Source organism: Salinivibrio sp. VYel1 (genome assembly GCF_009377945.1).
Taxonomy (GTDB): domain Bacteria; phylum Pseudomonadota; class Gammaproteobacteria; order Enterobacterales; family Vibrionaceae; genus Salinivibrio; species Salinivibrio siamensis.
Genome location: NZ_RSAM01000007.1, coordinates 111727 through 168338, shown reverse-complemented (window position 1 = coordinate 168338; position 56612 = coordinate 111727). Strand labels below are relative to the sequence as shown.

The 56612-nt window shown below is 52.4% G+C and carries 56 protein-coding genes and 1 pseudogene (2 of these 57 only partly in view); 41 read left to right on the top strand and 16 right to left on the bottom strand.

Translation table 11 applies throughout. The features are described from left to right. The 4 genes in view from EHW58_RS08790 to cyoE are tightly spaced (at most 2 nt apart) and all read left to right on the top strand, a layout consistent with a single transcriptional unit that may run on beyond the window. Positions 1–97 carry the 3' portion of an SURF1 family protein gene (locus EHW58_RS08790; protein WP_194163214.1) on the top strand. It extends 611 nt beyond the left edge of the window, so the window shows 97 of its 708 coding nt (coding positions 612–708); the start codon falls outside the window, past its left edge; its stop codon occupies positions 95–97. Continuing rightward, positions 94–615, top strand: coding sequence for a hypothetical protein (locus tag EHW58_RS08785; RefSeq protein ID WP_370517844.1), 522 nt, complete (start codon positions 94–96; stop codon positions 613–615). The genes EHW58_RS08790 and EHW58_RS08785 overlap by 4 nt, the downstream gene beginning before the upstream one ends. Before the next feature lie 2 nt (positions 616–617). Continuing rightward, positions 618–1640, top strand: coding sequence for a heme A synthase (locus tag EHW58_RS08780; protein ID WP_152795968.1), 1023 nt, complete (start codon positions 618–620; stop codon positions 1638–1640). Then, positions 1615–2517 (top strand): heme o synthase, encoded by a 903-nt coding sequence (gene cyoE, locus EHW58_RS08775; RefSeq protein ID WP_046074647.1) that lies wholly within the window; start codon positions 1615–1617, stop codon positions 2515–2517. The genes EHW58_RS08780 and cyoE overlap by 26 nt, the downstream gene beginning before the upstream one ends. Before the next feature lie 4 nt (positions 2518–2521). Here the strand turns inward: cyoE and EHW58_RS08770 are convergent, their stop codons facing one another. After that, on the bottom strand, positions 2522–2770 hold the full coding sequence (locus EHW58_RS08770; RefSeq protein WP_152795966.1) for a DUF3862 domain-containing protein: 249 nt from the start codon (positions 2768–2770) through the stop codon (positions 2522–2524). A gap of 248 nt (positions 2771–3018) precedes the next feature. Here EHW58_RS08770 and dinF point away from each other — a divergent pair, with 248 nt between their 5' ends. Then, positions 3019–4359: an MATE family efflux transporter DinF gene (gene dinF, locus EHW58_RS08765; RefSeq protein ID WP_152795964.1), complete on the top strand. Its 1341-nt coding sequence runs from the start codon at positions 3019–3021 to the stop codon at positions 4357–4359. Positions 4360–4418: 59 nt separating this feature from the next. On the opposite strand, the gene nfuA is transcribed toward dinF, so the two are convergent. Together nfuA and EHW58_RS08755 are read right to left on the bottom strand one after the other, a co-directional pair. Continuing rightward, positions 4419–5078, bottom strand: coding sequence for a Fe-S biogenesis protein NfuA (gene nfuA / locus EHW58_RS08760; protein WP_152795962.1), 660 nt, complete (start codon positions 5076–5078; stop codon positions 4419–4421). A 36-nt stretch (positions 5079–5114) separates the two neighbouring features. Then, positions 5115–5846, bottom strand: coding sequence for a ComF family protein (locus EHW58_RS08755; RefSeq protein ID WP_077666391.1), 732 nt, complete (start codon positions 5844–5846; stop codon positions 5115–5117). Positions 5847–5885: 39 nt separating this feature from the next. Here EHW58_RS08755 and bioH point away from each other — a divergent pair, with 39 nt between their 5' ends. From bioH to EHW58_RS08740, 3 genes are all read left to right on the top strand, one after another. Beyond that, on the top strand, positions 5886–6665 hold the full coding sequence (gene bioH / locus EHW58_RS08750; protein ID WP_077667405.1) for a pimeloyl-ACP methyl ester esterase BioH: 780 nt from the start codon (positions 5886–5888) through the stop codon (positions 6663–6665). A gap of 98 nt (positions 6666–6763) precedes the next feature. Further along, positions 6764–7123, top strand: coding sequence for a hypothetical protein (locus tag EHW58_RS08745; protein ID WP_046074653.1), 360 nt, complete (start codon positions 6764–6766; stop codon positions 7121–7123). A 64-nt stretch (positions 7124–7187) separates the two neighbouring features. Continuing rightward, positions 7188–7661: a hypothetical protein gene (locus EHW58_RS08740; protein WP_046074654.1), complete on the top strand. Its 474-nt coding sequence runs from the start codon at positions 7188–7190 to the stop codon at positions 7659–7661. Between the two features lie 63 nt (positions 7662–7724). On the opposite strand, the gene EHW58_RS08735 is transcribed toward EHW58_RS08740, so the two are convergent. Continuing rightward, positions 7725–10022 carry a Tex family protein gene (locus tag EHW58_RS08735; RefSeq protein WP_152795960.1) on the bottom strand — a complete coding sequence of 766 codons (2298 nt, stop codon included), beginning with the start codon at positions 10020–10022 and terminating at the stop codon, positions 7725–7727. A gap of 90 nt (positions 10023–10112) precedes the next feature. Continuing rightward, positions 10113–10607 (bottom strand): transcription elongation factor GreB, encoded by a 495-nt coding sequence (gene greB / locus EHW58_RS08730; RefSeq protein ID WP_370517843.1) that lies wholly within the window; start codon positions 10605–10607, stop codon positions 10113–10115. 221 nt (positions 10608–10828) lie between these two features. Here greB and ompR point away from each other — a divergent pair, with 221 nt between their 5' ends. The 3 genes from ompR to EHW58_RS08715 all read left to right on the top strand — a co-directional run bounded on the left by ompR (position 10829) and on the right by EHW58_RS08715 (position 13368). Beyond that, on the top strand, positions 10829–11545 hold the full coding sequence (gene ompR / locus EHW58_RS08725) for a two-component system response regulator OmpR (RefSeq protein ID WP_046074657.1): 717 nt from the start codon (positions 10829–10831) through the stop codon (positions 11543–11545). A gap of 2 nt (positions 11546–11547) precedes the next feature. Continuing rightward, positions 11548–12873 (top strand): two-component system sensor histidine kinase EnvZ, encoded by a 1326-nt coding sequence (gene envZ, locus EHW58_RS08720; RefSeq protein ID WP_152795955.1) that lies wholly within the window; start codon positions 11548–11550, stop codon positions 12871–12873. 99 nt (positions 12874–12972) lie between these two features. Continuing rightward, a complete protein-coding gene (locus tag EHW58_RS08715) occupies positions 12973–13368 on the top strand; it encodes a GntR family transcriptional regulator (RefSeq protein WP_046074659.1) in 396 nt (131 codons plus the stop codon). On the opposite strand, the gene recG is transcribed toward EHW58_RS08715, so the two are convergent. From recG to gmk, 5 genes are all read right to left on the bottom strand, one after another. Next, on the bottom strand, positions 13353–15431 hold the full coding sequence (recG, locus tag EHW58_RS08710; RefSeq protein WP_046074660.1) for an ATP-dependent DNA helicase RecG: 2079 nt from the start codon (positions 15429–15431) through the stop codon (positions 13353–13355). The genes EHW58_RS08715 and recG overlap by 16 nt on opposite strands. 39 nt (positions 15432–15470) lie before the next feature. After that, positions 15471–16172, bottom strand: a complete 702-nt coding sequence (trmH, locus tag EHW58_RS08705) for a tRNA (guanosine(18)-2'-O)-methyltransferase TrmH (protein ID WP_077666395.1) — start codon at positions 16170–16172, stop codon at positions 15471–15473. Positions 16173–16254: 82 nt separating this feature from the next. After that, complete coding sequence (gene spoT / locus EHW58_RS08700; RefSeq protein WP_046074662.1) at positions 16255–18354, bottom strand: bifunctional GTP diphosphokinase/guanosine-3',5'-bis pyrophosphate 3'-pyrophosphohydrolase; 2100 nt, start codon at positions 18352–18354, stop codon at positions 16255–16257. A gap of 27 nt (positions 18355–18381) precedes the next feature. Next, the gene (rpoZ, locus tag EHW58_RS08695) at positions 18382–18654 is read right to left on the bottom strand and encodes a DNA-directed RNA polymerase subunit omega (RefSeq protein WP_046074663.1); all 273 of its coding nucleotides are present in this window, start codon (positions 18652–18654) and stop codon (positions 18382–18384) included. Between the two features lie 114 nt (positions 18655–18768). Next, positions 18769–19392: a guanylate kinase gene (gene gmk / locus EHW58_RS08690; protein WP_152795953.1), complete on the bottom strand. Its 624-nt coding sequence runs from the start codon at positions 19390–19392 to the stop codon at positions 18769–18771. Between the two features lie 307 nt (positions 19393–19699). On the opposite strand from gmk, the gene EHW58_RS08685 reads away from it, so the two are divergent. From EHW58_RS08685 to EHW58_RS08640, 10 genes are all read left to right on the top strand, one after another. Further along, on the top strand, positions 19700–20209 hold the full coding sequence (locus EHW58_RS08685) for a sigma-70 family RNA polymerase sigma factor (protein ID WP_069361956.1): 510 nt from the start codon (positions 19700–19702) through the stop codon (positions 20207–20209). Between the two features lie 3 nt (positions 20210–20212). Beyond that, a complete protein-coding gene (locus tag EHW58_RS08680; RefSeq protein WP_152795951.1) occupies positions 20213–21139 on the top strand; it encodes a DUF4880 domain-containing protein in 927 nt (308 codons plus the stop codon). Between the two features lie 79 nt (positions 21140–21218). Continuing rightward, positions 21219–24191: a TonB-dependent receptor gene (locus EHW58_RS08675; protein WP_152795949.1), complete on the top strand. Its 2973-nt coding sequence runs from the start codon at positions 21219–21221 to the stop codon at positions 24189–24191. A gap of 93 nt (positions 24192–24284) precedes the next feature. Continuing rightward, positions 24285–25013 (top strand): Slam-dependent surface lipoprotein, encoded by a 729-nt coding sequence (locus EHW58_RS08670; RefSeq protein ID WP_152795947.1) that lies wholly within the window; start codon positions 24285–24287, stop codon positions 25011–25013. Positions 25014–25071: 58 nt separating this feature from the next. Continuing rightward, positions 25072–26526 carry a surface lipoprotein assembly modifier gene (locus EHW58_RS08665; RefSeq protein ID WP_152795945.1) on the top strand — a complete coding sequence of 485 codons (1455 nt, stop codon included), beginning with the start codon at positions 25072–25074 and terminating at the stop codon, positions 26524–26526. An 86-nt stretch (positions 26527–26612) separates the two neighbouring features. Then, entirely contained in the window at positions 26613–27449 is an 837-nt protein-coding gene (gene exbB, locus EHW58_RS08660) for a tonB-system energizer ExbB (protein WP_152795943.1), read from the top strand. Positions 27450–27453: 4 nt separating this feature from the next. Next, positions 27454–27885, top strand: a complete 432-nt coding sequence (locus EHW58_RS08655) for a biopolymer transporter ExbD (protein ID WP_069361951.1) — start codon at positions 27454–27456, stop codon at positions 27883–27885. Further along, positions 27882–28757, top strand: a complete 876-nt coding sequence (locus EHW58_RS08650) for an energy transducer TonB (protein ID WP_152795940.1) — start codon at positions 27882–27884, stop codon at positions 28755–28757. Before EHW58_RS08655 ends, EHW58_RS08650 begins: the two co-directional genes overlap by 4 nt. 210 nt (positions 28758–28967) lie before the next feature. After that, on the top strand, positions 28968–29885 hold the full coding sequence (locus EHW58_RS08645) for a phytanoyl-CoA dioxygenase family protein (RefSeq protein WP_152795938.1): 918 nt from the start codon (positions 28968–28970) through the stop codon (positions 29883–29885). Between the two features lie 131 nt (positions 29886–30016). Beyond that, on the top strand, positions 30017–31120 hold the full coding sequence (locus EHW58_RS08640; RefSeq protein ID WP_216644451.1) for a glycerophosphodiester phosphodiesterase: 1104 nt from the start codon (positions 30017–30019) through the stop codon (positions 31118–31120). A 211-nt stretch (positions 31121–31331) separates the two neighbouring features. Here EHW58_RS08640 and EHW58_RS08635 read toward each other — a convergent pair whose 3' ends face one another. Further along, positions 31332–32642 (bottom strand): MATE family efflux transporter, encoded by a 1311-nt coding sequence (locus EHW58_RS08635; RefSeq protein WP_152795936.1) that lies wholly within the window; start codon positions 32640–32642, stop codon positions 31332–31334. Positions 32643–33320: 678 nt separating this feature from the next. Here EHW58_RS08635 and EHW58_RS08630 point away from each other — a divergent pair. The 12 genes and pseudogenes from EHW58_RS08630 to EHW58_RS08575 form a co-directional block, all read left to right on the top strand. Continuing rightward, entirely contained in the window at positions 33321–34346 is a 1026-nt protein-coding gene (locus tag EHW58_RS08630; RefSeq protein ID WP_046074667.1) for an ABC transporter permease subunit, read from the top strand. A 1-nt stretch (position 34347) separates the two neighbouring features. Continuing rightward, positions 34348–35391: an ABC transporter permease gene (locus tag EHW58_RS08625; RefSeq protein ID WP_152795934.1), complete on the top strand. Its 1044-nt coding sequence runs from the start codon at positions 34348–34350 to the stop codon at positions 35389–35391. Between the two features lie 46 nt (positions 35392–35437). Then, positions 35438–37264 (top strand): extracellular solute-binding protein, encoded by a 1827-nt coding sequence (locus tag EHW58_RS08620; protein ID WP_152795932.1) that lies wholly within the window; start codon positions 35438–35440, stop codon positions 37262–37264. Positions 37265–37272: 8 nt separating this feature from the next. Further along, entirely contained in the window at positions 37273–38139 is an 867-nt protein-coding gene (locus tag EHW58_RS08615) for an ABC transporter ATP-binding protein (protein WP_077606755.1), read from the top strand. A 15-nt stretch (positions 38140–38154) separates the two neighbouring features. After that, complete coding sequence (locus EHW58_RS08610) at positions 38155–39042, top strand: ABC transporter ATP-binding protein (RefSeq protein WP_152795930.1); 888 nt, start codon at positions 38155–38157, stop codon at positions 39040–39042. 288 nt (positions 39043–39330) lie between these two features. Beyond that, entirely contained in the window at positions 39331–40347 is a 1017-nt protein-coding gene (locus EHW58_RS08605; protein WP_152795928.1) for a TRAP transporter substrate-binding protein, read from the top strand. Positions 40348–40409: 62 nt separating this feature from the next. Next, complete coding sequence (locus tag EHW58_RS08600; RefSeq protein WP_077606753.1) at positions 40410–40967, top strand: TRAP transporter small permease subunit; 558 nt, start codon at positions 40410–40412, stop codon at positions 40965–40967. After that, positions 40960–42276: a TRAP transporter large permease subunit gene (locus EHW58_RS08595; protein ID WP_152795926.1), complete on the top strand. Its 1317-nt coding sequence runs from the start codon at positions 40960–40962 to the stop codon at positions 42274–42276. Before EHW58_RS08600 ends, EHW58_RS08595 begins: the two co-directional genes overlap by 8 nt. A 79-nt stretch (positions 42277–42355) precedes the next feature. After that, a complete protein-coding gene (locus tag EHW58_RS08590; protein WP_152795924.1) occupies positions 42356–42856 on the top strand; it encodes a gluconokinase in 501 nt (166 codons plus the stop codon). Next, on the top strand, positions 42853–44343 hold the full coding sequence (gene gndA, locus EHW58_RS08585) for an NADP-dependent phosphogluconate dehydrogenase (RefSeq protein ID WP_152795922.1): 1491 nt from the start codon (positions 42853–42855) through the stop codon (positions 44341–44343). The genes EHW58_RS08590 and gndA overlap by 4 nt, the downstream gene beginning before the upstream one ends. A 109-nt stretch (positions 44344–44452) precedes the next feature. After that, positions 44453–45454 carry a gluconate operon transcriptional repressor GntR gene (gene gntR / locus EHW58_RS08580; RefSeq protein ID WP_152795920.1) on the top strand — a complete coding sequence of 334 codons (1002 nt, stop codon included), beginning with the start codon at positions 44453–44455 and terminating at the stop codon, positions 45452–45454. Between the two features lie 449 nt (positions 45455–45903). Beyond that, a pseudogene (locus EHW58_RS08575) lies at positions 45904–46968 on the top strand (phospholipase D-like domain-containing protein); the annotation flags it as partial. Positions 46969–47064: 96 nt separating this feature from the next. Here the strand turns inward: EHW58_RS08575 and EHW58_RS08570 are convergent. Beyond that, the gene (locus EHW58_RS08570; protein ID WP_069361928.1) at positions 47065–47928 is read right to left on the bottom strand and encodes a YicC/YloC family endoribonuclease; all 864 of its coding nucleotides are present in this window, start codon (positions 47926–47928) and stop codon (positions 47065–47067) included. Positions 47929–48088: 160 nt separating this feature from the next. On the opposite strand from EHW58_RS08570, the gene rph reads away from it, so the two are divergent. Then, the gene (gene rph / locus EHW58_RS08565) at positions 48089–48808 is read left to right on the top strand and encodes a ribonuclease PH (protein WP_069361927.1); all 720 of its coding nucleotides are present in this window, start codon (positions 48089–48091) and stop codon (positions 48806–48808) included. A 95-nt stretch (positions 48809–48903) separates the two neighbouring features. Beyond that, on the top strand, positions 48904–49545 hold the full coding sequence (pyrE, locus tag EHW58_RS08560; protein WP_152795919.1) for an orotate phosphoribosyltransferase: 642 nt from the start codon (positions 48904–48906) through the stop codon (positions 49543–49545). Between the two features lie 63 nt (positions 49546–49608). Here pyrE and slmA read toward each other — a convergent pair whose 3' ends face one another. Both slmA and coaBC read right to left on the bottom strand, forming a co-directional pair. Then, positions 49609–50199, bottom strand: a complete 591-nt coding sequence (gene slmA, locus EHW58_RS08555) for a nucleoid occlusion factor SlmA (protein WP_077578225.1) — start codon at positions 50197–50199, stop codon at positions 49609–49611. Positions 50200–50395: 196 nt separating this feature from the next. Continuing rightward, complete coding sequence (gene coaBC / locus EHW58_RS08550) at positions 50396–51646, bottom strand: bifunctional phosphopantothenoylcysteine decarboxylase/phosphopantothenate--cysteine ligase CoaBC (protein WP_152795917.1); 1251 nt, start codon at positions 51644–51646, stop codon at positions 50396–50398. 245 nt (positions 51647–51891) lie between these two features. Here coaBC and radC point away from each other — a divergent pair, with 245 nt between their 5' ends. The 5 genes from radC to mutM all read left to right on the top strand — a co-directional run bounded on the left by radC (position 51892) and on the right by mutM (position 54607). Continuing rightward, positions 51892–52575, top strand: coding sequence for a DNA repair protein RadC (radC, locus tag EHW58_RS08545; RefSeq protein WP_046074694.1), 684 nt, complete (start codon positions 51892–51894; stop codon positions 52573–52575). A gap of 185 nt (positions 52576–52760) precedes the next feature. After that, a complete protein-coding gene (gene rpmB / locus EHW58_RS08540) occupies positions 52761–52997 on the top strand; it encodes a 50S ribosomal protein L28 (protein ID WP_046074695.1) in 237 nt (78 codons plus the stop codon). A 13-nt stretch (positions 52998–53010) separates the two neighbouring features. Beyond that, positions 53011–53181 (top strand): 50S ribosomal protein L33, encoded by a 171-nt coding sequence (rpmG, locus tag EHW58_RS08535; RefSeq protein WP_046074696.1) that lies wholly within the window; start codon positions 53011–53013, stop codon positions 53179–53181. A gap of 116 nt (positions 53182–53297) precedes the next feature. Then, positions 53298–53777 (top strand): hypothetical protein, encoded by a 480-nt coding sequence (locus EHW58_RS08530; protein WP_046074697.1) that lies wholly within the window; start codon positions 53298–53300, stop codon positions 53775–53777. 17 nt (positions 53778–53794) lie between these two features. Further along, entirely contained in the window at positions 53795–54607 is an 813-nt protein-coding gene (mutM, locus tag EHW58_RS08525; RefSeq protein ID WP_152795915.1) for a bifunctional DNA-formamidopyrimidine glycosylase/DNA-(apurinic or apyrimidinic site) lyase, read from the top strand. Here mutM and coaD read toward each other — a convergent pair. Further along, positions 54602–55150 (bottom strand): pantetheine-phosphate adenylyltransferase, encoded by a 549-nt coding sequence (coaD, locus tag EHW58_RS08520; protein ID WP_370517151.1) that lies wholly within the window; start codon positions 55148–55150, stop codon positions 54602–54604. The genes mutM and coaD overlap by 6 nt on opposite strands. A gap of 119 nt (positions 55151–55269) precedes the next feature. Here coaD and EHW58_RS08515 point away from each other — a divergent pair, with 119 nt between their 5' ends. Continuing rightward, entirely contained in the window at positions 55270–55980 is a 711-nt protein-coding gene (locus EHW58_RS08515) for a 3-deoxy-D-manno-octulosonic acid kinase (RefSeq protein ID WP_241828666.1), read from the top strand. Between the two features lie 2 nt (positions 55981–55982). On the opposite strand, the gene waaA is transcribed toward EHW58_RS08515, so the two are convergent. After that, positions 55983–56612: the 3' end of a lipid IV(A) 3-deoxy-D-manno-octulosonic acid transferase gene (gene waaA / locus EHW58_RS08510; RefSeq protein ID WP_172970013.1), read on the bottom strand. Its footprint extends 630 nt past the window's final position; only the last 630 of its 1260 coding nucleotides appear in the window; its start codon lies beyond the right edge, outside the window; the stop codon is at positions 55983–55985.

Sequence of the window (56612 nt, the reverse complement as noted above, 5' to 3'; positions counted from 1 at the left end):
TTATGGCTATGCCTTGCAGTGGGCGTTAATGGCGCTCGCGGTCAGTATTGGCGCGGGCATCTGGTGGTACAAAACTAAACAGAGGGAAGCGGTGTGAAAGGACGCATGACGCTCGTGGCTTTGATTGGCATCTTTGTCCTGCCCGTGGTGGTGGCGAAATTGGTGTTGGAGCAAAGCTGGTATGAAAAAGGGGTCACCAATTACGGAGAGTTTCTCACTGAGCCGGCGACCTTGAATTGGTTACCTGAGCAAGGCCAGTGGCGGTTGATTTATCGGGTGCCAGAGCAATGTGATTCGGTATGTGAGCAAGCGCTGTTTCAGTTAACACAAATTCCGATTGCGGTCGGCAAAGAGCGCGATCGGGTCAGTAGCGTGGCACTGACGAGCTCCGCCCCGAAAGCGCCGGAGGTACTGACATGGCAAACCCTGACCACAGAGCAAGCGCGGGCATGGCAGCAGCAAGCGTTTGATAAAAATACCATCTATCTTAGCGATCCGATGAATAATGTGGTGCTGGCCTATCCGGTCAGTGATGATAAAACGAAGTGGGTCGCGCAAGGAAAAGGCTTGTTACGCGACCTCAAACGGCTCCTTAAATTGTCAAAGGTAGGCTGATTATGGCAACGCGTCGCTACCAACTCGCCGTCTTATCGACACTGATACTGGCTGTGCTGGTGGTCGGCCTCGGCGCGTTTACCCGCCTGACTGAAGCGGGGCTTGGCTGCCCAGATTGGCCCGGATGCTATGGCCATTTGGCCGTGCCGGCCAGTGAAAGCGCGCAGTCGGTCGCCATGTCGCGTTTCCCAGATGCGCCGCTTGATATCAATAAAGCATGGAATGAAATGCTGCATCGCTACGTGGCGGGCACCTTAGGGCTGGCGATTTTTGCGTTGGCGTGGATCAGCTGGCGACGTCCTGACTATCAGGCTTTACGACCACTGACCACCTTGCTCAGTGTGGTCGTCATCGCGCAAGCCGCCTTAGGGATGTGGACCGTGACTTTAAGTTTGATGCCGGTGGTGGTGATGGCGCACTTACTCGGTGGTTTCACCACGGTATGCTTGCTAGTTTGGCTGGCGGTGGCGACAGGCGCGCTCCGATTGCCTGTGTTTTCGATGTCGTCATCCGCGCGCCGCGTGGGCACGTTGGCTTTGGTCGCGGTGATTGTACAAATCGGTCTCGGCGGCTGGACCTCTGCCAACTATGCCGCCACCGTCTGCACTCAGCTACCTATCTGTGAAAGCCCTTGGTGGCAGCTTTTCACCCCTTCCGCCTTTCATCCCGTCAGTCCTCTTAGCGACACCTATCAGTTTGGCGTGCTTAACCATGCCGAGCGGGTGACCATTCATGCCACCCATCGTCTGGGCGCCATGGTGGTCACTGTATTAGTGCTCGCTTGGGCATGGATGCTGTGGCGTGCTGGGGCGCGAGCGCTGGCAATGGCAGTGAGTGGCGTGCTGGCGATGCAAATTACGTTAGGGGTGACCAATGTGGTTGCGCTACTGCCGCTGAGTGTGGCGGTGGCGCACAACTTAGGGGGATTATCACTGTTGGTTACGTTGCTGATCACTCGTCGTTTATCTCTTTCCTCGTCACTATCTCAAGGAGCTCGTGATGGCACAGTTTCAACGTACCGCTAGTGTTTCGACACCTGCTGGCGCCAATTGGCGTGATTATTACGAGCTGACCAAACCGCGTGTGGTTGCCATGTTGCTTCTCACCGCGTTGGTGGGCATGTGTTTGGCAACCCCAGGTTGGCCACCTTGGTCGGCGGTGCTGGTGGGATTATTTGGCATTGGTGCGCAAGCCAGTGCGGCGGCGGTGTTTAATCACGTTATCGATTGGAAAATTGATACGAAAATGCAGCGCACCCGCCATCGTCCCGTTGCTGAGGGGCGAGTCAGTCAAGGTGCCGCGTTGGCCTTTGCTGTAGTGCTGATGGTGAGCGGTTTTATTGCTTGCTGGTGGCTGAACCCGCTCACCGCCTGGTTAACGTTTGCCAGCCTGGTCGGGTATGCCTTGGTGTATACCCAGTGGCTTAAACCTGCGACCCCGCAAAATATCGTGATTGGCGGTTTGGCCGGTGCGATGCCGCCTTTGTTAGGCTGGACCGCGGTGACCGGAGAGCTTCACGCCCATGCGCTACTGCTGGTGATGATCATATTTACTTGGACGCCGCCTCACTTTTGGGCGTTAGCAATACATCGCCGCCATGACTATGCCAAAGCCGATGTGCCGATGCTGCCTGTCACTCACGGGGTAGGGTTTACCCAAACCATGGTCTTGCTTTACACCCTACTGCTGGTCATCGTGGGCATTTTACCTTGGCTGACCGGGATGAGTGGTTGGCTGTATCTGGTGGGGGCGACCACCTTAAATCTGGTCTTTGTCGGCTACGCTTGGCGACTGAAAACCCAGTCGCAAAAAGGCATCGCGTGGCAGACCTTTAAGTTCTCGATATGGCATATCTTCGCGACCTTTGTGGTGCTGCTTGCCGACCACGCGTTGCGCTATTGAGAGGCTACTTTAGCCCTTTCGCCGACAACACGGTGGCTTTGTCGGCGACAAACGAGACTTTGATATGTTTACCATCGCCGTCCCATACACAGTGTGTTAAGCCCATGGTGTCGTCGCATTGGCTAGGCTCGCCAATGTGGCTCACAACCACGTCATAACTCATGCCCACTTCGAGCTGATCGTAGTTTTGCTTGGTCACTTTCGAGCAACCCGCTAGCAATACCACCAACACACAGGCAAAAAATACACGCATAACCTTTCCTTATTCACAGAGGTGATGAGCGCTAGTTAGCGCAGTGCAACTGGCGCAGTGCAACTGACGTCGTGTCACTGGCGCAATACAATGGCCGCTCGTCGATGAGATTGTCGCAATGGTACACTGCTGCACCCATAAGGGCTACCCAAGGATGTTATCGCTTGTCGATGCAATCGTGTTCTTTATCAAAAATAGACTATCTCTCAAACGCAGTGCAGATCATTTAAAATTCAAATCGAGGAAGTATGTGGCAGTCTTTAACCCAGCGTGAGCTTCACTGGCGGGTCTTATCGCTGGCTTTACCTATGGTGATCTCCAATATCACCGTTCCGTTATTAGGGTTAGTGGATGCCGCGGTGATCGGCCATTTAGACCATGCATGGTATTTAGGTGGTGTGGCGGTTGGCAGCACCATGATAAATGTCACCTTTTGGCTGTTGGGCTTTTTGCGTATGGCGACCACCGGGTTTACCGCGCAAGCCTATGGCGCGAGTGATAACCGTGAGCTGGCGGCGACCTTTGTGCGTGGGGCGACCTTAGCGTGCTTGCTGGCTGTACTGTTAATCGCACTGCATGTGCCTATTTTAGAGGGGGTGATGCACTTTAGTGAAGCCAGCGCTGAGGTGAAACACTATGCGAGCCAGTATTTCTCCATTCGGATCTTTAGTGCGCCGGCGACCTTGATGAACTTGGTGATCATGGGCTGGCTACTGGGTGCCCAAAATGCGCGCCAGCCGATGTGGCTACTGATTGTGGTTAACAGCGCCAATATTGTTCTTGATTTGCTGTTTGTGGTGGGCCTCGATATGAAAGTTGAAGGGGCCGCAGCGGCGAGTGTGGTTGCCGATTATCTCGGCCTCATGCTGGGGCTCTATTTTGTCAAAGGTATCTGGCAGTCGCGTCAGTTACCAACCGTTCGGTCGGTATTTGAGCGCGGGCTGACTGGGATGAGCCGCTTGCTAAAGCTTAATCGAGACATCTTTTTACGTAGCCTTAGCTTGCAGTTGGCGTTTACCTTCATGACCTTCCAAGGGGCTACGCTTGGTGACGAGATTGTGGCCGCCAATGCGGTGTTGATGAGCTTTCTGATGCTGATTTCCTTTGCAATGGACGGTTTTGCCTATGCGATGGAGGCAATGGTCGGTAGAGCGATTGGCGCGCAGAGTAAGTCTGAGTTGTTAGTGTCACTCATAGGCAGCACTTTTTGGTCGTTGGTGATTTGCTTGGCGATCACGCTGGCCTTTGGCGTGGCAGGCCATCACATTATTGCGCTGATTTCCGATATCGAGGCGGTGCGTGACCAAGCGGCACGTTATTTAACTTGGCTGGTGGCCATGCCTTTGGTATCGATGTGGTGCTTTTTGCTGGATGGTATTTTTATTGGTGCCACGCGGGGTAAAGACATGCGCAATGGGATGTTTGTCGCCACCGCAGGTTTTTTTGCGGCATGGTGGTTAGCGCAAGGGTGGGGCAATCATGCACTGTGGTTAGCGATGCTTACTTTTATGGCGCTAAGAGGGCTCAGTCTTGCGGTGTGCTTTGTTTACCATTGGCGACGAGATAGCTTTTTTCATGTCACGCACTGAGGCTAATGAACAAAAAAACAGGCCATTTGGCCTGTTTTTGCGATAGGAGACGGCGTTTATTAGTAGTAAGAATGATCGCCACGGGCATGCTCAGTTACATCACGCACGCCGTTTAACTCGCCGCTAAACTCAGCCAGCAACTGCTTTTCGATCCCTTCTTTTAGGGTAACGTCCACCATCGAGCAGCCATTACAGCCGCCACCGAATTGCAAAATCGCAACCGCATCATCGGTGATTTCTATCAAGTTCACATGGCCGCCATGGCTGGCAAGCTGTGGGTTAACTTGGCTTTGAATCACGTAATCAACCCGCTCCATCAAGGGGGCATCGGAGGCGACTTTACGCATTTTCGCATTCGGTGCTTTCAGCGTCAGCTGTGAACCCATTTTATCGGTGACAAAGTCGATTTCCGCTTCGTCTAAAAATGGCAGGCTCATCTCATCGATAAAGGCAGAAAAGCCGTTGAACTTAAGTTCGGTATCGCTGCTTTCTATCGCTTCGGGTGGGCAATAAGAAACACCGCACTCGGCGTTTGGCGTGCCTGGGTTAACCACAAACACGCGAATATTGGTGCCCTCGGGCTGCTGCTCAAGCAGCTTCACAAAGTGGCTTTGTGCATTTTCTGAAATATTGACTTCTGACACGACAAATACCTGACTAATCCAGTGTGTTTTATACAGTGTACTCCGGTTTGCGTTGGCTATCACCCCTTGAAGCATGTGGCTACTTTATGAGCATGGATAGCACGCTTTCCGTTAGGGTAGATCGGTACGTGCCAAACAGTAAATATCGATCGTTTCTGCTCCCGCACGGCGTAATAACCGGCACAGTTGTGACACCGTTTGTCCAGTCGTGACCACATCATCAACAATCGCCACATGAGAACTTGGCAGCTCGCCCCTGATCGCAAACGCATGTTTCAGATTAGAGAGCCGCGCCTGTCGGCTTAAACCTTGTTGTGGCGCAGTATGGCGATGTCGGACTAAAACGTTATCGACAACTTGAGTATCAAGGTGGTCGGCCAGCGCCCAAGCTAAATGCACGCTTTGATTAAAGCCGCGTTGCCAGCGACGCCGCCAATGGAGAGGGACAGGAAGCAGCACGGGAGCGGGGTGAAGGATGCGCTCGCTTAACTGGCGTGCAAAGGGCAAGGCTAACTCGAAGGCCTGCTGGTATTTGAATGCATGGACAAGTTGCGGCAAGGGATCATGGTAAGCGCTGATGGCAAACAGGTGATCCCACGCCGGTGGGTGGCTCAGGCAGGCACCGCATCGCGCTTGGGAGTCGGTCACCGGCAAACCGCAACACTGGCAAAGATGATATTGATAGTGGGCGTCCCAGCATGCGTCGCAACACAAAGCCTGTGTGGCCCCCACCGACGTGGTCGCCAGTGATAAGTGGCAAACAGGGCATTGCAAGGGCAAGATCTTGCCTCTCCAATGGGTCAGCCAACGCGTCAAGCGCCGTGGGTTGATTGCTGGTATCATAGGCACCTTGATTGAAAAGCAACCAAGGCAGTGTAAAGCATGGCGTTATGTGATTGGCAATCTTATGGTCAAGGCCCCGATCTGGTTCTCATTCACGGCTGGGGGATGAACAGTGCTGTTTGGTCGCTGTTACTGCCTTACCTGACCGCGCATTACCGTGTTCACTGTGTTGACCTACCAGGTTTCGGCCACAGCGCCCACCAACCGGATCTTAATATAGAGAAACTGGCACAACTGTTGCTTAAAGAATCACCAGCGCATGCAACTTGGATCGGTTGGTCGCTGGGCGGGTTAGTCGCCACACAGGCGGCATACTTATCGCCACAGCGTATGAGTGGTTTAGTCACCGTGGCCAGTTCACCCAAGTTTGTTGCAGAGCCAGGATGGCGCGGAATCAAGCCGGCAGTATTGACCGACTTTGCCGACCAACTTGAGCGTGATTTTTCGCAAACGGTGGAGCGCTTCATGGCGCTGCAAGCCATGGGATCACCCACGGCGAGAAAAGATGTGAAAGCGCTCAAACAAGCGGTGTTTTCGCGGCCGGCGCCCGACCCTCGTGCTTTGGCAGATGGATTGTCGATGCTGGCAACCACGGATCTTCGCCAACAGTGTGAGGCGATCACTGTGCCTTGGTTGCGGTTATACGGGCGGCTAGACGGTTTGGTGCCTGCGTCGGTGGCGGAAGCGGTGTCTGCGTTGGCGCCTCACTCACAATGCGAGGTATTAGCACACAGTGCTCATGCCCCCTTTGTGACGGAGCCTGACGAAGTGGTGGACAAGCTACTTGCCTTTTTAGGCAAAAACTTGCCGCCCAAATAGTGTGCGCGGATCGTTTTTTGGTAGAATTGACTAAATCCTGTCATGGTTCTGCCGATAAGTTAACTATGTCACTTGCTCTGACATTAGGAGAGACCATAATGAACGTAGGTAACGTTGGGCAGTCTCAGGCGTATCATCAACAAACGATGAAGCCAAAAGCGCCGACACAGCCGCAACAAAATGCGGACAACGCGGCCAAAGATACGAAAGAAGCGAAGCCTGTTGAAAAGCTTTCTGCTGCTGAGGCAGCAAAAGAAAGCAAAGATGTGAAAGCAGCGAAAAACGCTGAAGGTGTTAAAAAGCCAGAAGAGAAATCATCGGTTGAATCCTTTACCTATGGTGCGTTGGGCATGGACCACCCGGAAAAAGTGAAAGAAAACGATGATACGGCCTATAGTGCGGGACAATTTTTGTCTGCGTTGGGCACAATAGGCACCATACTCGCGGTTGTCGTCTAAACTATAAGGAGATGAGGCCGCACTGACAATTAGGCCTTCAGCTGATGTTGGGAGGTAGCATCAGATGAATATATCGCCAGCAAGCGTCAGTATCCCAACTGTCGCGCCATCGGTGAACCCGCCAACCGAGCAAGTTGCGCGGGACAATCGCATGCGCGAAAAAATCGTCCCCACCAAGCAAGCCCCAGAGCCAGAACACGGCAAAGCGGCCACCGATCAAGGCAAGCAGCTCGGCCGCTCATCTTGGGATCCGTCACAGCACCCTAACTATTCGCTCGACTACAGTCGCGAGTCTTTGTCTGACGCTGATTACGATGGGGCGAATATTGCCGGTCGTGTCGACGCCATGGCACGTACCGAGCCTGGAGAGCAAGCACGTAAAGACAACGGCTACCCGCTGGGGTTGAAAATGCCGGAAGAAGTGCTTGAAAAAGTGGAAGAGCTGAAAAGGTTCGAGCAAACGCGTGCAGTCGTCGCCATGCGCTATCAGCAAGCGACCGTGGCGAATATGCCCTCAGAAGTGCTGATCGTGATTTAAGCGCTTTCCGTTGAGCCGATTGACGTCAAAGCCCCGCGTATTATCGCGGGGCTTTTTGCTTGGCTAAGAGCGCTTGGCGCGGGCAAAGGCATCCGCCATGCTGCCCATTGCGGCGGGTTTGTCCTGCCGTTTTTTCGGGCCTTTATCACGTTGCTTTGGGGCGGCAACTGTGGTTTCGCTGGCGGCTGGGGTATCGTCAAGGCGCATCGATAACCCAATGCGTTTGCGCGGCGCATCCACCTCCATGACTTTCACTTTCACCACATCACCGGCTTTCACCACGTCGCGGGGATCGCTAATAAAGCGGTTTGATAGGGCGGAGATGTGCACGAGGCCATCTTGGTGGACGCCGATATCGACGAATGCGCCAAAGTGCGTGACGTTAGTGACCACGCCTTCGAGTTGCATACCTGGTTTTAAGTCACTGATCTGATTCACGCCCTCGGCAAAGGTGGCGGTTTTAAACTCAGGACGCGGATCGCGGCCCGGCTTGGCCAGCTCGTTCAGTACGTCGGTGACCGTGATCTGTCCAAAGGTCTCGGTGGCATAATCGCTTGCGTTTAAGCTTTGTAGCACACCCGCATTGCCCACCAAGGCATCGATGGCTTTGCCAGTCGTTTGGGCGATTTGTTTAACTAAAGGGTAGGTTTCTGGGTGGACACCTGAGCGATCCAGCGGGTTAGCGCCATCCATCACCCGTAAAAAGCCAGCGCATTGCTCATAGGCTTTCGGGCCAAGGCGCGGCACTTTCAGCAGGGTTTTACGATCGCCAAATCGGCCATTCTCGTCGCGAAAGGCAACAATGTTTTGTGCCATGGTTTGGCTAAGGCCTGCCACCCGGGTGAGCAGTGGTGCGGACGCGATATTTAAATCAACCCCCACGGCGTTCACACAGTCTTCCACCACGGCATCGAGCTTTTTGGCAAGCTGACTTTGAGAGACATCGTGCTGATACTGACCGACGCCAATCGATTTAGGATCAATTTTAACCAGCTCGGCGAGGGGGTCTTGCAAGCGACGGGCAATGGAAACCGCGCCACGTAGCGAGACATCGAGATCGGGAAACTCATTGGCTGCCAGCTCTGACGCCGAATAAACCGAGGCACCGGCTTCACTGACCATCACGGTTTGAATGCTTAAGTCGGCTTGCTTGAGCATGGTGGTGACAAAGTGTTCCGTTTCACGCGAGGCGGTACCATTGCCGACGGCAATCAAGTTCACGCCATGGCGATCAATAAAACGGCTCAGGGTTTTGCTTGCCCCTTCAATATCGTGTTTAGGCGCGGTGGGATAAATCGTGGCGGTGTCGAGCAGTTTGCCCGTGCCATCCACCACCGCCACTTTACAGCCGGTACGTAGGCCTGGGTCTATCCCCATGGTGCAGCGAGGGCCAGCCGGTGCAGCCATCAATACATCTTTTAAGTTCGCCGCAAACACATCAATGGCATCATTTTCCGCGCGCTCTTTCAGATTGGCCATGAATTCTGTCTCGAGGTGCATCAAGATTTTTACCCGCCACGCAAAGGCAATCACCTGCTTGCGCCAACGGTCAGCCGGTGCGGTGCCTAAAGACAGCTGGTAATGCTGAGCAATCATGGTTTCGCATACGCTTTGCTTGCTGTCTGGTGCTTGGTCGGGGTCGGCAACCAGCGCCAGCTGCAGTACGCCTTCATTGCGACCACGTAGCATCGCCAGCGCGCGGTGAGAGGGCACTTTGGCAATCGGCTCTTGGTGGGCAAAGTAGTCTTTGAACTTTGCCCCTTTCTCTTCCTGACCCGCAATCACAGTGGCGCGTAGCACCGCATATTGCTTAAGGTATTGGCGCAGCGCCTCAAGTAAGCTCGCATCCTCAGCGAGGCGTTCCATCATGATGGCGCGGGCTCCCTCGAGTGCCGCTTTGGTATCGGCGACGCCCTTTTCAGCATTGATGTATTGCTCGGCAAGCGTGTCAGGGTCGTGCGAGGCATCTTGCCATAAGGTGTCGGCCAAGGGGGCGAGGCCGGCTTCAATCGCGATCTGTCCTTTGGTTCGGCGCTTGGGTTTGTAAGGCAGATAGAGATCTTCTAGGCGGTTTTTACTCTCCGCGGCGAGAATATCGCGGCGCAGGCTCTCGGTGAGTTTGCCTTGTTCGTCAATCGATTTGAGGATGGTGTCGCGCCGGGCATCCAATTCGCGCAGATAGACCAATCGCGTTTCTAGGGTACGCAACTGCGAGTCATCCAGGCCCTGAGTCGCTTCTTTACGATAGCGAGCGATAAAAGGGACAGTGTTACCATCGTCAAGCAGCTCAACCGCTGTCTTAACTTGACCTGGTGCGACATTGAGTTCGTGCGCCAGGGTTTGTGTAATGGATGTGTGCATGTGTTTCCTTTTCTCTACAAGCACGGCAGGGGATACCCTGCCAAGGGATAGCATTTTTGACCGCGATGGAGGCGAAGGTTCCCTCCGTGATTACTGAGCGTTGGTGTCATTGGGCTTTGGGTAGGTAATGGTATTCACAAACCACTGCTTTTCACCTTCAGGGGTTGAGACCACCACTTCGTCATCAACGGCTTTTTTTAATAGCGCCCGCGCCATAGGGGCATCGATAGAAATGTAATCTTTGCGTTCATAAATCTCATCAGGGCCAACGATTCGAAATTGTTTGGTGTCGCCGGCCTCGTTTTCTATTTCCACCCAGGCGCCAAAAAAGACCCGCCCTTCTTGTTCTGGCGCATAATCAACAATGGTTAAGTCATTGAGGCGCTTGCGCAGATAACGGACGCGACGGTCAATTTGACGTAACAGCCGCTTATTGTAGGTGTAGTCAGCGTTTTCTGAGCGATCACCTAAACTGGCGGCCCAGCTGACAATTTTGGTCACTTCTGGGCGTCGTTCGTGCCACAGGTAATCGTGCTCGGCTTTGAGCGCGTTAAACCCCTCTCGGGTCACCAATTTGGTTTTCACGTTACCTCTCCTTTCGCTAGCCATTCGGCGTCGCGCGATATAACCTTGTTCAGGAAACTACAAGAAGCGGACAAGCTTGTCGAGGCAACACTCGGTAACAATTTACCCCGCATGTGGTGACAGACAAACACGCGGTCTGACATTCAATTGTGGCAAAATTCAGTATGATATAAGTGACGGTCAATCCATGGCCGGGCAACGATCAGCATTGAGGGCTTAGCATGCAAGAGAACTATAAAATTCTAGTGGTGGATGATGATATGCGTCTGCGCTCGCTACTGGAACGCTACCTGACCGAGCAAGGTTTTCAGGTACGCAGTGTGGCCAATGCCGAGCAAATGGATCGCTTACTCGCGCGTGAAGCCTTTCACCTGATGGTACTGGATTTGATGTTGCCGGGTGAAGATGGCCTGTCTGTGTGTCGCCGTTTGCGTCAAGCGAATAACCAATTGCCGATTTTGATGCTGACCGCCAAGGGCGATGAGATTGACCGCATTGTTGGCTTAGAGGTGGGTGCCGATGATTACTTGCCCAAGCCTTTTAACCCGCGTGAACTATTGGCGCGGGTACGGGCGGTATTGCGCCGGCAGACCATTGAAGCGCCAGGCGCGCCGAGTGCAGACTCAACCACGGTGACCTTTGGCGAGTTTCGCCTCAACTTGGGCACGCGAGAAATGTTTCGCAATGATGAGCCCATGACGCTTACATCTGGCGAGTTCGCGGTGCTTAAAGCCTTGGTGACCAATGCGCGAGAGCCTTTGTCACGTGATAAGCTGATGAACATGGCGCGTGGCCGTGAGTATTCGGCTATGGAGCGCTCGATTGATGTGCAAATTTCGCGGTTGCGCCGCATGATAGAGGAAGACCCGAGCAAACCGCGTTACATTCAAACCGTATGGGGGCTCGGCTACGTGTTCGTTCCGGATGGAGAGGTGTAGCGATGCGGATGTCACCGCGGACTAACTTTGCGCGTACCTTGTTTATCTTGGCTGGCTTATTAATTGCCAGCCAAGTTTTTTCTTATCTGACCATCGTCAATTATGCCTTACTGCCCAGCTTGCAGCAGTTCAACAAAATCTTGGCGTTCGAAGTACGCCTGATGCTGGAGGAAGACTGGTATCTTAAGGATGGTGAAGTCCTTCACCTTGGTGAACCTGTGCGGCGGCAGCTATTGGAGCAGATTGGTGTCACCTTGCATGCGCCCAACAGTGACCAAGCGGCGGCGTTTAAAGACGCCATGGAAATTGATTATTTAAGCGAGCATATCAGCGAGGAGTTGGGCACCCAAACCGAAGTGCGCTTGGTCAGCGGTGAAGACAGTTATGTGCTGTGGCTGAAGTTTGACCAGATTGACGATTTTCTAATGCGGATCCCGCTATCGGAACTGCATCAAGACGACTTTGCGCCTTTATTTCAATACAGCTTAGTGATTGCCCTGTTGGTGATTGCGGGCGGGTGGCTATTTATCAAGATGCAAAACCGTCCGCTTGTGGCTCTTGAGCGGGCGGCGTTAGATGTGGCGGATGGCCGTTTTCCCGATCCTGTCCCCCCGCGAGGGGCGTCGGAAATTCAGGCGGTGACGGTGGCGTTTAATAAGATGTCGGCCGGCATACGCAAACTCGAAGAAGACCGCGCTTTGCTGATGGCCGGGGTGAGCCATGATTTGCGCACGCCACTGACGCGCATTCGCCTTGCGACTGAAATGATGTCATCAGATGATGCCTACTTGGCCGATAGCATTACCGAAGATACCGAAGAGTGTAATGAAATCATCAACCAATTTATGGACTACTTGCGCGCGGTGCAGCAACAAGATCCTGATCCGGTTGATTTAGCCAGTATTTGCCGCGATGTGGCGAGTAATCAGCAGCAAGTCGGTGTCGATATTGAACTCGATTTAGGGGCGTTGCACGGAGAGTTATTTGCCAACTCGGTGGCCTTAAAGCGTGCGGTGACCAACCTGGTGGTCAATGCGGTGCGTTATGGACACGGTTGGGTCCGTCTCGGCTGTGGCAGCAATGCCGATCACACCTATCAGTGGGTGGAAGTGGAAGACAATGGCCCAGGGATCGATGCCAACTTAGAAAACTCGCTATTTCAACCCTTTACACGCGGCGACACCGCACGCGGTAGTGAAGGGACAGGCTTAGGGCTGGCTATCGTCAAACGCATTGTGGAACAGCTCCATGGTGATATTCGTCTTTCTTCACGAACCGAAGGTGGGCTGAGAATTCAAATGACGTTTCCCGTGGGCAATAAAAAATAACCCCTCGTGTGCGTGTGACCACGTTTTTAGCGGCGGAAGTCGCGGAATGCGGGCGTTAGGCCATACTGTCATAGAGATTCAATACACTGGGAAAAGGCTATGCGTTTATCGCTAGACAGTCAGGATCCGACGCCTAAATTTCAGCAGCTTATTGACCAAATTCAACGGCAAATTGCCAGTGGTACACTTTATCCGGGGGCGCGCCTCCCCTCGGTGCGGCAATTGGCCAAAACACTGGCGATGAACCCAATGACGGTATCGCGCAGCTATCAGCAATTGGTTGAAGACGGGTGGCTAGAGCGCTTGCCCGGCGTGGGTATGCAGGTCAGTGATGCCATGCGTCCTGCTGAGCCAGAGCAACGTCTGCAATATGTTGAAGCAACGCTGGCGCAATTTATTCATGCGACCAGCGAAGCAGGCTACAGTAAGTCAGAAGCCATGGCGCTGATCATGACCCATTGGGAGCGTTATAGCGGTGATCAGGCGTTGGAGTAATGGGTTTTATGCCCCAGCCAGCGGCGAATAATCGCATCCGCATGTTGTGGGTAATGTTGATGGATATGGGTCGCCAGTTTTTGTACTTCAGGGATCAGCGCTTGGTCTCTCACCAAGTCGGCGATTTTAAATTCGGCCAAGCCCGTTTGCCGAGTCCCCAATAGTTCACCCGGCCCGCGGATTTCGAGATCGCGCTGGGCGATAACAAAGCCATCATTACTGTCGCGCAGTACCCCCAGCCGCTGACTCGCGGTTTTAGATAAGGGTGCATGATACAGCAGCACACAATGACTGGCGACTGCGCCTCGGCCGACACGGCCACGTAACTGGTGCAACTGTGCGAGCCCCAGCCGTTCTGGGTTTTCAATGATCATTAAACTGGCATTGGGCACATCGACCCCCACTTCAATCACAGTGGTCGCTACCAATAACTGCAGTTCGCCTTGCTTAAAAGCGTCCATCACCGCTTGCTTGTCCGTCGCTTTCATTCGCCCGTGAACCAAACCAATTTCCAGGTTGGGTAGGGCGTCTTTGAGTGCGGTGGCCGTGTCTTCGGCGGCTTGCGCTTCTAAGGCGTCGGACTCTTCAATCAAGGTGCATACCCAATACGCTTGTCGACCGGCGGCACAGGCGGCACTGACGCGGGCGATGATATCGTCACGGCGGGTGTCGGGGACGGCAACGGTTTGAATGGGGGTACGACCTGGGGGTAACTCATCAATCACTGAGGTTTCTAAATCGGCATAGGCGGTCATCGCCAAGGTACGAGGAATGGGGGTCGCGGTCATGATCAACTGGTGTGGATGCGCACCTTGTTGCTCGCCTTTTTCACGCAGCGCAAGACGCTGATGAACGCCAAAGCGGTGTTGCTCATCAATAATCACCAGTGCTAAGCGGTGGAACCGGACACTGGCTTGAAATAACGCATGAGTACCGACCACCATTTGTGTTTTGCCATCGGCAACTTGTGCCAGGGTGTCTTCGCGTGCTTTTCCTTTTAACTTGCCAGCCAGCCAACCAACCTGAATCCCCAATGGCTCAAGCCACTGGGAAAAGTTGGTGGCGTGTTGCTCGGCCAAGAGCTCGGTCGGTGCCATCAATGCCACTTGATGGCCTTGCTCAATCGCTTGCAAGGCAGCGAGGACGGCCACCAAGGTCTTACCCGCGCCGACATCCCCTTGCACGAGGCGCATCATTGGAAATGGTTTGGCCAAATCGGCACTGATCTCGCTCACCACTCGGGTTTGTGCGCCGGTGGGAGTGAAAGGCAGGTTATCTAAAAGACGCTGTCCCAGTGACTGACTGGGCGCGAGTGCAAACCCTTTCACTTGCTGTGCCTGGTGGCGCACAGACAGCATCGACAGGTGCTGGGCAAGGAGCTCTTCAATGATTAAGCGCCGCTGGGCGGGATGTTGACCGGTTAATAGATCCTCTAGCGCGGTATCTGGCGGCGGGCGATGTAATAGGTGCAACGCCTCGCGCAATGAGAGTTGTCGATCGTACAAGCCCTCGGGCAGCAGCTCGTCGACGCCACTTTTATCCAGCAACGCCAGCGCTTGATCGGTCAGGCTGCGCAGGGTCGCTTGGCGCAGCCCCTCCGTGGTGGGATACACGGGGGTCAGGGTTTCTTCCATCACCAATTCGGTGGGCTCAGAAAACACCTGATACTCGGGGTGAATGATCTCCAGCCCGTGCTTTCCGCGTTTGAGTTCGCCGTAGGCTTTCACTTGCTTGCCGACCGCTAAACTGTTTTTCATCGCGGCATTAAAATTGAAAAACCGTAGTGTTAACGCGCCGCTGCCATCTTGCACCCGGACGGTGAGCATCCGGCGGCGACCAAATACGGTATCGTTGTGGGTGATCTCACCTTCGATAGTCGCATGTTGGCCAGGTAAGAGGCTAGCGACCGGCCAGACACGGGTGCGATCTTCATAGCGATAAGGCAGGTGAAACAACACGTCCTGCACTGTATGCAGGCCAACTTTTGCCAGTTTTTCTGCCATCTTGTTGCCAACACCGCTTAAGGTATCGACAGTAACGGCACTCAGCATGGAAGATCGCATCCGTTTCTCTATTTGGTTAGCGCTGGCTATTGTACATGACTACCGTGCGTGTTTAGCCGCTTGCATCTGTGCCCACCACGCCTCGTCCGCCACGATTTGACCATGTTCATCTAAAGGCGGATAAGGCAAACCTTTTTGTTTTGCCACCCGGGCAAGTACCGGATGGCCGCGCTCGAACAAAATGTGGTGGACCTCGTGTTCGGGTAAGCGGGTTTTATCCTGTTGATACATGCCAGCCGCTTGGCGCTGGCGCTGTGCTTCGTACAAAATCAAGGCACTGGCGACTGACACATTAAGTGACTGTACCATACCCACCATAGGAATGAGGATGTCTTGGTCTGCTTTATCCAGTGCTTCGCGACTGATGCCTTGTTTTTCTTGCCCCAGCACGATGGCAGTCGGACGGGTGTAGTCAATCTCGCGAAAATCGACCGCGGTATCCGATAAGTTGGTGACTAACACCTGCATCCCTTGGGCTTGCATGGTATCAAACGCTTCTTCCGTGGTGTTGTGAGTCACCACATCTATCCAGTTGCGTGAACCGGCCGATGTGCCCCCGAGGGTGCGCATCTTGGTGCCTTCTGGCCACACGGCATGCATGCGATGAATCCCCACAGCGTCGGCAGTGCGAATGATAGCGGAAATATTATTGGGTTTATGAACTTGCTCCATGCAGACAGTGAGATCAGGCTGGCGTTGGGCCAAGACCTGATGAATGCGTTCAAAGCGTTCAGGGGTCATGATTCAATTCCGTAAATGGCAGACGAAAAACAAATGCGCCCGCCAAAAAGGACGGGCGACGGGCAATAGTGTATTGAGGCGATCAGTTTTTCTGGCGGCTAACCTTCACCACGTTAGGCATCACCCGCAGGCGGCGCATGATATTGGCTAGGTGCACTCTGTCTTTGGTCGTTAGGCGAACAAAGATAGTGTACAAGCGGCCATCGCGCTCTTCGGTGGTTAGCCCTTGGATATTGGAGCCGGTTGATGCAATGGTATTGGTTAAATCTGCCAGCGCCCCTTGATGGTTTTGCATATCCACACGCACCCGTGTGCTGAACTCTTGTTCAAAATCATCCGCCCACTCGACGGGCATATATTTGTCCGGCTCTTGGCGGTGACCACGGATGTTGGCACAGGTCTCACGGTGGATAACCAAGCCTTTACCTGGGCTGACATGGGCAATGATCGGGTCACCTGGGATTGGACGACAGCAATTGGCATAGGTGACCAAGATACCATCGGCACCACGGATAGGCATTTTGCCCTCGGTGGGGGCCGCCGGGTCTTGATCTAGCAAGCGACGTGCGATCACCACGCTCATGAGTTCGCCAAGGCCAATCGACGCGAGTAAGTCGTCGCTGGTTTTCAGCTTTAAGTCACTCAGTACTGCCTCAACCCGTTCAGGGTTGATATCCGGCAGGTTTTGCTCTCCAAGCGCATGATTGAGCAGACGACGCCCTAAGGTCACCGACTCTTCACGGCGCATGGTTTTCAGCACTTGACGAATTTTCGTCCGGGCCCGTGCAGTCACCACATAGTTAAGCCAAGCCGCGTTGGGGCGCGCGCCGGGTGCGGTGATAATCTCTACTGTTTGACCATTTTTGAGCGGCTGACTTAGCGGGTAAGGTTGACGGTTAACCCGCGCCCCGACACAGGTATTGCCCACATCGGTATGGACGGCATAGGCAAAGTCGACCGCGGTGGCATCGACAGGGAGCTCGACAATCCGCCCTTTGGGGGTAAAGACGTACAGCTCATCGGGGAAGAGATCCGACTTGACGCTCTCAATAAATTCAAACGAGCTACCGGCGCTTTGTTGGAGCTCAATAATGTTTTGCATCCAGCGCTGCGCCCGTTTCTGTGCGGTGGTGCCAGAGGGCCTGTCGGCACCGCTTTTATACGCCCAGTGTGCCGCGACCCCTTTGTCGGCCATTTGATCCATGTCTTCGGTACGAATTTGTACTTCCACCGGGACACCATGTGGGCCAATCATCGAGGTGTGCAGTGATTGATACCCGTTGGCTTTAGGCACCGCGATATAGTCTTTGAGCCGGCCTGGGCGTGGCTTATACAAGTTATGCATTTGCCCTAGCACGCGATAGCAGGTATCAAGATCACCCACAATCACTCGAAACGCGTATAAATCCATGATGGTATGGAAACGCTGCTCTTTATTCTTCATCTTGTTATAGATGGAGTAGAGGTTTTTCTCTCGGCCCAGCACACGGGCGTTAATCCCGGCATCTTCCAAACGACCTTCAATTTCCGCATGGATTTTTTGGATCATCTCTTTGCGGTTCCCCCGCGCTTGCGCGATCACCTTTTTAAGGACGCGGTAGCGATTAGGGTACAAGGCCTCAAAGCCGAGCTCTTCAAGCTCCACTTTTATATTATGGATACCCAAGCGGTGGGCGAGAGGGGCGAAGATTTCTAGCGTTTCACGGGCAATACGGCGTTTTTTGTCTGGGCGGAGGGCGCCCAAGGTACGCATATTGTGGGTGCGGTCACTCAGTTTTATCAGGATCACGCGAATGTCATGGGCCATCGCCATGACCATTTTGCGAAAGTTCTCGGCTTGGGCTTCTTTACGGTCGCGAAATTTAAGCTTATCAAGCTTAGAGACGCCGTCGACCAAGTCAGCCACCACATCACCAAAGCGTTGCTGCAGATCGTCTTTGGTCACCTCAGTGTCCTCAATGACATCATGCAGCAATGCCGCCATCAGGGTTTCACAGTCCAAGCGCATTTCCGCCAAGATCCGTGCCACCGCGATGGGGTGAATGATATAAGGTTCGCCGGTTGAGCGAGTTTGCCCGTCGTGGGCATCCCTGGCTACTAGGTAGGCTTGCCGAAGCGCTTCAAGCTGTGACTCCGGCAAATACTGGCTAGCAACTTCTTTCAGGCTATCAAATAGATACAAACGGCCTGTCCCTGATAAATGCAGCGTTTAACGTTGACCCGAAATGGTGCTTACCGCGGCCATTTCAGCGGCTTCTTGCTCTTGCTTTTCCTGACGCTCACGCGCGTCGAGGACTTCTTTGTTGATCAGTCCTTCTTCAACTTCACGCAAAGAGATCACTGTGTACTTGTCGTTTTCTTCTGCGACGAGGGCATCTTTGCCACCCGTTTGCATTTGACGGGCGCGGCGAGCCGCAACCAGAACGAGATCGAAGCGGTTACCAATTTTTTCAACGGCGTCTTGAACAGTTACGCGTGCCATGAAGTACTCCAGCTATGTCATCAATAGGTCATTCAAAATGACCGAAAAGTATACAAAAGGCCGCGACCTATTGCCAGCGTTGGCTGGGGCAATGGCCACGTCTCAATGTGGTGGTTAGTCAGCCAACAGTTCGTCGATCATTGCATGATACTTGCTGGCTTGTTTGGCTTGTGCCATCCGCTCGGCACGGATGATGGCCTTAATATCCATCAATGCGACATCAAAGTCATCATTAATAATCAGGTAATCATAATCAGCATAGTGAGAGATCTCGGAGCGTGCTTCCTGCATGCGTTGCGCAATCACTTCCTCACTGTCTTGGCCACGTGTCGTGAGGCGTCTTTCTAACTCTTCACGGCTTGGTGGCAAAATGAAAATACTCTTGCTGTTCGGCATTTGCTGACGAATTTGCTCAGCGCCTTGCCAATCGATATCGAGAAAAATATCGACACCATTATTAAGCATTTTTTCAATCCATACGCGCGAGGTGCCGTAATAATTGCCAAACACTTGTGCGTGCTCTAAGAACGCTTCCTGTGCAATCAGTGACTGAAATTCTTCCTCGGAGACAAAATGATAATGCACACCGTTTTCTTCACCAGGACGCATAGCGCGCGTCGTGTGAGACACAGACACTTTCATGTCATAGCGAGGGTTATCATTCAGCAGCGCTGAAATCAGACTAGATTTGCCCGCGCCACTTGGGGCGGAAACAATGTAAAGCGTACCTTGGCTCATGGATTGATCACTTTCACTGGCTGACGCCCATCCGCAGTATAGCGTATACGTACAGGCGTCGATCGACGAATAGATAGTTGTTCCCCGTGGGAGGCGCGCAGGGTAGCACGAACCGGCGGGGATTTGAACGCTAGAGCGTGAAGTTACTGACTCGATACACGCGTGCGCGATTGCCGGTGTGACACAAACTGTGCGCTGAGTCGATAAAGCATGGCTCTATCTAGAACATGCTTGCATATACGCAATTATTAATGATAATTGTTAGCGTTTGTATTTAGTGGTCGATTAGATGTAGGGAGCACATTCAATGATAGGGAGTCAGCAGGCGTTACATCAGGGTGTTACCTCGCTGTATGTGTCACATCAGCGCTGGCTTTCGGGCTTTATTCAGCGACGAATGGGTTGCCCGTCAACGTCGGCAGATTTAGTTCAAGACACCTATTTGCGTTTGCTTAACTCTGGCCGTTTGCCTGATACAGACAGTGCGCGTGCTTACCTTACCCATATCGCCAAAGGCTTGATCATCGATTGGTATCGCCGTCGTCGCGTTGAGCAAGCTTACTTAGACTATCTGCAAGCGCAGCCAGAACTCATGGCCAGCTCGCCCGAGCAACACCAACAAACCATGGAAGCCTTGGTGGCGGTTGATGCGTTATTAGGGCATTTACCGGTCAAGGTGCGGCAGGCTTTGCTGATGCGCCAGCTCGAGGGAATGAGCTATAAAGACATCGCAAAGGCGCTTTCTGTCTCGGTTTCCTCGGTAGAGAAATATGTTGCCAAGGCACTGGCTGCCTGTGTACTCGCCGCGCAAGAGTGATTCATGATGTCGTCTTTATCACCTCATGTGGTTGAGCAAGCGGCACAATGGATGGCCCGTATGTGGGCGGACGATGTGTCTGAGCAGGATAAACAAGCGCTATCACAGTGGCGACGTGCTCACCCTCATCATGAAAAGGCATGGCAAGCGCTGGAAGGTGTGCAATCCCAGCTTCAGGATGTCTCGGGACATCATTCGGTCTTATTGCGACAAAGTGGCTTGTCGCGCCGGCGGTTTTTGGTGCTCGGTGGCATTGGTATTGGCGCAGGGTGCTTATTGGCATGGCGCTCCAATGCGCAGCGTTACGAACAGGGCGTTGCCTTGGCAAGCCGAGTCGGGGAACTTAAGCAGTTCACCTTGCCGGATCAGAGTCGTATCGCGCTAAACACAGATTCGCGGGTGTGGGTCGATTATCAAGGCGGGAAAAAACAGATTTTCCTTGAGCGCGGTGAAGTGATGCTCGAGGCGGCATCGCCTTTATCGGTTCTCACCGCCCATGGTCAGGTGTGGGTTGAGGAGCAAGGCCAGCTTGCTGTGCGCCAGTTTGCGCGCTTCAGTGCCATACAATTGTTATCGACCAACGCGCGTATTCAGCCGTATCAGGGTCAACTGCGTCACATTCCCGCCGGGCATTCGGTGCAATGCACAGCCAATAAGGTGCAGCATCTTGCACCTTTAGAAACTCACGCGGTGAGTTGGTTGGAGCAAAAACTTGTGGCTGAACGCATGCCGCTTTCGGCGCTGGTTGAAGAGCTCTCACGGTATTTCTCAGGCTGGTTGCGCTTAGATGCACAACTGAATGATCTAACCGTGACGGGGGTATTTTCCACCCGTAATATCCAGCAAACGCTGGCGAATTTAGAAACCATTCTGCCTATTGCCCTGCGCTTTCGTACTGCGCTCTGGGTGCAAATTATTCCAGCCCAATAAAAAATGACACTCATCTTTACGGATCTCACGCCTTCGTTCGGTGTATCGGTTAGTTCATTCACTTAAGTGGAGCCGTATTGTGAAACTGCAGTCATCGATATTGTGTCTATCGTTAACCTTGGGCGTGCCTTTTTATTCCCCCGTTTATGCCCAAACAGACACGGTAAATACCTACCAGATTCCCGCCGGAGAGCTTGATGCGGTATTAAAAGCCTTTGCGCTGGCATCGGGTATCGAATTTCATCTGGATGCGCGTTTGTCCGAAGGTTTTTACAGTGCGGGGCTCGACGGACAGTTTACTCCAGAGCAAGGCCTCAACACCCTGCTGACCAGTACGGGGTTGACGGCACACCGACAAGCCGATGGCAGCTATCAAATTACCGACAGCACAGAGTCGCTGACGCTCGATACCCTAGATGTGTCGTTTTCGGAAGGGGAGATTAGTCGCGATGAAGCGGGTAAATATGCTGTTTACGATGACAACCGGTCAACGGTGTACGCGGGCAAAAAAGAGGTTGAGCGATATAAAGGTAAAGATGCGGCTGATCTCTTTAAAGGTATGCCCAATGTGTACAGTGGCGATGCGCGCAACGGCGGAGGCATTGACCCAAATATTCGTGGTGTCCAAGGGCCGGGTCGTGTGCCTGTTCTCATTGATGGTACAGAGCAAGGGCTGACTGTCTGGCGTGGCTATCGCGGTGTCTCGAATCGCAGCTATATTGATCCCAACTTAATTGGTGGTGTGCAGGTCATCAAAGGCCCCAATACTGTGGCGAATGTCAAAACATCCACAGGCGGCGCGGTGGTCGTCAATACCCTCTCTGCGCAAGATATTTTGCTGCCGGGAAAAGACTTTGGCGGTGAGTTCTTGATTGAAGGTAGCAACAATGCGGTTGCGCCCACGTTAGGGACCTTATACACAGGGCAAGACTATCGAGAAGTCGACGGGTTTCCGTCCACGCCGCAATACCCTTACGCCGATCCTTCGCTTTGGCAGCCGATGAGCCACAACAAGAACAACAATCCTTTCTCGGGGGATGACTACGCTTACCGTCTTGCGCTGGCGAAACGGGGCGAAAGCATGGAATGGTTAGCTGCTTACGCTTATCGCTATAAAGGCAATTATTATGGGGGCAAACATGATAGTGGTTTTTATAAAAGCGGCGATTCGAAAGAAGCCTATATGACCAAGATCGATCCAGAGACCTTGGCGCTGCGCCATCTGCCGGGCGCGGAAATTCCCAATACGTCCAGCGAAACCGAATCTGTGTTGCTGAAAAGTACATTCCTTTTCGAGGGCGCGCAGCAATTGAGCCTTGGTGCGCGCTACACCGATGCCGAGTATGGTGAAATCATGGCGAGCCGCTCTGGCGACTTAGTCGATGGCAATAAAATGGCGCAATGGCCACTTAGCCAAGTACGAGCGCAAGCTTATAACCTTGATTATCATTGGTCGCCAAAGGACCCTTGGATTGATTTAACGGCCAAGTTATGGACCACCTACACCGTCAGTGATACCAATACCCGAGGTGGGTTTCCTAACTATGCCAATAACCATGACCTGTTACCGGGCTACAGCACCCTGTTGCGCAATACTGCTGCGTCCAATGCAAAAGATAGCCGTATTGGCCTGAATATCAGCAATACCATGGCGTTCAGTGACACCTTATCTATGACTGCCGCAGGACGATACCAATACCGAGAGCAACGTTCTGATGATACTTATGATGCGAACAAAGCCGATGGTTGGGTGCACTTTCCACAAGAAGGGACCTATCAAGAATTTGATGCCAGCTTACAAGCCACTTGGCAGCCACATACCCAATGGACGCTTAACGCTGGTGTGAAGTTTCAAGGCTTTGATGTTAAAGATGACTTCCTTGCAGCGCGCCAAGCCGAAGGGGGCGATACCCTGTTCATGCAGCAGGCTGTCTCACCGGGGCTTGAAGCCAGCTATAAAGTGCGAGTGTTCCTGAGTGAGGCTGAAATTCAGGCGATACTGGACAGTTATCGTAGAATGCTGGAGGATTTTGGGTTCCCTGAGAGCCAGATATTGGCTGATCTTGCTGAAGAAGAAGCCAAGCTGCGCGAAGAAGGTCAAATTGAAGAGCGCACACAAGCTTGGTTACATGATGGAAACGGTAAATATAGCCGTGCGCAAAACCCCTGTGACCCCGCTAATGGACTATTACCAGACAACTACATTGAAGGGACGTGTCGTGCGACCAATCAATTGAATACCAAAGTGAACATGCGTCCCAAAACACACGATCACGGGCAGGGTTGGTCACCGTTTGCCTCCGTGGCATTTTCTCCCACGCCGCAAGACCGTATTTACTATCGCTACAGCCAAATGTTGCGCTTTCCAAGCCTCTTTGAAAGCACACTTAGCTTTTCCGCGTTAAATAATGCGTATACCAGCCTCAAACCCGAAGCAACCGTGAATCACGAGTTAGGCTACATTCATCATTTTACTCACGGTGATCTGAAACTGGCTTACTTTCACCACCTCACTGAAAACGTGATCGAGCGAGATGACATGCTGCGCTTTAGCAATATTGATTCGCAGACGCTGGCAGGATTGGAGCTGCAAGCGAACTACGATGATGGTGATTGGTTTGCCGATTTAAATGGCGCTTACATGCTCACCAATAAAGTCTGTGATGAGAGCTCCGTCGTCACACGTTATCGCCCCGACGAGCCAGAATATTACCGCAATTGTCTGTTTGGCGGTTTTCCTGGTGGATATTTAGAATCGCAAGTCCCCCCAGCGTGGTCGACGTCACTGCAACTGGGCCATCGCTTTTTCAATCGTCAGTTAGAAGCTGGGATCAAAGGCGCGTACCTTGCTAAAGCCAAGTCAGATGAGGTGGTCCAGCGCGACGATACCTTAACGTTTGATGCATTTGCCAATTATCAGCTATCACGCCACATCGCGCTTGAAGTCGTAGGGACCAATTTAACCGATGTCTACCACATTGACCCACTGGTGCGTTCCAGTGTACCGGCGCCAGGGCGCACTATTAAATTGATGCTAAAAGCAAAATTTTAACGACGCGGTTACGGGTTTGCCTGAACTAAACGGTAAAGAGGATGAAGCAAATAATTTGCTGGACGTTGAAATCATTTACCTAGGAGTCACATTATGCCTTACAAAACCGTCGTGATAGCACTAAGTGCCATTTTAACTACCACATCTGCTTTGGCTGATATTGTTGGCACACAAAGCGATGACGCCAACATTGAAGTCGGCACATCCAATGTGCCTTTTGGCCCCCATACAATGGGTAAGGCGGGGATTGGTAATGACAACCGTATCTCCTCGAAATTCAAAGTGGACTTTGAAGGGTTGACCCGTGCCAGCAGTACCCAAAAGCAAGGCGACATTTACACCAATGGCACATCACATGCCGGGGATGCGGGAGTGTTTAACTTTGCGCAGGCCGGTGCGGGCGACGTGTGGTTTGGTGAATGGTCGCAAGACTTTGCCGGTAATGGTCAAGATCGCAGTGTGTATTATGCGGGCGATAACACCCAAACGAGTCTGCCCACGTCGGGCACGGCATCTTATGCAGTGACTGGCTTGAACCGCTTTACTGGCAATAATGCGTTGACTGGTGAGTTTAACGCAGACTTTTCCGCTAAAACTGTTCGTGGCACCATCAGCAATGCTGCGATGAAACTAAGCATTGATGCAGGTATTGATGCGAAAACTGCGGCGTTTGAGGGTAAAGCGGTTGCTTTACATGGAGGTCAAGGGGTTAAAGGTGCTACACAAGGCCATTTCTTTGGTACAGACGCCGCAGCCCTTGCTGGGATTGCAACCTTTGCCGACCGCGATCTAAATACCGCCTTTGGTGGCACCAAAAAATAGCGTTTATTTTTTATGATGCAGAGGCGATGTGCCTCTGCTTTTTATTTGCGGGTGTTGCATGCGGTTTTATTTACTCGTCGGCGTTATTAGCTTGATGATCACGCCCACATTGGTATTCAGTAGCCAATCCGAAACAGACCTTCGTATTGAACAGCGTCAGAGACAACAACAAAAACAATCGGAAGACAAAGCGCTGGCAGAGGCCGATTTAGCACTGCCCAGCACACCATCATGGCATGTTCCTTTGGAAACATTGGATGTGAATGCATTGGGAAGAGCGCTCTACCAAGCGATACAGCAACACGCTTGGGATAGGGTGGCTGAAGGACTGCCTTACTATCAAACATTACCCGGCCACGATGCGATGTTAATCCTTTATGCCAAGGGGGGCTTAGCCCGACAGGCAGGAAACCTCGCCCAAGCCGTGCATTTCTATCAAGCTCTACTTAAGCTTAAGCCTGATTTTTTACTGGCGCAGTTATCATTAGCGCGCGTGTTATTTGAAGATTATCAAAGCCGGGAGGCTAAACAGTACTTTGAGGCTATCGCGACAAGCATTGCTGGTATGCCTCACGCAGCTGGTGTTCAGCGAACCGTCTCGGCCTATTTACAAGCACTGTCTTTGCGTCAGTCATGGCAAGGCTCGTTGGCGATTGGGCCTGAGTATCACACCAATATCAATAAAACGTCTCACAGTGAAACCTGTTTGCTATCGGTGGCTACAGGGTGTGCTTACGTACGAAAAACGCCGGACGCGATTGCCAGTTATGGCTGGGGAGCCACGCTCTCGGCAGCAAAAACATGGGCTGTATCTGGTCATCATCATGGCTTTATCCGTGGTATGGCATATGGTGCGGATTACGATAAAAACGATGCCTATAACCAGTGGGACACCCAGTGGCTGATTGGGTATCGGTATCAAAATGCGGCGAATCAACTCTCAATAGGCCCCTTATTGGAAGGCACTTGGCAAGGAGGCTCTTGGATCTCCCATAGCTTTGGCGTCAACCTTGACTACTTACGTATCCTTACTCCTGCATCGACGTTTAAGGGAACGGTTGTCAGCAAAGATATCCGTTATCAAGGCGCACAGCTGAAGGCGCTGTCGGGGCAGGAAACCTATTTGTCTGCAACATGGTTCTCTCAGCTTCATCCCAACTGGTTAGCTTTTATCGGTGCAAACTACACGGATAGCCAAAGTGAGGATACTGTCTTTGACTGGCACAGCCTAGGAGGACGAGTCGGAGTGAGTTTTCAGCCGACGCCCGAACTCGATGGCCTGTTTAGTTATGCCTATCAAGATCGTAACTATCAAGAATACAACGCCATGTTGGGGGATAAGCGGCATGATATTCAACATACGCTGGTATTGAGTTTGCGCCTGCCTACGCTAACTGTGGCGGGTTTTTCTCCGGTGATCACAGGCCAGTATCATCAAACACGAAGCAATGTTGATTGGCTCTATAGCCATGATTACACGCGCATCCAAGTCCAGTTTGAAAAACAATTTTAAAAATTTTTACGGGTTTTCGTTATTCGTTCGGTATAGCGGGTAGATAACCGATATGGCGTATTACGCATGGATAATAAGGACTCAAAATGAAGCGATATTGGATAGGACTGGGGCTGTGGCTCTCGGTCATCACGGTGCATGTGCAGGCGAGTGAATCCACGGCACCTGCGGAGAGCGGGTCAGTGGTGACCGCTTCAGGCTCGCAGGCCACCCATTTGTCCGTTGATGCACTGTCTCCGCTCGGTATGTATCAGGCTGCGGATCCTATCGTTAAAGCGGTCATGCTGATATTGCTGGCGGCTTCCGGCGTGACATGGGCTGTACTCGTCACTAAGCAGTGGCAACTCGGTCGTGCACGTCGCCGCTTAGCGCCACTGGTGTCACTTTGCGCTCACGCTGAAAGCTTTGCGGCGGCCAAAGCGGCGGCATCATGTCATCAGGGCACTGGGCTGGCGTTTCTTAGTGCGGCGCAAACCGAGCTTGCCCTATCCGAACAAGTAGATGCAGTCAGTCAAGGCGTTAAAGAGCGGGTACAAGCACGGTTGGAGCGGGTACAGGTGGCTCAGGCTAGCATGATGAATCGCGGCACAGGAGTGCTGGCATCGGTCGGGTCCGTCGCTCCCTTTGTGGGACTGTTTGGTACTGTGTGGGGGATCATGAATGCGTTTATTGGCATTGCGCATACGCAAACGACTAATTTAGCCGTGGTGGCGCCCGGGATTGCTGAAGCCCTGCTGGCAACCGCTCTTGGCTTGGTCGCGGCTATCCCAGCTGTGATTGTGTACAACTATTTTACCCGTGCATTGGCTGCGTATCGTGCTCAAATGGGGGATTTAGCGGTGGCTATTTTGGTACTGGTGAGCCGCGATCTCGACAGTGAGCGCAATGCGCAAACTGAACTTGCGTGGCGACAGGCAGGGTAGAGAGATGAGCTTTCAATTTTCCTCGTCAGACCATGAACTACAAGAAAACCATGAGATTAATGTGACACCATTTATCGATGTGATGTTGGTGTTACTGATCATTTTTATGGTTGCGGCCCCGCTTGCAACCGTCAGCGTGCCGGTGGATTTACCCACCTCTTCGGCGAAGCCGAATGCATCGCCCAGTCAGCCTGTATATTTGTCTGTAGGCTCTGGACAAATGCTGCAAGTTGATGAGCATCCTGCGTTCTCCCTTGAGGAAGCCAGTCAGAAGTTGCCTCAATGGGTGGCGAACAAACAAACCCGTTTATATTTGCGGGCCGATAAAACCTTGCCTTATCAGTCACTGTTGGAAGTCATTAATACGCTTAGTCAAGCGGGTTATCAGCAAGTCGGTCTGGTGGGCATTGCGCAGTCAGCATCGCGTTCCTCATGACGGTATTGGCTGGGTTGCCGCAAGGCTTTGAGTTAGACCGCGCGCGAAAAGGCTGGTTAGTGGGGGCGGCAGTGAGCGTCAGTCTCCACCTTGGGGTGGCGATCGCGTACTTTTGGACACCGGCGCGCACGCTCGCACCGCCTCCCGCCGCGATGCCGATTGCCATTTCTGTCATCGCACCAGAGGTGTCAGCCCCAAAGGTGGAACAGCACGATGTGAAAGAGGGCAAACTGCAACGCGCCAGTCAGCCTGCTCATGCATCTGAGACGGTGCCGGAAAAAGTGATGTCGACGCCAAACGCGACGCCTGTGGTTCAAGATGAGAAAAACGCGCAAGTGCAAAAACAGCCGCAGTCTGTCCCACGTCCTGCCGAGGAGCAGCCTAAAGCGATAGAGACGAAAAAAACGGTTGAGACACACAAGGTGCAAACGACTGAGCCTCGCCCCAAACCAAAGGAAAGCCCCAAAACGTCACGTGCATCGTCGGTCGCGCAAGAGGCGAGCGCGCCGAAACATGTTGATGCGCCAACACACAGTGAAAAAGTGACAGGCCCAGCGCAAGGACAGCTAACCGTAAAGGGAAAGGTTGCGAAGTTGAATTGGCAGCGACGGGTTCACGCGCACTTGGCTTACTATAAGCGCTATCCTCGATTTGCTCGGAGACTCAAACAGCAAGGCTCGCCTCGGGTAACCTTTACCGTCAATCGCCAAGGCGAGGTGCAATCGGTCAAACTCCAAACCTCGAGCCGCTTTGAGAGTTTGGACGAAGAAGCTAAGGCGCTGGTACAGCGTGCGTCCCCGTTGCCGACGCCGCCAGATGCCTTGCCGGGCTCGACAATAACGGTTACTGTCCCTATTCGTTTTTCACTTTAAAAAGAAGAGGATATCTTTTGTCCGCGAGCATGGATGACAAAGGTTCACTCTCGATTGCTAACCTGTTAGGCTGCTCCCGAAACTCGCTTCGGGGTTGATTTCTATCGAGTCGCCCCGATGTGAAGCTGTATTCCACTCAATGCCCGTTTGGGCCCCAAAAAGAGAGAAGATATCACCAAAAAAACGAACGACATGAAGGAGGTGTCAATAATGGAAGGTACTCCCGATTTGTATCCCTCACGCGTCAATGGACAAGAAACGCTTTCCCCACGTCTAGACCCTGTTGTGTACGGTAGTGTGCAACCAGAGGTACCGCATAGCTTGAGCCAAGGTGATCTGGATGCGTTTGCGCATCAAGGCTTTCTGGTGATGGATAATTACATGCCGGAAATGGTGGCACCGCTTAAACGTGAAATCACCCGTTTACGCGATGATATGGCCGGCTATGAAGAGCTATATACCGAGCCGGATAGTGACGATCTGCGCACCATTTTTAAACCTTTTGCCTACAGTGATTTGATTGATCGCTTCTCACGCGATCCGCGCATTCTCAATAAAGTGCGGCAAATTTTGGGCTCGGACGCATATTTGATGCAATCGCGCGTCAATATTAAGCCTGCGTTTAAAGGCAAGTCGTTTCCTTGGCATTCTGACTTCGAGACTTGGCACGTTGAGGATGGAATGCCACGGATGCGAGCCGTGACCGTATGGCTGATGCTAACCGACAACACCGAGCACAATGGGCCTTTGTATGTGATCCCCGGCTCACACCATCACTATGCGTCTTGTGAAGGCAACACCGGCGAAAAAAACTATCAGCAATCGCTGAAAAAACAAATGCTGGGTGTGCCCAAGCCAGAGACCATGGAGGCATTGTTAGAAGACAATGGCATTGCCTCGGTAACGGGACAAGCCGGTACCTTGGTGTTCCATGATTGTAACTTGATGCATGGTTCACCCGATAATATCGCCAACGACCCACGCTCAATTTTAATGTTTGTCTATAACAGTGTGGAGAATAAACCGGTGACGCCCTTTAGTGGGTTGTCACCGCGCCCCCACTATTTATCCAATCCCGACCAACGCCCCCTGCAGGCGGTTGAGTCACTCTGGCCGCTAGCTTCCTAGCCCGACTAACGCCCACGTAGTTGTGGGCGTTTTTATTTTTTCTCTTTAAATCAGGGTTTTGCTATGCTGTCTCGATAATTGAACAAGCGTTTAATTATCTCGCCAATTTCAACGACATTAAGGAGTTTCCGTTGAACACATCATTAAAAGCGACCTTGAGCGTGACGGCCACTGCCCTGAGTGTGGCCAGTGCCTTATCTTACCCTTCTTTTGCCCAAGCCAGTGACAGTGCGCTTGGCGAACAACTTGGCATTGCTGATCACGCCGTGATTGCCCACCGTGGTGATTCTTACAATGCACCAGAATCAACCTTGCCGGCCTACCAACTTGCGTGTGAAGTGGGGGCCGATTATCTCGAGCTTGATCTGCAACGCACTAAAGACGGCAAACTGATTGCGGTGCATGACGACAACCTTAAGCGCAACACTAATATTGAGACAGTTTATCCTGAGCGTGCCGACGACCCGGTCAATACCTTTACTTGGGCAGAGCTGGAAAAGCTGGATGCGGGCAGCTGGTTTAATCAGTCATACCCAGAGCGTGCGCGTGAGAGCTTCCGCGGCTTGAAGCTAGTGACGCTGGATCAGGTACGTGAAATCGCTGAAGACTGTGCCCATCAGCCAGGACTTTATATCGAAACCAAGGTGCCGGAGTTTTTCCCAGGGATTGAGCAGGATTTGAAGCAAGACTTGACCGAGCATGGTTGGTTAGATGACGACGCCAAAGGCAAAGTGATCCTGCAGACTTTTAATAAATCGAGCCTTGAAGCATTGCAAGATGTGATGCCAAACGTGCCAAAAATCTTGCTGCTATGGGCAGGCGATGGCTACATTCCGACCAAAGACAGCGCGCCGAAAGCGGATGATGAGTCCTACGCTCAGTACTATGCGCGCCAAGAAGTGGCCTCGAAAGCCGACTACGCAGAGTGGTTGGATTATGCCAAGGAGCACGGTGCCATCGGTGTAGGCCCGTCGGGCACGCAAGCCAACTTCGATGATGCCTGGTCAAGCCAATTTAGCTATATGGACCTGGCGAAGACCTGGATGGTGGACATGAGCCATGAAAAAGGCTTATTGATGCACATGTACACCTTGGACGATCGCGAAGATTTGATTCGTTACCGTGAGCGTGGCGTGGATGGCTTCTTTACCAACCGTCCTAACGTGGCGGTTAAAGCCTTAACCGACAGTGACGGTAAAGACATTGAAGCGACCTTAACGCAACTGGGTTATTAACCCCGCGCGTTAACCGTTTTTATCCTTTGAGCCCGCCTTATATTTGGTGGGCTTTTTAGTTGGGGGCGAACGCTGGAGGGTTTGATGATCGGCTTAGTTCGCTAAGCAGACCCTCCGCGCCATGGATGGCGCGGCGGAGCCTCCAGGGAAGGATTGACGGCGTGTCTGTGTGCGAACTGAGCCGATGCCCCAAGGTTGACGTTTTGGCTCTCTATTCGCTCGCCATCAGTTTGGCCAGCGTACGTCGGTACATGGCATAAGCCACGGCGCCTGCGAGTAGGTTGCCGATTAAGGCACCGGCAAACAGGCCAAATAGCTCGCCGATTTGTGCGCCTAACCAGAGGCAGGGCAGGAAAAACGCAAATAGGCGGAGCGCAGAAATGGTTAGGGCGGTGTATGAGCGACCTAATGCATTGGTAATGGACACCATCAACATACACACCCCCAGAGCGCCAAGACTAAACGGCACTAGCGTGAGGTGGGTGTACAAGATATCGGTGACTTGTCGATCGCTGGTCATCAAGTCCGCCAAGGGAGCGGCAGCAAGCCAGGTCACCACGGCAATCAGCAATTGAAAGCCGAGAATAAACTGACACGCTAACTTAACCAAATGGCGCACTTCGGTCAGATCGCCTTTACCCAGCAAACGACCCACCATGGGGGGCATCGACATGGTTAATGCCAGCACCGAGACAATGGCAAAGAACTCAAAGCGTGAACCCAATGCCCAGGCGGCCACTGCCGCTGAGCCAAAGCTGGCGAGCAGCTTGGTGGCCAGCATAGATGACACCGGCGGCAGCAGCTGGCTGATCATCGCCGGTCCCATAATGTGGCCAATCGAACCCACACTTTGTTTGATGTCTAAGTCCTGCCAGTCAAACGAAACCCAGCCTTTGCCGAACACGCGAGGCGCGACAATGGCAATGCCAGCGCCAAACGCAATCAAGGTTGCCACGGCCGCGCCATTAATGCCCCAATCGAGCCAAAAGATAAACACCGGGTCGAGCGCAAGGTTTAATAAGCTGGTGACCACCATCATGGAGCCCGGCAACATGGTGTTGCCATTAGCACGTGCTAGGCTGTAAAAGAAGTAAAGCACCGCGCCTGTCCAGGCACTGATCAACCAAATTTGCCAGTAGCTATCAATCACCGGAAATACCTTGTCTGGCGCATCGAGCAACATCAAGATCGGGTGGCGTAAGGCATAGAGCAAGCCGGCAAACAATGCCACGCCTGTGGTGCCGATAAATAAAATTAAACCGCCTAGTTGTTTGGCATAGCGACACTGATCGGCCCCGAGCGCGCGCGAGATCACCGCCGTGGTCGCAATCCCGAGTCCGACTTGAATGCCGATAATGATCATCTGAATGGGCAAGGTGAAGCCTTGTGCCGCGAGGGGGAGCACGCCCAACTGACCAATGAAGGCACTATCGACAAGTTGAAAACTCATCAGTGACAGTACGCCAAACAGCATGGGTAGGGTGGTCGAGAACAAGCGTTTTGCGCGAGAAGCAGACTCCATCAGGCACTCTTTACATTAATAGGGTGAAAAAAGCCGAGCAGGAAGAGGCTCGGCATCACTCGACCAATTGTAGAGGATTGCTAAAAATTACCAACCCCTAATAAATGCGGGTATTCAGTGTCAGTGAGCCTGACCCTAGCGATGCGATGGACGTTCAGGGGGCGACTGCACACAATCATTGGGGTTAGTGATTCATGCTGGTAGTTCTGGTTTATAGTGAAACAAGTCACTATCACTGTTGCACTGATCCTGATGAATGAATATGAGATTGAGGATGGAGCGGGAGGATGGTTGTCTGTTTATCAAGGCAGGCACTGTGGTGGGTTTTCGGTGCGTGCAATCACAAGAAGATACAAGGTTTCGGTGAAATGTCATTTTTATTGCATTTTAAACCAAACCTTTTTAACTATTGATTGAAATATTTATTGCTTTTAGCGATAAGCAAGCTAGCACAACACAGTAATTAGTGCCGGAATAACGTCATTGTTTTGTCGCAAAAAATGACTTTTGACAGCGTGTTATCGTTGATCGTGACCAAAATTCAAGATAAATATAGACCACTTTATATAAGTGTGTAATACGTATTGTTGCTTTCAGTGCTTAGGATGGCCAAGAGAACGCAACGGCAGGCGCAGTGCTCTGCAAAAATATCAGACAGTGGACAGGGAGTAGTGGACTATGCTGTCGTACTTTTTACGCCGGTTACTGTTGGTGATCCCGACGTTTCTCGGCATTACCATTTTGATTTTCGGTATAACCCGCCTAGTACCAGGTGGGCCGGTTGAACGGATGATGACGCAAATGCAGGCTCAAGCCGATGGTGGCTCGAGCTTGCAGCGTGCTGGCGATAGCTCAGCGTTATCAGACGATCAGATTGCCGAACTCAAGGCATTTTACGGCCTCGATAAACCCGTGCTCGAGGCCTACGTGGATTGGCTCGGCAAACTGGCCAATTTGGACTTGGGCGAGTCGACCCGCTACTACGAGCCGGTCACCGACATGATTGCCGAGCGTCTGCCCGTCTCTTTGTTTTATGGCGGGATGACCTTCTTCATCAGTTATTTCATTTCTCTTCCGCTTGGTTATTACAAAGCCCTCAAACACGGCTCGGTGTTTGATTCGTCCTCCTCTGTGCTGATATTTATTGGTTTTGCCTTACCCGGCTATGTGGTCGGGGTATTGCTGATCACCTTATTTAGCTATCACCTCGAATGGTTTCCGATGGGGGGCTTTGTGGGGGACGCTTACTACGATGCCACCAGTTTTTGGGAACGCGCCAAAGATGTGATGTGGCATGCGGTACTGCCGCTGATTTGTTATCTGATTGGCGATTTTGCCACCCTGACCATGACGATGAAAAACAACCTGATGGAAAACTTGTCGGCGGACTATATCCGTACGGCTATCGCCAAAGGGTTACCGTTCCGCTCGGCGGTGCGCAAACACGCGCTGCGCAACAGCTTAATTCCGATTGCCAGCCATTTTGGCAACTCCTTGTTGTTCTTTATGACTGGTGCGTTTTTGATTGAAGTGATTTTCAACATCAATGGCATTGGCTTACTTGGCTATGAGTCGATTATGGAGCGCGATTATCCGGTGGTGATGGGCATTGTCGCCATCAATGCGCTATTACTGCTGGCCGGCAATATTATCTCCGATATCTGTGTTGCCTTGGTTGACCCTCGCGTGAAGTTTGGATCTTGATATGTTGACGTTTAGCCCTTTGACTCAAAAGAAAATCCGCAGCTTTAAGCAAATTAAACGCGGTTACTGGTCGTTTATCATCTTGACCACCATGTTGGTGTTATCGCTGTTTGCCGAGCTTTTTATCAACAGTAAAGCGTTAATGGTCAAATACGACGGTGAATATTATTTCCCGGTACTGAGTGATGTGTACTTGGCGAGCGACTTTGGTCAAGTGGGCACCAGCGAAGCCAACTATCGTCAACTTGCCAAAGCCTTTGAGGCACAAGGCGGTGACAATTATGTGGTGATGCCCCTAGTGCCGTGGAACCCGCTTGAGCAAGATTTCAGCGGTGACTTCCCACCGACCATGCCGAGCGCTGAGCATCAGCATTACCTTGGCACCGATGAGATTGGTCGCGACATCCTCGCTCGCTTGGTGTATGGCTTTCGTATCGCCATGGGCTTTGCGTTGCTCACCATGGCCGCTTCCTATGCGATTGGCACGGCTGTCGGCTGTGCGATGGGCTTTTGGGGCGGCAAGTTTGACCTTTTCTTCCAACGCTTTATCGAAATCTGGTCGATGGTGCCTTTTTTGTACGTGATCATGATTTTGGTCTCGATTCTCCAGCCCACTTTTGCTCTGTTTGTGGGGATTAACGTGTTGTTTGGCTGGATGGCGATTACTTGGTATATGCGCACCATGACCTATAAAGAGTCAGCGCGTGATTATGTGATGGCCGCGCGTGCACTCGGTGCCTCGACCAGCCGGATCTTATTCCGTCATATTTTGCCCAATACCATGGTGATGATTGTGACTTTGGCGCCCTTTACCATCGCACTCAATATTACCGCGCTAACGGCGCTGGATTATCTCGGCCTAGGACTGATGCCGCCGACGCCAAGTTGGGGCGAGCTGTTGCAGCAAGGCAAATCAAATTTGGACGCGCCATGGATTGTTGCGTCCGTGGTGACCTCACTGGTGGTGGTATTGGTGATGGTGACTTTCATTGGTGAAGCGGTGCGCGCTGCTTTCGACCCGAAAAAATTCACCCGTTACGACTAACGTTAAACACAATGTGCAATGTTTGAATCACGATAAGGAAATCACGATGAAAAAACTGATCCTTGCGACCTCAATCTCAATGTTTAGCCTGACTGGCTGGGCGGCGGATTTGCCTGAAAACCTCAATTGGCAAACCAACTGGGATGCGCCTAAAATCGGCTCTCCCGACGCCAAACGTGGCGGCGTTTTGCGCTCACACTTAAGCTCCTTTCCCCAGACGCTGCGCACGGTTGGCCCAGACTCCAACTCAGGCCTGCGCAGTTATTTTCTCGATGAAATGCCTTCATTGGTAAAGCGCCACCCAGACACCTTGGAATGGATCCCGGATTTGGCCAACGAGTGGGCCTATGGCGACGACCATAAAACCATCTACTTTAAACTGAACCCAGAGGCGACCTGGTCGGATGGCGAGCCCGTCACCGCTGATGATTTTGTCTTTATGATGCAGTTCTACCGCTCGAAAGACATTGTTGCCCCTTGGTACAACGACTACTACACCAACACCATTGGTGGGGTAGAGAAAATTGACCAACACACCATTACGATCTCGACCGCGATAGAGAAAAGTGACGAAGATCTGATGTATACCCTGGGTAGCTTGGTCCCACGTCCCGCGCACTTTTACGCCAATCCGCGCAAAGATGAAAACCACGATGGCATTGCCGACGACTTTGTACGCCGCTACAACTTCAAACCGACCCCCACCGTGGGCCCGTACGAGTTAGCGCGGGTGCAAAAAGGCCGCAGCGTTACCTTTGAGCACGTGGATGACTGGTGGGGCTACACCAACCCCTATTATCAGCACCGCTATAACGTCGACAAAATTCGTCTGCGGGTGATCCGAGATAACGACATCGCCATGAAGCACTTTGAAAAAGGCAACTTGGATGTGTTCGACTTGCTATTACCGGATGTGTGGCACGACAAAACCCAATCTGAACCTTATAAAAAAGGCTATATCACCAAATTCTGGGGCCACAACGAATTACCGGTTGGCGCGGGGGGGTTATGGATGAATACCGCCATGCCGCTGCTGGATGACATCAATGTGCGCAAAGGCATCATCTATGCCACGGACTTTGATGGCATGATTGAAAACATTACCCGTGGTGACTACTCACGCAAGCCCCATGCAATGGGGCATGGTCATGGTGAGTACGATAACGATGGTGCGACGCCACCACCGTTTGACCCTGAAAAAGCGATCAGCTATTTCGAAAAAGCCGGCTTTGACCAAGTGGGCCCTGATGGCATTCGTGTTAACGACAAAGGCGAGCGTTTAAGCTTTGCGATTACTTATGGGTATCAGCATCACACGCCGCGTATTGCCTATTTGAAAGAGCAAGCGAAGCAAGCGGGGTTGGACTTTACCATTCATCTGGTTGATGGCTCATCGGCGTTTAAATACGTGCTGGAGAAAAAGCATCAGCTAGCGTTTCTTAATATGGGCACCTCAGAAATCCCGGCCTATTGGGAGTACTTCCACTCGGATAACGCCAATAAAAAGCAAACCAACAACCACACCAATTATAGCTCCCCGGCGCTGGATAAGTTGATCATGGCGTACAAGACCGAATTCGACATGGCGAAGAAATACCAGCTGTCGCACCAGATCCGCGCTAAGATCTCAGAAGCTAGTGTGATTGTGCCCGGGTACATGGTGCCCTATGTGCGTCAAGGTTTTTGGCGTTATGTGCAAATCCCAGATAACGCAATGACCAAGCGCACCGAGAAGATGGTGACCAGCGGCCGCGTGATGGGCTTTGGCACCTTCTGGATCGATGAAGAGATGAAAGACGCCACCGAAGAGGCCATGGACGATGATAAAGCCTTTGAGCCGGTGACCATCATTGATGACAGATACAAGCTGTAGAGGCGCTTATGACCCAGGATGTCATTCTTTCGGTTAAGGATTTGACCGTTAATTTTACCACTGACGATGGCCCCCGTGAGGTACTTCACGGGGTGAGCTTTGAAGTAAAAGCCGGGCGCACGCTCGGCTTGGTGGGCGAGTCGGGCAGTGGCAAAAGTGTCACGGCAATGTCGATCATGGGCTTGCTCCCTAAGCCTTACGGACAGGTGACCGGCGGCGAGATTCTGTATCGCGGGACAGACTTGGTGACCTTGCCCGCCAAAGAGCGCTATGCAATGCGCGGTAATCGGATCTCGATTATCTTTCAAGACCCAATGACGGCGCTGAACCCTGTGCACACCATTGGTCGGCAAATCAATGAAGTCTTGACGCTACACCGCCCAGAGCTCGACAAAAAAGCACGTGCGGCGTGTGCGCTCGATATGCTGGCTAAGGTGAAAATCCCGATGCCAGAAAAGCGACTGAACGAGTATCCGCATAACCTATCCGGCGGGATGCGTCAGCGGGTAATGATCGCGATGGCACTGGCCTGTAAGCCTGACATCTTGATTTGTGATGAGCCAACCACCGCCCTAGATGTGACGGTGCAGGCCTCGATTTTGGACTTGATCAACGAGCTGCAAGAAGAAACCGGCATGGCGGTGATTTTTATCACTCACGATCTGGGGGTGGTCGCAGAGGTGTGTGACGATGTGGCGGTGATGTACGACGGCCAAATTCGCGAACGCGCTGATATCTTTACCTTGTTTGATCATCCAGCCCATCCGTATACCAAGCGGTTGTTGGGATTAATGCCGGGGCGTCACCATCAGCCCAAACAGATGATTGATATTCGGCCGCTGGAAGAGTTTGATGCCGCGCCATCATCCACGTAGTTGCAGGAGAACGCGATGAGCAAGGAAGTCCTCAGAGTAGAAAATCTGAAGCAGTATTTTGTCTCGGGCAAGGGCCTGCTTCGTCAAGGCTACACCATTAAAGCCGTCGATGGCGTATCGCTCTCGGTATCCCAAGGCGAAACGCTCGGGCTAGTGGGCGAGTCGGGGTGTGGCAAAAGCACCCTTGGCCGTACCATGCTTAAGCTGTTTGAGCCGACCGAAGGGAAAATTTTCTTTGAAGGTAAAGACATCACGCATTTATCGCCACGTCAGATGCGGCCACTGCGTAAAGACATGCAGATTGTCTTTCAAGACCCGCTCGAGTCGCTCAACCAGCGCCATACCATTGGTGGGATCTTAGAAGAGCCCTTTATTATTCACAATATTGGCACCGCGAAAGAGCGTCGCCAATGGGTACTTGAGCTATTAGATAAAGTCGGCTTGCCCCACGATGCGGTTAACCGCTATCCGCATGAGTTCTCGGGCGGCCAGCGCCAGCGGATTGGTATTGCGCGAGCGATTGCCCTTAAACCGAAACTGCTTATTTGTGACGAATCTGTCTCCGCCTTGGATGTGTCGGTGCAGGCACAAATTCTTAATCTGTTGCTGAAGTTACAGCAACAGATGAACTTGGCGATGATTTTTATCTCCCACGACTTATCGGTGGTTCGCCATATCTCCGATAAGGTGGCAGTGATGTACTTTGGTCATGTGGTGGAAGAGGGTCTGACCGAAACCGTCTACCATCAGCCGCAGCATGAGTACACCCAAAAGCTACTCTCCGCGATCCCAATCACCCATCCCAAATATCGCAAACACAAACGCCGCGCTGAGCAGCCGGCCGCTGACGCGGATATTCAGCACGAGTCGGTGGGCGAAAAAAAGCCTGAAACCACCCGCTAGCACCGTTTCCCACCCTGTTTCAGGGTGGGCATCGGTTCATGCTTACGCTTTTTACCGAGGACGCTAGCACGACAACCGCCAATGTGGTGTGCCTCACACTTCTTCCTCTTTGCTTTATCCTTGTGACAGATTAATCAATAACTGTGAGTGCGATCTCTGTTCATGCATCAGTGTTACCGGTAACTTTACGACGTAGAACGTTGGTAACATAACTATTACATCCAGTGTTTCGACCAATCGCATTCCAGGACTTTGGAATAAGTGGAAATAAAACAAGGACATCCTACTATGAAAGCAATAACGAAAACCCTGCTCGCTGCCTCTATCTCTGGCTTGTTCTCTGTGTCAGCGATGGCGGCGGATTTTAATCTGAAAATCCAATCCTCTGATCCCTCTGGTGATCTCAACTTTAAGGTTCAGCAGCGCTGGGCGGATCGTGTTGAGACCATGTCTGATGGCCAAATCAATATCGATTTATTGCCTGTCGGCTCTGTGGTGAAACACACCGAGACTCTTGGGGCGATAAAAATGGGGGTCCTGGACGGCCATGTCACCGCCACGGGCTACTTTTCGGGCAAAGATCCGGCCTTTGGCTTGATTGGTAATATGGTCGGTGCCTGGTCCGATACCACCCAGCTGCTGCAATACATGAATTACGGTGGCGGGAATGAGCTGATGACTGAGCTTTACGCTCCGTACGGCGTGCAGTTTGTAGGCGCATCGACCACAGGCGTTGAGTCGTTTATTTCCAAAAAACCGATTGATGGCGTGGCTGATCTGAAAGGGCTCAAACTGCGTGCCCCGGAAGGCTTGGTGCAGCAAGTGTTTGCCGCCGCTGGCGCCACACCGGTTAACTTGCCGGGCTCGGAAGTCTTTACCGGTCTGAGTAAAGGGGTGATTGATGCGGCCGATTACACCGTGTTTTCCACCAACCAAAAAGCGGGCATGAATGATATTGCACCGCACCCAGTGCAACCAGGCTTCCACTCGCTGCCACTGATTGATATCTCTATTGCGCAGAAAAAATGGGACAAGATGCCGGAAGACTTGCAGACCATTTTGAAAACCTCTGTTCGTGACTTTTCTTACGACATGACCACCCAACTGAAAATGGCAGATATGGCAGCCGTGAAAGAGGCCAAAGCCAACCCAGAGATCACTATCCACGATTGGTCTGACGAAGAGCGCAAGAAGTTTCGTGAAATTGCCAAAACCCAATGGAAAGTGTTTGCCGAGCGCTCACCGAATGCGCAAAAAGTGTATGACTCAGTGACCGAGTTCTTAGAAACCAATGGCTTGTTGTAAGCATTCATCCTTGTCTTGTCAGTGATAGGAGGGCATCGCCCTCCTGATTGTGGACCTATTTTATGACTGAACAAACACCTCATACCCCGCCCGAGCCCGACGAGCACCCAAGAAACGTACTCGATAGAGCGATCATTAAGGTGAGCCACCTATTAAGTTGGTTGTTTATCGCCACCGTCTTTATCTCTTTTTATGAAGTGGTGATGCGCTACCTGTTTGATTCGCCCACCACCTGGGTGCATGAAACGGCCTCATTTATCGGCGGCTCTTTGTTCATTATCGGTGGGATTTATGCCTTCGCGGCCAATCGCCATGTGCGTGTCGTCCTGGTTTACGACGCGGTGTCGTCACAAACGCGCAAATACCTCAACCTAGTTCATCACCTCGTGGGGCTCGCGTTTGCCAGTATGCTGGCTTATTCATCCTACTCACTTGCCAAGGAAGCTTGGTTTGCACCTTGGGGCGAATTACGGCTTGAGACCTCGGGGTCTGTGCTTAATGCGCCCTATCCGGCGCTGCTTAAAGGGCTGATTTTTATCGCGCTGTGTATTCTCGTGATCCAGTTTGTATTGCATCTCATCCAAGAACTGATGGGACTGAGGAACAAAGACGATGTTTGATTTATCTTCGATTGGACTGGCATGGGGAAGCCTGCTCATGCTGGTGATGCTGATTGGACTGCTGCTCACTGGGATGCAATTGGCGTTTGTGTCTGGGTTTGTGGCGATCTTTTTTACCCTCTTTTGGTTTGGCCCCGAGGCGATGCCATTAATTGCCAGCCGTACCTACAGTTTTGCCTCTGGTTACGTCTTTTTAGCCGTGCCGATGTTCGTGTTGATGGCAGCACTGCTTGACCGTTCAGGCATTGCCAAAGATCTTTTCGATGCCATGAAGTCCCTAGGGCGCAAGGTGAGAGGCGGGGTCGCGGTACAAACCATTTTAGTCGCGGTGTTGCTGGCTTCTATGTCTGGCGTGATTGGCGGTGAAACCGTGTTATTGGGGATCTTGGCGTTACCGCAAATGCTCCGCCTTGGTTATGATCGCAAACTGGCGATCGGGACCACCTGTGCCGGGGGCGCGCTCGGGACCATGCTGCCGCCCAGTATCGTACTGATTATTTACGGCATGACCGCCAGTGTATCGATTGGCGATTTGTTCAAGGCATCCTTTCTCCCCGCCTTTATTCTTGCCGCCTGTTACATCGCTTATGTGTTGGTTCGCTGTAAGTTAAACCCATCTCTGGCACCGATCCCAAGCGACAGCGGCGAAGAAGAGGAGCCGCAAGTGAGCTACTTTAAGGCGCTGTTTTTCCCGCTTTTCTCGGTAGCGGTGGTGCTTGGCAGTATTTACACCGGGGTGGCCTCGGTCACTGAAGCCTCGGCGCTTGGTGTGGTGGGGATCATGCTGTCTGCGATTGTCCGTGGTGAGATGAACCTTTCGATGCTCAAAGAGAGCGCGATTGCCACTATGCGCACTTGCGGGATGATCATGTGGATTGGCATTGGTGCCAGCGCCCTGGTGGGAATCTACAACCTGATGGGCGGGATTGATTTTGTTGAACAAGTGATCCTGAGCCTAAGTGGCGGCAGTGCGATAGGTACCTTGCTTATCATGATGGTGATCTTACTCGTCTTAGGGATGTTTCTAGACTGGGTCGGGGTGGCGCTGTTAACCATGCCGATTTTTGTGCCCATCATCACCGGGCTTGGTTTTGACCCCATTTGGTTCGGGGTGGTGTTCTGCCTCAACATGCAGGTGTCGTTCCTTTCGCCACCATTTGGACCCGCTGCCTTCTACCTTAAATCGGTCGCCCCGAAAGACATTAGTCTTGGTGAGATTTTTACCTCACTCCTGCCTTTTATCGCCCTGCAAGTGTTCGTGCTGTCATTGGTGATTATCTTCCCTGAGTTGGCAATGTGGTGGCAATGATCATGGTATTAAAACAGCAATATCGAGTTATCAAGATGTTATCGCTGGCTTGTGGCCTGGCTAAGGGTTGTGGTGTGTAATGAAAGTAAAAAAACTATTAATCATGGGGGTTTCAGGGTGCGGCAAAAGCCTGATTGGCAGTGAAATTGCCCGTGCACTCGACCTGCCTTTTTATGACGGTGACGATTATCATCCCGCTGACAATGTAGAAAAAATGCGGCAAGGGATCCCACTGACTGATGCTGACCGTAGTGGCTGGTTGCGCACCTTGAACCGTCTGTACACCGACAACGAAGCGGCGGTGATTGCCTGCTCAGCATTAAAACCGGAGTACCGTGACGTTCTGCGACAAAACAACCCAGAGTTAGTGATTGTCTACCTGCAAGGGGATTACGCCACGATTTGGTCACGGCTACAAAATCGGGCTAACCACTATTTTCATGGTGAAGCCATGCTGCGTAGCCAATTTGACGCCTTGGTCGAGCCCAGTGCTGAAGAGGCTTTGTTTGTCGATATCTCTTACCCCGTCGACACCGTGGTCGCGCACGCGTTGCAACAAATAAAGGAGATGGAGTCATGATGCCATCACAGATAAGTCTGGTTGGATTAGGTGTGATGGGGAAAAGCCTGGCTTTAAACCTTGTCGATCATGGCTTTAATGTCGCAGGCTTTGATATTAACCCGCATCACCGGCAAGCGGCGCGCGAGGCCGCGTTACCCCTGAATCAGGCGTCGGGAAAAGGCCAGCTAACGGTGGTCGATTCGCTATCTCAGCTGCTGGCCAGTTTGCAAACGCCGCGTGTTATCGCCTTGTCGGTGCCCGCCGGCGAGGTTGTTGATCGGGTGATCGATGAGTTGTTGGCGGCGGGTCTTGCACCTGACGATATTGTTATCGATACCGGCAACAGCCTGTGGACAGATAGTGAGCGGCGCGCCCGCGACTACCAAGGGCAGTTGCGCTTTTTTAACACCGCCATCTCCGGTGGGGAAGTGGGCGCGCGTACCGGCCCCTCGCTGATGGCCAGTGGCGATGCGTCAGCGTGGGCGCAGGTTAAACCCATGTGGTTGGCGATTGCGGCAAAAGTGGATCACGCCGGTCAGCCTGTGGGCCAGTTTGAGCTGGGGGAGCCGTGTGCCGCTTACTTGGGCGGTGCGGGTGTGGGTCATTATGTCAAGATGGTACATAACGGCATTGAATATGCGGACATGCAGTTAATTGCGGAAGCGTATCATTTTATGTCGCAAGCACTAGGACTGTCGGCGGTAGAAATTGGCCAATGTTTTGCTCGTTGGAACCAAGGGCCGCTCAATAGCTACTTGATGGCAATCAGCGCCGAGATCTTACAAACCCCAGACCCTATCACAGGTAAGCCGTTCGTCGAGGTGGTGCTGGATAAAGCTGGCCAAAAGGGAACAGGCATGTGGACGGCAGTGAATGCGCTGCAAACTGGTGTCGCGGCCCCGACCATTGCCCAGGCGGTGTTTGCACGCGCCCAAAGTGGCTTAAAAGCGGTGCGAGTGGCGGCAGCGAAAACTCGTACCAACTCAGCGGCTGTTGCGTATGATGATATTGATACGCAGCTTGAAAACCTACACGACGCCCTGTATTGCGCCAAACTATCGGTGTATGCCCAAGGGTTTGATCTGATCAACTCCACCGCGCAGCAACAAGGCTGGACACTGGATTTTGCGCAAATTGCCAAGATTTGGCGCGCAGGGTGCATTATCCGCGCGCAATGTTTAAGCGAGATTGCCAGCGCGTATCAACAGACGCCAGATGTCGCTAACTTGCTTCTTGTCGCGCCCTTTGCCGAGGCGGTGAGTCGCCAAGCTTCCGGCTGGCGTGCGACCGTTGCCAGTGCCGCGCAAGCGGCGGTGCCTATTCCCGCGATGGCGGCGTCATTGAGCTATTTTGATGCTCTTCATAGCGAGGTGTTACCCGCTAACTTGCTTCAGGCTCAGCGCGACTATTTTGGCGCCCATGGTTATGCACGTGTCGATGATGATGGATCACGCCAGTACCATTTGACTTGGAGTGACCAGCCAAAGCGACAACAAACACGATAAGCCAACGCGCGCTGTGATGGGCGCGCCTTTTTGTTACACGTAACAACAAAAAGGGCCAAAGAGTGGGTATGATGGAGCCAAAACAAGACTGCATCAACGAAAGACCCAGATGGCGAATAAGAAAAAGCGACCGACATTACAAGACATTGCCGATCGAGTCGGCGTCACCAAAATGACAGTAAGCCGCTGTTTACGCGACCCGGCGATGGTCTCGGACGCCGCCCGTGAAAAAATCCAATTGGCGGTAGAGGAACTGGGTTACATTCCCAATCGTGCCCCCGATATTCTCTCCAATGCAAAATCCCATGCAATTGGCGTACTGGTGCCTTCCCTGACCAACCAAGTCTTTGCCGAAGTGATCCGCGGGATTGAATCCGTCACCTCACCAGAGGGCTATCAAACCATGATTGCCCACTACAGCTACAGCGCCGCGCTCGAAGAGCAGAGCATTGAGTCTTTGCTCTCGTATAACGTCGATGCGATCATTTTGTCCGAAAATGTGCATACCGATAGAGCGCGTAAAATGCTGCAAACCGCCTCGATTCCGGTGATTGAAATAATGGATAGCGTATCTCCACGCCTCGAGCAAGCGGTCGGTTTTGACAACACTAAAGCCTCGCGCGATATGACTAAGGCCCTGATTGAAAAAGGCCGCCAATGCATCGCGTATTTTGCCGCCCGTATGGATGAACGCACGCGCCTAAAGCTTGAGGGCTATCATCAAGCGATTGCTCAAACCCAGCAAACGCCGATCAGCCTGCAGACTGAAGACGCCTCATCATTTACCTTAGGGGCCAAGTTACTCGGTCAGCTGCTTGAATTACATCCCGAGGTGGATGGCATTGTTTGCACCAACGATGACTTGGCGATTGGCGCTTTATATGAGTGCCAACGACGCGGGTTCAAGGTGCCGGAACACATTGCGATTGCCGGTTTTCACGGCCACGACATCAGCCAAGCCATGCTCCCCAAATTGGCGACAGTGATTACCCCCCGAGAAGAAATCGGCCGCGTCGCCGCCACCGAGCTTATCGCCCGACTCCGCGGCGCCGACACCTGGCCGAGCCACATCGATCTTGGCTACCGCATCGAACACGGGGAGAGTATTTGAGGCAGGGATCATGACACAGCGATGAGGCGTTGTCTGCGAACGCGTTAACCGCTATTTATCGCTAGCGTGAGTATGGCTGCCAGCAAACGTACGAGCAAGCAAATCAGACTTGCCCCAGTGGCGATGATGCGGCATCACGCTATTTGCATCAGCTGCACGATTATTCTGCGTTCTTTTAATTGCGGTTTAAGCGCTTTGTAGCAGCCAATAGCCGTCGTGAAGCGTTGTTCGCAAAAAATATCGTTGAGTTTTGATTGGTTGAGAGTCTTTATGTCCGCCTATAGGTCTACACATTGTTACCTATGAAGTCACTTTGTGTAGACCTCAGACGAGAGTGTGACTTAACTCTTTGTTACTATTGTTTGAAAAGTATAGAAAAGTGATCTTTTCATAGTGCCTACAATCCGTGGTTTGTAAGGTGAAACTGGCTTACCGCGTGGAAGGAAAAAATGCAGCAGGTCGGAATTTATGAGCAGCTGGTAACGCAGCTTATTGAGAGCCGTATTGATCGAGAACGATTCTATGTGGGTGAGCGAGAGCTTACCAGCAACGAGGCGTCCGTTTGGTTGTCTCGCTTTTTATCGCATGTTTTACATCATGTGCTCGACGCGGTGCCCGCCAGTGACGATCGCCTAGCTCAGCAGATTTCGCTATCCAACCAATTCTTGCTGTGGCTGAAAACCCAGATCCACGATAAAGACATTATCGACGATAATCTGCTCGCGAGTCAGGGGAAAATACTGACGGCCCTTTATGAGTTTGAAAACCCGATAGCATCTGATTTACCGCGTTATGTGCAAGATGTTTTCCCGCTAACCGGCTTAACGCAAAGTGAGCTTTTTTGTGGCAGTAATGCGGGCCTTTCATTGGAGTCAGAGCTGAAAAGAGAGATTTTATCCGCAGACAAAATCTATTGGTTGGTGTCATTCATCAAATGGGCAGGGATAAGAATTTTCCGCAAAGAGCTGGAAGCCTTTACCCGTAGTGGACGCGAGTTAAAAGTTATCACTACGTCATACATGGGCGCGACAGATGCGAAAGCGGTGGAGTACTTAGCCAGCTTACCCAATACCGAGGTGAAGTTAAGCTACAATACTGAGCGCGAGCGCCTTCACGCAAAAAGCTATTTGTTTTTACGCGAGACCGGCTATCACACCGGTTATATCGGATCGTCAAACCTCTCTCATTCTGCACTGACGAATGGTTTGGAGTGGAACCTAAAAATTACCTCGCAAGAAATTCCCCACATTATCAATAAATCACTCAGCACCTTTGAAACGTATTGGGCGTCGCATGAATTTGAGCGGTTTGATGGAGATGTAAAAAGTACCGAAAAACTGAATCAAGCCCTTCGGCAGCAGCGCGGTGGCGAAGAAGATGGCGCTACGTTTTTCTTCGACCTGACCCCTTTTCCTCACCAGCGTGAAATCCTGGAGCAGCTGACGGTTGAGCGCCAGACGCATCAACGTTTTCGCAATTTAGTGGTGGCGGCAACAGGCACTGGTAAGACACTGACTCGCATAACGCTATAGGCGATACAAAACAACCCGACATGTAGAGCCGAGCTGTCTTTATATAACAGATAGTTGAGCGCCGCGAACCGCTATTTATCACTCAATATTCTGGATCTGCTCGCGCATTTGCTCGATAAGCACTTTGAGCTCGACGCCGGAGGCGGTGATTTCGGTGCTGATTGATTTGGAGGCGAGGGTGTTGGCTTCGCGGTTGAACTCTTGCATCATAAAGTCCAAGCGTCGGCCGCAGGCGCCGCCTTTTTTGAGGATTTTATGTGCTTCTGAAACGTGTGAGTCCAAGCGGTCAAGCTCTTCTGCGACGTCGACTTTTTGCGCCAGCATCACCATTTCTTGCTCAACGCGGGCTGGATCGAGTTCCACTTGTGCTTCTTCTAAGCGTGTGGTTAAACGTTCACGCTGCCACTCAATCACGGTGGGCATCTTTTCACGCACTTTGATCACTTCGGCGCTAATGGCATCGAGTCGCTGCTCAATCAGGGCTTTCATGTTCTCGCCTTCGCTGGCACGTGCGGCGATAAAGGCATCGAGTGCTTCATCAAGACCAGCTAATAAGGCGCGGTGTAGCTCGTCGGTGTCTTGCTCCGGCGCTTCCATCACGCCTGGCCAGTTCAGGACTTGAAACGGATTGATGTTGCCTTCACCCGCGGTCTCTTTCACCCATTTGGCGGCGTGAATCACTTGCTTGGCCAAGGCTTCATTGATGGTGAGCTTATCTTGGCTGGCTTGTGAGGTATCAAAGCGCAGGTTGCATTCCACTTTTCCGCGGGCTAGGCGCTTGCGGAAACGCTCGCGTACCACAGGCTCAAGGCTACGTAGCTGCTCAGGCATGCGAATGTAGGTTTCGAGATAGCGCTGGTTAACGGAGCGGATTTCCCAAACCGCGTTGCCCCAATCGCCCTTGAGTTCTTGTCGGGCGTAGGCGGTCATACTGTGGATCATGTGTACCTGCTCTTGTGTGCTGAAGGTGAATGGCAAAGATTATACGCATCCGCGCCCCTGTCGTCAGCTGTCTTGGTCTGTCGGGCGGACAGGGATCGCAAGCGGGCGGAGAAACACGTATAATCGCGCCCACATTCTGTCAGTCAATAAGGTAACTTGCATGCGCCCAAGTGGAAGAGCACTCGACCAAATTCGTCCCGTTAGCTTTACCCGAGGTTTTACGGCCCACGCAGAAGGCTCTGTGTTGGTGTGCTTTGGTGATACCAAGGTGATTTGTAACGCCACGATTGAAGAGGGCGTGCCGCGCTTTTTAAAAGGCAAGGGCCAAGGTTGGGTGACTGCCGAGTATGGCATGTTGCCACGTGCAACCCACACCCGTAACCGTCGTGAAGCGTCCAGCGGTAAACAAGGTGGCCGTACCGTCGAAATTCAACGTTTGATTGGCCGCAGTTTGCGCGCCGCGGTCGATTTAAAAGCACTGGGTGAGCGCACCATTACCGTTGACTGTGACGTGATTCAAGCCGACGGCGGCACGCGCACGGCGTCCATTTCGGGGGCGAGTGTAGCACTGGCGGACGCGCTTAACGCGCTGGTACGCGAGGGCAAGCTTGCGGCTAACCCGATGCGTGGGCATGTGGCTGCTGTATCAGTGGGCATTTATCAGCAAACGCCAATTTGCGATCTGGAATACGTGGAAGACTCGGCGGCCGATACCGATATGAATGTGGTGATGCTCGAAGATGGCCGCATGATTGAGGTGCAGGGCACCGCCGAAGCGGAGCCGTTTACCCCCGATGAGCTAAACGCGATGCTCGCGTTGGCCAGTAAGGGCATTGATGACATTGTCGTCGCGCAAAAATCGGCACTCGCCGACGCATAACAGATTGAATAGCTCCCACATCGGGGGCTATTTTTTTATCTATCCGACCCCGGGTGACATGTGGCGTGTCACCAAGACAACCAAGAGAGGAACGAATGAAAGCCTATCAGCGCCAGTTTATTGAGTTTGCCCTTGAGCGAGAGGCATTAAAGTTTGGCGAGTTTACGCTTAAATCAGGGCGGAAAAGTCCGTACTTTTTTAACGCCGGCTTGTTTAACACCGGGCGTGACTTGGCAAAACTGGGTGAATTTTATGCGGCCGCGTTGATGGATGCAGGGATTGATTACGATGTTTTGTTTGGTCCTGCGTACAAAGGGATCCCGATTGCGACCACCACCGCGGTAGCACTTGCTGCGCACCATAATGTGGATACGCCTTATTGTTTCAACCGTAAAGAAGCCAAAGACCATGGTGAGGGCGGCAACTTGGTCGGCAGCGCGCTGAGTGGCCGTGTGATGTTGGTGGATGATGTGATAACCGCAGGCACTGCCATTCGCGAGTCAATGACACTGATTCAAGCGCAAGGGGCGCAGCTTGCTGGGGTGTTGGTGGCAATTGACCGCCAAGAGCGTGGTCAAAGTGAGCTGTCGGCGATTCAAGAAGTGGAGCGTGACTTCGATTGTCAGGTGGTTTCTATCATTAGCTTGTCGGACTTGGTCGCCTATTTGGAGCAAAGCCAAGCGGATCCGGCTCATCTAGAGGCGGTGAAAGCGTACCAGGCGAGCGACGGGATTTAAGTTACAGGTGTGCAGCTGGCTGGCTTGAGTGCGCCAGCTGCACTACGCTCGTTGCACTGCTATTCACTGCAGTTGATTGGTGAGTAGTTGCCAGTATTGCTCGAAATTGGCGGTCGGCAGCTGTTTAAATGACGAGCGTACGTAGCGACAAAAGCCGCCTTCCACTTGGCTAATCAATTGGCTGGCAAGCACCGCCTCATCCAATGGAAACCCTTTTCCCTCACGTAAACGACGCTCGCGCAGTACTTGCTTAAGCTGTGCCTCGACGCGCTCAAACAGCTGGTTGATACGCGCTTGCAACCTATCTTGCTCAAACATCAATGCATGACCTGTCATAATGCGCGTGAGCCCCGGGTTGCGCTCACCAAAGGCCAGCAATAATTGCAAGATCAGTTTGAGGCGCACCAAGGTGTCCTTTTCTTCCTCAATGATCAGGTTGATGCGGGATAACAGTGAATCTTCAATAAATTCGATTAACCCCTCAAACATCCGCGCTTTACTGGGGAAGTGGCGATAGAGTGCCGCCTCAGACACCCCGACTTGTTCGGCGAGTTTGGCCGTGGTGATGCGTTGGCTGCCTTGGGTTGACTCCAGCATCTGCGCGAGCGCTTGGAGGATCTCTTCGCGGCGATTACTTTTTTTTGGGGCTGCCATGGGTGCGATTCCTTTGTCTTTTTATCTATCACACTGGCGACCAGTAAAGGAGGCATCATGGAGAGGTGCCGCCCAGTGTGAGTCTTTCCTCCTATCTTAGCGACGAGGTCTCTGTATTAAAAGCAAAAAGCGTGGCCATGGCGCACGCTTTTGAACTTGTATTTTTGCTCAATATAAGCTGTTTGTATTGTGTGGTTCAGGGTTGCTTCTGACAGGTTTGTTGTAAATAGCGCGCGTGAATGTGTGCCATGACATTGCGCGCTAATAAGCGTTTTTCCTCGACGGGCAGCGCCTGATCGCCGCCAGGCCAGAACAGATGTAAGGCATTGCGGTCGCTGTTAAAGCCTTGATCGGATTGAGACACATCGTTAGCACAAATCATATCAAGCTTTTTGCGCGCCAGCTTGTCACGCGCGTAGGTCGCGACATCTTGGGTTTCGGCGGCAAAGCCGACCGTAAATGGACGATGTGACGTTAAGCCCGCTACCGAAGCAATAATATCGGGATTTTTTACCATGGTGACGGTCATCGCGTCTTTATCCACTTGCTTTTTCATCTTCTGTTCGGCGATGTGCTGTGGACGGTAGTCCGCGACCGCGGCACAGCCGATAAAAATATCTTGGTCGGTGATGCGCTCATGCACCGCATCATGCATCTGTTGGGCGCTGGTGACATCAATACGCGTGATTCCTGCTGGCGCTGACAGCGCAACCGGGCCAGAGACTAAGGTGACGTCGGCCCCTAAACTGGCTGCCGCCTCGGCGAGGGCATAGCCCATTTTCCCTGAACTATGGTTAGAGAGATAACGAACAGGGTCTAAGGCTTCGCGGGTAGGGCCGGCGGTAATCATCACGCGCTTGCCTGAAAGCGGTTTAGGGCCGGCCCAACGTTCGCATTCCGCCACTAAGGCCAGCGGCTCGAGCATGCGCCCAAGGCCCACATCGCCGCAAGCTTGCGCGCCACTGGCGGGGCCCCATATCAAGCAGCCGCGTGCACGCAGTCCACGTAAGTTCGCCTGAGTGGCTTGGGCGCGGTACATTTGCTGGTTCATTGCTGGCGCAATCGCCAGAGGCGCATCGGTGGCCAAGCATACGGTGGTGAGCAAATCATTGCCCATGCCTGCGTGGATCCGGGCAATCAAATCGGCAGTTGCCGGGGCAATCAGCACGAGATCCGCCCATTTAGCCAGTTCAATGTGTCCCATTGAGGCCTCGGCAGCCGGGTCGAGCAAGCTATCAGACACGGGATGCCCAGAAACGGCTTGCATGGTCAATGGCGTAATAAACTCTTTTGCGGCATGGGTCATCACCACCTTGACGGTGGCCCCACGCTCGATGAGGCGGCGGGTGAGATCGGCACACTTATATGCGGCAATCCCGCCACCCATGCCAAGCAGAATACGTTTACCGGCCAGCGTCTGGGCTGGCTGCTGTGAACTATTGGCCATAATGCTCTGTGTGTTTGAACGACAATGACGAAACCATACCATAATCCTTAGTGCAAAAAGCTTGTTTGAGCGCATGAATCCGTATGGGGTGTGACGTGCGTTGGATGTGATATGGCTAGCGCGTGGCTGAAAGCATTGACGGTAGCACATGATAAAACCACGAGCGCGCCGCAGTTACATGGAAAAGCTATTGCGGCGTGAAAGAGGCTTACTTTAACTGGCGGCAACGTTGAAGAGGGATCACCATGAGCCTAAAAACCTTGCCGCAAGACTGTCGACCCAGAGAGCGTTTATTAGCGCGAGGGGCGGAAAGCTTATCGGACGCCGAGCTGTTGGCGATTTTTCTACGCACCGGCGTCACAGGGATGAGTGCGGTAGCGCTGGCTGACCACCTGTTGCAGGATTTTGGCTCGCTCCGGGCGCTGATGGGCGCCGACCAAGGGGCGTTTTGTCAGCGAAAAGGACTGGGTAGCGCCAAATATGCCCAACTTCAAGCTGTGCTTGAGCTGAGCCGGCGCTATTTAAAAGAAACCTTAAGCAAAACTGACGCACTGACCAGCCCGGACCATACTCGCCGTTATCTCTCGACGTTACTGCGCGACCGGCCTCGCGAGGCCTTTTACGTTTTATTTCTCGATAATCAGCATCGCGTGATCGCCGATGAGCAACTTTTTGAAGGCACGCACAATGCGGCGAGTGTTTACCCACGAGAAATTGTCCGCCGCGCGCTCGAATTGCATGCCGCTGCACTGATTTTGGCCCATAACCACCCATCGGGCGTGGCAGAGCCGAGCCAGGCAGACCGACATATTACCGATAGAATTGCCAATGCCTTGTCATTAGTGGATGTTCGCGTGCTTGATCACCTAGTGATTGGGGACGGAGATGTGGTATCGTTCGCCGAACGAGGTTGGTTGTTATCCCCTTAAGGATCGCCATTGGCGAAAAAAACGATCAAAAAGCGCATAAAAGGATCTGCTCGGGACTTGAGCAATGTGAATTCAGTTAGTATAATGCGCCACCTTTGATAGCCTTGACCTTCGACCTGGCCTTAACGATGCAGGACTGGCGGACAAGGTTGATATCGAGCCGAAACGATTTTGGAGAGACTTTCATGTCACGAGTATGCCAAGTAACTGGCAAGCGTCCTGTAGTTGGTAACAACCGCTCTCACGCTAATAACGCCACCAAGCGTCGTTTTCTGCCGAACCTGCAAACTCATCGTTTCTGGGTAGAAAGCGAAAAACGCTTCGTTAAACTGCGTCTATCTACTAAAGGTATGCGCATCATCGACAAAAAAGGCATTGATTCTGTACTTACAGAAATGCGTGCCCGCGGTGAGAACGTATAAGAGGAATTAGAGAATGGCTAAAAACGGCGTTCGTGAGAAGATTCGTCTAGTATCCTCTGCAGGTACTGGTCACTTCTACACCACAGACAAGAACAAACGTAACATGCCTAGCAAATTCGAGATCAAAAAATTTGATCCTGTAGTTCGCAAGCACGTTATGTATAAAGAAGCCAAAATCAAGTAAATTGATCGACGCTTTGAGAAAGACCCAGCTTCGGCTGGGTTTTTTTATAACTAAAATCTGGCCGCATTTGCGGTTATACTGCGGAGGACACGCGTAACGTCCTCAGGTGAACCGACATGAAGCTAAAGCGGCAGACATGGAATAACATCCTGATTTTCTCAGTGGTGGTTTTTTTTGGCTTAATGCTGCTGCCAGATTATTTGCGCCATCAGCGCCAAGCACGGGCGACGCCTGAGGGGGTAATCGCGCTGGTTGAATCGCGCAGTGAAGTGCTGTCGTTGCGGTTCTCCCATTTAACACTGACGCGTACGTTAGAGGGGTGGCAATCGGATAAACCCCTGGTAATTAGTCCGACAGAGCTCGCTCAGCGCTGGTTGGGGCTGACTGGGACACAAATCGATGACACCACCTTGCAGTCGCTGCGACCCCAATTAACCTCTCCCCGTACGTTGGAGCTTACTCGCAGCCCCGACCAAGAGCCCATTCGCATTACCTATTATCAACAACCTCAGTTTTGGTTGATGCAAAACGAACACGGCCAATGGTTAGCTGTGTCAGTGGATAGTCGGTATCTTTTCCCGCTATCAAAGTCGTAAATATTAAGAGCTGTGTTATGCCCGAGTTACCTGAAGTAGAAGTAAGCCGTTTAGGTATCATGCCGTATGTCGAAGGGCAAACGGTCACCGAGATTACCATTCGTCAGCCCAAGCTACGCTGGCCCATTCCCGAAACGTTACAACAGTTGAAAGGCCAGGTGATACGTCGCGTCACGCGTCGCGCCAAGTATCTTTTATTGGAGACGGATGTCGGTACTGCGATTGTGCATTTGGGGATGTCAGGCAGTTTGCGGGTGCTGCCCACGTCACTGGCACCGGAAAAGCATGATCATGTTGATGTGACACTCAGCAATGGTCGCTTAATTCGTTACCACGATCCGCGGCGTTTTGGCGCCTGGTTGTGGCAGGAGGGAGATTTGCCGCATCCCGTGTTGGGAAAGCTCGGCCCTGAACCACTCACCGATGCGTTCAATTCAGATTATTTGCTGGACAAGGCGGCAGGCAAAAAAATGGCGATGAAAAGCTTTATTATGGACAACGCCGTCGTGGTGGGCGTGGGGAATATTTACGCCAATGAATCGCTGTTTTGTGCTGGTATCCACCCTAAACGTCCTGCCGGTAGCCTGACGCAAACAGAAGCGACGGCGCTGGTGGATGAGATAAAAACGGTGTTGGCCGCGGCGATCACGCAAGGCGGTACGACGCTAAAAGACTTTACGCAGGTAGACGGGAAGGCCGGTTACTTTGCTCAAGCGCTACGCGTTTACGGAAAGTCGGGTGAGCCGTGTCCAGCCTGTGACACGACCCTTGAGCGCATAGTCATCGGCCAGCGGGCAACTGTCTTTTGCCCACAATGCCAGCCCTTATGACGACGTCTTGCCTTGCAGCTTTTCTTGTAAGGCCGTTAGCACGCTAGGCGCGACAAACTCACTGGTATCACCGCCGTGCAACGCGACCTCTTTGACCAAGGTAGACGAAATAAACGAATGCTCCTCTGACGGAGTCAGAAAGACGCTTTCCAGTGCGGGCATCAGTCGACGATTCATATTGGCGAGTTGGAATTCATACTCAAAGTCGGAGACCGCACGCAAACCGCGCACCAGAATATTGGCTTGGTACTGTTTGGCAAAATTGACCAGCAACCCTGAAAACCCAACCACAGAGACATTGGGAAGGTGCGCGGTAACCGCTTGCGTGAGTGCCACTCGCTCATCCAGATCGAACAATGGTTTTTTGCTTGGGCTAGCCGCAATCCCTACAATCACATCATCAAACATCCTTGCTGCCCGCTCAATCAGGTCCAAATGACCATTCGTGATGGGATCAAATGTGCCTGGGTAAATCACGCGTGTATGCTGTTTGTGTGTCACGAGCTTTTCCTTAAAAACGTTGATCTGGAAAGAGGTTATCAAATCCTTGTCCATCACGCATTGTTCTTACGGTCCCGTGAGGTATCGCCTGTGAATCCATTGACGAGCAAGGTACACTAATGTGCGCTAGCGTGAGTGCGCAAACAGGAAAAACCGTGAGTATAGAAGTAGAGCAACGCGAAAACGAGTGTATTTGGTACGATCCGGCTTTAGTGGAGGGCGACCCTCGCCAGTATTTTGATATTCATTTTTGGCACCAGCAAGCCGCTGTCACCGGTTCAGCCAAAGGGCGCGGTACCACGTTCTTTATCCGAGGGCCGAAAATGGAGATGGCGTTACGTCATTACTATCGCGGTGGTTTGTTCGGTAAATTCGTGAAGGATCAGTATTGGTTTCAAGGGTGGGAGGCGACCCGTTGTGGCGCTGAGCTCAACTTACTGGCCTATCTTCGCGAGAAAAAAATGCCTGTGCCTCGTCCTGTCGCTGCACGCGCGGTAAAAAACGGCCGTACCTATCGTGCTGATATCTTGGTGGAGAAAATTCCAGGTGCACGCGATCTGGTCGCTATCTTGAGTGAAAATAGCTTACTTGCCCATGATTATCGTGCCATTGGTCGTTTGGTTCGCCGCCTACACGACGCAGGCGTGTGCCATACCGATCTGAATATCCACAACATCCTGCGTGATAGAAAAGGAAAGCTGTGGCTGATTGACTTCGATAAGTGCCAACAGCGCGATGGCGAACAGTGGAAAGAGGATAACCTTGCCCGCCTTCATCGCTCGTTTAAAAAAGAAAAAGAGAAGCGTCAGATCCGTTGGCAACCCGAGGATTGGGCTGCCGTATTAAAAGGCTACAACCATATCCGCAAGTAGCACTAGCGTGGATGATTAAGCCAGGGCGCGATCGCCTGCAAAGTGCGCTCGACCGCGCCGCGATTTTGCTCTACCACAGAGAGCCCAGCGTTGCCGGCTTGTGCGGCAAGGGCGGGTGCACTGAAAAAAGCCCCGATTTTGGCAGCGAGATCTTGGCTGTCGTTACACACCTGTAGGGCGCCAGCGTCAATCAGAGCATCACCAATCACTTGGAAATTATAATAGCTTGGGCCTGTTAAAAGGGGCTTGCCTAACGCCGCGGGTTCAAGCAGGTTATGCCCACCCACTTTGGTACCCAGAAAACTGCCCGCCATCACTACCACATCTGCGCCAGCAAGGTAGGTCATCATCTCTCCCATGGTGTCGCCAAGATAAACTTGAGTACTGAGTGCCAGCGGCTCACCCTCGGTGCGTCGTTGCACACTGAGGCCTTGGCTAGCCACTAGCTGGGCAACATCATCAAAACGTTCAGGGTGGCGAGGGACCAGTATCAGTAGCGCGTCTGGGTAATCGCGCAGTAGTACACTGTGAGCGGCGAGCAAGGTGGCGTCTTCTCCCGCGTGAGTACTGGCACCTATCCAGCAAGGGCGATCACCGCGCGCTTGGCGAAGTGTGGCACCCAACGCCGGATC

Excerpts from the sequence above, each read along its gene's own strand:
- EHW58_RS08780 (WP_152795968.1), top strand. The coding sequence starts at position 618 with ATGGCAACGCGTCGCTACCAACTCGCCGTCTTATCGACACTGATACTG.
- cyoE (WP_046074647.1), top strand. The coding sequence starts at position 1,615 with ATGGCACAGTTTCAACGTACCGCTAGTGTTTCGACACCTGCTGGCGCC.
- EHW58_RS08770 (WP_152795966.1), bottom strand. The coding sequence starts at position 2,770 with ATGCGTGTATTTTTTGCCTGTGTGTTGGTGGTATTGCTAGCGGGTTGC.
- dinF (WP_152795964.1), top strand. The coding sequence starts at position 3,019 with ATGTGGCAGTCTTTAACCCAGCGTGAGCTTCACTGGCGGGTCTTATCG.
- nfuA (WP_152795962.1), bottom strand. The coding sequence starts at position 5,078 with ATGCTTCAAGGGGTGATAGCCAACGCAAACCGGAGTACACTGTATAAA.
- EHW58_RS08755 (WP_077666391.1), bottom strand. The coding sequence starts at position 5,846 with ATGATACCAGCAATCAACCCACGGCGCTTGACGCGTTGGCTGACCCAT.
- bioH (WP_077667405.1), top strand. The coding sequence starts at position 5,886 with ATGGCGTTATGTGATTGGCAATCTTATGGTCAAGGCCCCGATCTGGTT.
- EHW58_RS08745 (WP_046074653.1), top strand. The coding sequence starts at position 6,764 with ATGAACGTAGGTAACGTTGGGCAGTCTCAGGCGTATCATCAACAAACG.
- EHW58_RS08740 (WP_046074654.1), top strand. The coding sequence starts at position 7,188 with ATGAATATATCGCCAGCAAGCGTCAGTATCCCAACTGTCGCGCCATCG.
- EHW58_RS08735 (WP_152795960.1), bottom strand. The coding sequence starts at position 10,022 with ATGCACACATCCATTACACAAACCCTGGCGCACGAACTCAATGTCGCA.
- ompR (WP_046074657.1), top strand. The coding sequence starts at position 10,829 with ATGCAAGAGAACTATAAAATTCTAGTGGTGGATGATGATATGCGTCTG.
- envZ (WP_152795955.1), top strand. The coding sequence starts at position 11,548 with ATGCGGATGTCACCGCGGACTAACTTTGCGCGTACCTTGTTTATCTTG.
- EHW58_RS08715 (WP_046074659.1), top strand. The coding sequence starts at position 12,973 with ATGCGTTTATCGCTAGACAGTCAGGATCCGACGCCTAAATTTCAGCAG.
- recG (WP_046074660.1), bottom strand. The coding sequence starts at position 15,431 with ATGCGATCTTCCATGCTGAGTGCCGTTACTGTCGATACCTTAAGCGGT.
- trmH (WP_077666395.1), bottom strand. The coding sequence starts at position 16,172 with ATGACCCCTGAACGCTTTGAACGCATTCATCAGGTCTTGGCCCAACGC.
- rpoZ (WP_046074663.1), bottom strand. The coding sequence starts at position 18,654 with ATGGCACGCGTAACTGTTCAAGACGCCGTTGAAAAAATTGGTAACCGC.
- gmk (WP_152795953.1), bottom strand. The coding sequence starts at position 19,392 with ATGAGCCAAGGTACGCTTTACATTGTTTCCGCCCCAAGTGGCGCGGGC.
- EHW58_RS08685 (WP_069361956.1), top strand. The coding sequence starts at position 19,700 with ATGATAGGGAGTCAGCAGGCGTTACATCAGGGTGTTACCTCGCTGTAT.
- EHW58_RS08680 (WP_152795951.1), top strand. The coding sequence starts at position 20,213 with ATGATGTCGTCTTTATCACCTCATGTGGTTGAGCAAGCGGCACAATGG.
- EHW58_RS08670 (WP_152795947.1), top strand. The coding sequence starts at position 24,285 with ATGCCTTACAAAACCGTCGTGATAGCACTAAGTGCCATTTTAACTACC.
- EHW58_RS08665 (WP_152795945.1), top strand. The coding sequence starts at position 25,072 with ATGCGGTTTTATTTACTCGTCGGCGTTATTAGCTTGATGATCACGCCC.
- exbB (WP_152795943.1), top strand. The coding sequence starts at position 26,613 with ATGAAGCGATATTGGATAGGACTGGGGCTGTGGCTCTCGGTCATCACG.
- EHW58_RS08655 (WP_069361951.1), top strand. The coding sequence starts at position 27,454 with ATGAGCTTTCAATTTTCCTCGTCAGACCATGAACTACAAGAAAACCAT.
- EHW58_RS08650 (WP_152795940.1), top strand. The coding sequence starts at position 27,882 with ATGACGGTATTGGCTGGGTTGCCGCAAGGCTTTGAGTTAGACCGCGCG.
- EHW58_RS08645 (WP_152795938.1), top strand. The coding sequence starts at position 28,968 with ATGGAAGGTACTCCCGATTTGTATCCCTCACGCGTCAATGGACAAGAA.
- EHW58_RS08635 (WP_152795936.1), bottom strand. The coding sequence starts at position 32,642 with ATGGAGTCTGCTTCTCGCGCAAAACGCTTGTTCTCGACCACCCTACCC.
- EHW58_RS08630 (WP_046074667.1), top strand. The coding sequence starts at position 33,321 with ATGCTGTCGTACTTTTTACGCCGGTTACTGTTGGTGATCCCGACGTTT.
- EHW58_RS08625 (WP_152795934.1), top strand. The coding sequence starts at position 34,348 with ATGTTGACGTTTAGCCCTTTGACTCAAAAGAAAATCCGCAGCTTTAAG.
- EHW58_RS08620 (WP_152795932.1), top strand. The coding sequence starts at position 35,438 with ATGAAAAAACTGATCCTTGCGACCTCAATCTCAATGTTTAGCCTGACT.
- EHW58_RS08615 (WP_077606755.1), top strand. The coding sequence starts at position 37,273 with ATGACCCAGGATGTCATTCTTTCGGTTAAGGATTTGACCGTTAATTTT.
- EHW58_RS08610 (WP_152795930.1), top strand. The coding sequence starts at position 38,155 with ATGAGCAAGGAAGTCCTCAGAGTAGAAAATCTGAAGCAGTATTTTGTC.
- EHW58_RS08605 (WP_152795928.1), top strand. The coding sequence starts at position 39,331 with ATGAAAGCAATAACGAAAACCCTGCTCGCTGCCTCTATCTCTGGCTTG.
- EHW58_RS08600 (WP_077606753.1), top strand. The coding sequence starts at position 40,410 with ATGACTGAACAAACACCTCATACCCCGCCCGAGCCCGACGAGCACCCA.
- EHW58_RS08595 (WP_152795926.1), top strand. The coding sequence starts at position 40,960 with ATGTTTGATTTATCTTCGATTGGACTGGCATGGGGAAGCCTGCTCATG.
- EHW58_RS08590 (WP_152795924.1), top strand. The coding sequence starts at position 42,356 with ATGAAAGTAAAAAAACTATTAATCATGGGGGTTTCAGGGTGCGGCAAA.
- gndA (WP_152795922.1), top strand. The coding sequence starts at position 42,853 with ATGATGCCATCACAGATAAGTCTGGTTGGATTAGGTGTGATGGGGAAA.
- gntR (WP_152795920.1), top strand. The coding sequence starts at position 44,453 with ATGGCGAATAAGAAAAAGCGACCGACATTACAAGACATTGCCGATCGA.
- EHW58_RS08570 (WP_069361928.1), bottom strand. The coding sequence starts at position 47,928 with ATGATCCACAGTATGACCGCCTACGCCCGACAAGAACTCAAGGGCGAT.
- rph (WP_069361927.1), top strand. The coding sequence starts at position 48,089 with ATGCGCCCAAGTGGAAGAGCACTCGACCAAATTCGTCCCGTTAGCTTT.
- pyrE (WP_152795919.1), top strand. The coding sequence starts at position 48,904 with ATGAAAGCCTATCAGCGCCAGTTTATTGAGTTTGCCCTTGAGCGAGAG.
- slmA (WP_077578225.1), bottom strand. The coding sequence starts at position 50,199 with ATGGCAGCCCCAAAAAAAAGTAATCGCCGCGAAGAGATCCTCCAAGCG.
- coaBC (WP_152795917.1), bottom strand. The coding sequence starts at position 51,646 with ATGGCCAATAGTTCACAGCAGCCAGCCCAGACGCTGGCCGGTAAACGT.
- radC (WP_046074694.1), top strand. The coding sequence starts at position 51,892 with ATGAGCCTAAAAACCTTGCCGCAAGACTGTCGACCCAGAGAGCGTTTA.
- rpmB (WP_046074695.1), top strand. The coding sequence starts at position 52,761 with ATGTCACGAGTATGCCAAGTAACTGGCAAGCGTCCTGTAGTTGGTAAC.
- rpmG (WP_046074696.1), top strand. The coding sequence starts at position 53,011 with ATGGCTAAAAACGGCGTTCGTGAGAAGATTCGTCTAGTATCCTCTGCA.
- EHW58_RS08530 (WP_046074697.1), top strand. The coding sequence starts at position 53,298 with ATGAAGCTAAAGCGGCAGACATGGAATAACATCCTGATTTTCTCAGTG.
- mutM (WP_152795915.1), top strand. The coding sequence starts at position 53,795 with ATGCCCGAGTTACCTGAAGTAGAAGTAAGCCGTTTAGGTATCATGCCG.